Here is a 57,671-nt window from a genome sequence, read left to right as displayed (position 1 = left end):
AGATTGGTGGGAGTGCTAATATCACTTCACCCTTGCATAACTGTATTGTGGTCATGCCGACTGCCTTCAGTCCGAATGGTGATGGTAACAATGACCTGTTCAAACCCAAAGTATACGATTTACTCACTCATTATGAACTAAGTGTATACAACCGCTGGGGAGGCCTGGTATTTCGTACCAATGATCCGCAGGCAGGGTGGGATGGAAGTGTAAAAGGTATCATACAGGATCAGCAGGCATTTGCATATGTCTGCACCTTCGATGACGGGAATAATGAACATAAAGAGTTCAGAGGGTCAGTGGTGCTGATCCGCTAGTGGTTTGTAACAGTTGCTGGATACTGGCATTCAGATTGGCAAACAGGAACGGTTTGTTAATATAGGCCGATGCGCCCTTTTCAATGGCCAGGCTTACTTCTTCAGTGGCGGATCTTGCGCTCAGGATGATGACAGGTATATAGCGTAGTTGTTCATGCGCCCGAAAGGCTTCCAGTAACTGATAACCATTCAAGACAGGCATATAAATATCACTGATCACCAGGTCAGGCAGGTGTTCAGTGGCCATGTGAATGCCTTCTTCCCCGTTACCGGCGGTGATGACCTGATACTGATGTAGTTCCAGCAGGCTTTGTATTGTATCTCTCAAACCTGGTTTATCCTCTATCAATAAGATGGTATGTTGCATAGCTTTTCTCTATAGGGAATCAGAATAATATAGAAAAGTAAGTGTGAATGTACTGCCTTCACCAGCAACACTATTTACAGTAATAGTGCCATTATTTTCCTGTACAAAAGTTTTAACAATTGATAGCCCCAACCCAGTACCTCCTATCTCATTTACATTACTCGCCCTGAAAAAAGGTTGAAAAAGTTGAGGCAGATCATCTGCAGGAATCCCAATACCATCGTCTATGATCCTGATCACTACCTGGTGATGTTCGAAATCGACTTCAACCACCGGGGCTTTCTCTCTTGAAAATTTAAACGCATTGCTCACGAGGTTCACAAAAATTCTGTTCAACTGATTGTAATCAGCATAAATGCCCTGTGGTATACCGCTAACAATAAGTTCGAAGCTACGGGTATCTTCCGGGTCTGCAAAGTAATTTGATCGCAATGTTATAAGCAATTGAACAACATCTACGATTTGTTTATTCAGAGTCATACGACCGGACATAATGGTATTGATGGTAAGCATCTCATCCAGCATATTATTAAGGCGGAAAATTTCGGTGGTGATACGTGATAAATTTTTCTCATAGAAGGCATCCATTTGTTGGTTGCTATGTAGTCTTGCAGCCAATAGTTCTACTGATGCGGATATAGCTGTCAGCGGTGTTTTAAATTCATGCGATGTAATAGCAATAATATTGCTTGCGTTATTAAGTAAGTTCGCAACATCATTAGATGAAGTAGTATCTATATTTTTCATTTGTTTATGGTTAACGTGCAATTGATGAAATGTGGTATACACGATCTGTAGAAAATTGTTTACATGGAAATTAATGATATATTAATCACAATTTCGTGTCTTTGAAATCATCTTTCTAAAACAAGATAGGTAATTACCCCCTAATTTTAAAGTTGAATTGTGTTTTAAAAGAGATTAGTCATAATTTGCCTGTAATATTGAATTGAACAATTTTTTGTCACAGGATGTTATTAAAATAGACACATAGATTTTTTTAAAATAGCTACAGTAGAATAGTGGAAGATTAAGAGTAATGTATAAAGTTCTGTTTAATCATTAATTAAAAATTCATATCCGACACAAATATTCTGGAATCATTTTTGTTCATATAAAATGTATTAGACCATGTCATATTGAAAAAAAAAACCAAGTTAATTAATCACCTATGATCAACATCGGAATTATAGAGGATAACTATTTCCAATTGAATAATTACCGGGAGTTTCTCGAAGATTTTCAAGAGTGTAAAGTTATCTTTGCTTGTAAATCAATGGAGGAGTTCAGAGAGCTTTCCTTTAAAGAAGCAGATGTCAATGTCATTCTTCTAGACATTTCGCTGCCAGGAGAGTCGGGTATACAGGGCATGCATGAATTGCGCCGTATATATCCTGACGCTAAAATCATCGTCTTATCAGGGCATGATGGAAAGCATTATGTTATAGAGTCGATTCGAAAAGGTGCTAATGGATATATCATTAAGACCAGTCGTCTGATGGAAATCTATCATTCAATATTAGATGCCATCAGTGAGGGAAGCACATTGTCACCCAAAGCAGCACATTTGTTGATTAACCATATTAATAAAGATCCCTTAGAAGATATAAGACACAAGCTGACAAAGCGGGAATATGAACTACTCGCGTTGCTCAAAGAGGGCTACTCATATAAGGAGATGGCAGACAAGTTGTTTGTAACTGTCTTTACTGTCAACCAACATCTCAAAAAAGTATATCAAAAGCTGAATGTTGCTACAAAATCGGAGTTGATTTCAAAAATCTGGTCGAAAAGTCTTTGTATAGCCTTTTTATTTGTAGGTTTTGCAGGATTTTGTTCAAATCAGTTTTTCGCATGATAAATCGTGTGGCTTGAATAAGCACTACTATAATAAGTAGACACGTTTTGGGTATATCATCGAATTATACTCTAGTAAGTAATAGTGCTTTAGGGCATGATAAACTAATATTGTACTACGGAAAGCGAGGAAGAAAAAACCTTCAAATATTAAATTGGAACAATGTTTTTAAGTAAGGATTATTTACCCCGATTTTTTTTCCCGGTCCTTATCTGCTGTTTCTTTATGTCTTGTGTTAGTACAAAGCAGTCAGTATATTTTCATGACTTACCTGACACTGTATTGGCACCCATAAAAGGAAATCTTGAGCCGGTTATTCAGAAAAATGACATTCTGCAAATCACGGTTAGCTCAATGAACGTGGAGGATGCAGTTATCTACAACACGCCAAGTATGGCCGCAGTGGGAGGTGTCGCCAGCAGCGGCCCTCAGGCAACCGGATTTTTAGTAGACGATTCAGGATATATACAATATCCCGTATTAGGCCAGGTAAAGGTCACGGGTCTAACCAAGGCCCAGTTGTCAAAATCAATACGGGATCAACTCACGGAACGTAAATTGCTCGTAGACCCGGTGGTGAGTGTTCGGTTTTTAAATTATCGTGTAACCATTATAGGCGAGGTCGCAAGGCCCCAGGTAGTAAACGTTGGAAGTGACAGGGTCACTATTCTCGAAGCACTGGGATTAGCAGGCGATATTACGGTATTCGGGAAGAAAGAGAACGTAATGCTGATTCGTGAAAGTGATGATGGGACCAGAACTGTGAAAAGGCTCAACCTGAATGACCGGTCACTTTTATCATCGCCTTATTATTACCTGCACTCTAACGATGTAGTGTATGTGGAACCTAATAAGGCCAAGGTGGCAAGCACCAATACGGCGCGGCAGATAATACCGATTGTCCTTAGTAGTCTCTCACTGGTGGTAATTATTTTAGATCGGTTAGTCTTTAATTAGAATATAAAAATATATCGACATGATTTATCGGAAAACCATGTGACGAGATTAGATTGGTCGTGCTGATTGTAATGTACTTATTAACCCCATTTTTTATTAAATAGTTGGCTGAATTACATGCAAAGAAAGAAAACAGATATTCGTAAACAGCAGGAAGATCAGACTGATCTGCTGGATCTGCTTAGGAGCCGTTATCAGCCTTACTGGCCATTATTTGTGCTTGCTGGTCTGATTGCGTTTGCTGGTGCCTTTGTATACCTGAGATATGCTACTCCTGTATACAAAGTGACAGCTGCATTGCTCATAAAAGATGATACGAAGGGTATGGATGGCTCAGTGCTTTCTTCTCTGGATATCTTCGGATCAGGCAAGCAAATAGATAATGAAATCGAAATACTTAAGTCCAAAACACTTGCCAAACAAGTAATTCAGCACCTGAATCTTTATGGCGAAGTAGTAGATGATGGCAAGATCAGGGATGTGGTAGTCTATCACCAGACACCCGTGAGAATGTTATTTCTGGAACCAGATCATATAGCGCCACTTGAGAACAGAAAGTTGCCGCTCAAAGTAAATGATGCTACCCAACAGGTGTCTATAGGTAATATTACCTATCACATGGGTGACACTGTTCAAACACAATGGGGTAGGATGATTTTCCTACCTGGCAATGTGAAAGATGATGTCAGGCACAATTATTTTTTGCATGTCTCCGGAGATAAAATACTTACTTTACAAATGATAGCTAATCTCAAAGTAGGACAGGCTAATAAACAAGCGAACGTGATCAGCCTGGAATACAATGATGTGGTACCTGCCAGGGGCGAAGCTGTGCTGAATGAATTGATGAAGGTATACGATGCTGCAGCCATCGGTGATAAGAATAGGATGAGTGCTAAAACCATGGCATTCGTAGAAGAACGCCTTCGGATCGTGACCAATGAGCTGGGGCAGGTAGAAGGTGAAATCGAAAAGTTCAAAACGAATGAAGGTTTGGTAGATATCAGTGAACAAAGTAAGTTGTTCCTGGAGAGTGTAAAGGAGAATGATACTAAACTGACAGAAGCGAACATTCAGTTGTCCGTTTTAAATTCAATTGAAGATTATGTAAAGGGCAGAAAGGAAGATGAAAATATGGTACCGGCTACATTTGGTTTAACAGATCCTGTGTTGCTGGAACTTGTGAACCGGCTTTCCGAAATCGAAATGCAGCTCGCACGTCTGAAGAAAACGACGGGTGAAAATAGCCCACTGTTATCCAGTCTGCAGGATCAGAAAAAGAAGCTGACACCTGCCATCCTGGAAAATGTGCGCAGTCTGCGTGCAAACCTGGAAGCAGGCAAGCAAAAGCTGATGATAGATAATGTGAAGTATAGCAGCATTCTCAGAACAGTACCCAGCAAAGAAAGAGCACTGTTGTCCATCAGTCGTCAGCAGGTGATCAAAAATAACATTTACACATTCTTGCTGGAAAAGAGAGAAGAAACTGCCCTACAATATGCTGCGGCTATTTCAGACAGCCGTATCGTAGATGCGGCAGAAGCTGATTCCTTCCCGTTCAGTCCAAGAAGGTCAATGATACTTGGTCTTGCAGTATTAGGAGGTTTGGCTGTGGTAGCCGGATTTATATCTGTCAAAGATATATTTAACAGGGAAGTATTGTTCCGTGCTGACATCGAAAAGGCTACAAGTGCACCGATACTGGGCGAAATCATGCAGGACGACAAAGCCCATCCGATTGCCATCACTGATGGTCGACGTACGGCAGTAGCGGAACAATTCCGTGCCCTGCGTACATCCCTCAACTATGTAGGCATTAACGGGGCAAATAAGACCATTATGATTACTTCTTCCATATCAGGTGAGGGAAAGAGCTTTATTGCCATCAACCTTGCTATAAGCCTCTCTTTGATGAAAAAGAAGGTTGTGTTGCTGGAATTTGACCTGCGCAAGCCCAAGGTAAGTAAGATGCTGAATGTACCACATACGCCCGGTATCACCAATTACCTGATCGATCAGGCGGTAATCGGTGATATTCTGAAGAAACCCTTAGAAGGGAATGAGTATTTCTATATGCTTTCATCCGGGGTGGTTCCTCCGAATCCTGCCGAGTTGATCCTGAATGGCAGGCTGGAACAGTTGTTAGCTTCGCTTAGTGCCACTTTTGATTATATCATTATCGACACCGCGCCGGTAGGTCCGGTAACAGATGCCCGCCTGCTGGCACCATTTACAGATGCAACCTTGTTTGTGGTACGCCACCAGCGCACGCCTAAGTTCCACTTAAAAATGATCGACGAATTTTATCATTCGCAGGAACTTGGTAAACTGAATATTGTATTCAATGGTATCAAAATGCGGGGTATACCAGGTTACTCCTATGGTTATGCCAATGGTTACGGCTATGGTTATGGCAATGGTTATGGCTATGGTTATACCGACGAACATCAGAACGGTTCAATAAAGAAGAAAGGATTAAGCCGGCTTTTTAAATAAGCTGCGTTACACACACCAGAACGTTCTGATCCTATACAGATCAACATTTAGAGACATCCATCAAGACACTCATGGGACTGAGGAGGCGAAGCCATGCCTTCTGATCAAAAGACCATGCCCCCCCCTGTCTTTATAAATTCCCCCCCAAATGCATTTTCGATTTTTTAACCGTTAAAACCATTCCCATGGAAAAGAGTCAGAATTTCTGGTATGCAGTGTATACCAAACCTAGATGGGAAAAGAAAGTTGCAGAGTCATTGATTCGTAAACAGGTCGAAACCTATTGTCCCATCAACAGAGTTACTCATCAGTGGAGTGATCGTAAAAAAGTGGTGGAAGAGCCGCTTTTTAAATCTTATGTATTTGTTCGTATTCCAGAGACAATGAAAACGACCGTACGTGAAACGGCGGGTATCGTAAACTTCGTATACTGGCTGGGTAAACCAGCTTGTATTCCTGAACATGAGATTGATCTGATCAAGCGTTTCCTGCATGAATATGACAATGTGGAAGTAGAAAGTTTTCCAATTCATCAGAACGACCTTATCCAGATCACTGCTGGCCCACTCATGCATCAGCGTGGCAGGGTAGTGGAGTCAGGAAGAAATACGGTGAAAGCTGTATTATACAGCATGGGATTTGCCCTTACCGCTACTGTCAGGAAAAGCGAACTGGTGCTTCTCAACAGCAATCAATTCAGGCAACAGCCTTCTAACGTTTCGCTTTAACTCCCTCTCCATGCAACATATTCTCCTTTGTGGTGGGTCTGGTACCCGCCTCTGGCCGCTGTCTAACAAACAGACGCCTAAACAACTATTGCCGTTATTTGACGGCCAGAGCCTCCTGCAACTGACCTGGCAACGCAATGCGTTTGCCTGTGACAGTGTACTGGCCATTGTAAATGAGCAACAGGTCACTACCGTTGCAGATCAGCTGCAAAATTCCGGTGCTGCACATGCACGCTGGATTGCTGAACCTGTAGGTAGAAATACCGCTGCTGCCATTGCTTTAGCTGCCTTCATCGCCGATCCGGAAACAATTCTCCTCATTACACCAGCGGATCACCTTATTGGTACGCCAGATATCTATGCCCAGAACGTGTTCATGGCAGAGAAACTGGCTGCTGACAATCACCTCGTAACTATCGGGCTACAGCCTACCTATCCTGAAACAGGCTATGGGTATATACAATACGATGCTTACGATGTAGTACGATTTACTGAAAAACCGGATATCGTAACTGCCGAAGCAATGCTCAACAGTGGTGATTACCTCTGGAACAGCGGCATCTTCTGTGGAAAAGCAGGTGTATTGCTGGAACAGCTGCAACAATATGCTCCAGCTATTTACACTGCTGCTGCCATTGCTGCTGCTGAATACCTGGAAACAGGCCGCATCCGGCTATCTACCATGGAAGCAATTCCTGCTGACAGTATTGACTATGCAGTACTTGAGAAAAGCAATATTGTAAAAGTGGTACCCAGTACAATGGAATGGAGTGACGTAGGGGGATATGAAGCACTCGCAGATGCACTTGCCAAACACTACCAGTACAGCAATCACCAGGCTGTTTTTATCCAGAGCGACCCTGTGAACAGCATGGTCCTTGGCAAAGATAAACTGGTTGCCCTCGTAGGCGTGGAAAATGTAGTAGTGGTGAACACGCCTGAAGCCCTGCTGATTCTGCAAAAAGGGAAAGGCCAGGAAGTGAAACAACTGCACCAGTGGGTAAAAGAAAACAGACCTGAATTACTTTAAATCAATACTATGCAACTAAACGATAAAATATATATAGCAGGTCACCGCGGCATGGTAGGCGGTGCAATCAAAAAAAGATTGCAGACTTTAGGTTACACCAACCTGCTCACCCGTAGCTCCGTTGACCTGGACCTGCGTAACCAGGCCGCTGTAGATGAGTTTTTTGAAAGCGAACGACCTGATTACGTATTCCTCGCAGCTGCAAAAGTGGGTGGTATCTATGCGAACAACACTTACCGTGCAGAATTCCTGTACGATAACCTGATGATGGAAGCCAACATTATTCATGCTGCTTACAAACACGGTGTGAAAAAACTGCAATTCCTGGGTAGCTCCTGCATCTATCCGAAGATGGCCCCACAGCCACTCACAGAAGATAGTCTGCTTACAGGACCCCTCGAAATGACGAACGAACCATATGCCATCGCCAAGATAGCAGGTATCAAACTCTGCGAAGCTTACCGTGATCAATACGGTTGTAATTATATCAGTGTGATGCCCACAAACCTGTATGGCATCGGTGATAACTATCATCCTGAAAACTCACATGTTTTACCTGCCCTGATCCGCCGCTTCCACGAAGCAAAAGAAGCGGGCAAGAACAGTGTAACTGTATGGGGTAGCGGTACCCCACGTCGTGAGTTTTTGTTTGCCGATGACCTGGCTGCTGCCTGTGTATACCTGATGCTGCACTACGATGGCAAAGAACTGGTCAACATTGGCACCGGCGAAGACCTGAGCATCAAAGAACTGGCTGAAACGGTGAAAGAAGTAGTTTGTTATGATGGCAAAATTGTATTTGATCCATCAAAACCTGATGGCACTCCACGTAAACTGATGAATGTTTCCAAACTGCATAGCCTGGGATGGAAACACACGATTGAACTGAAAGAAGGATTAGTACAAGCATACGCGGATTTCCTCAGGAAACGTCATATGGCCGTTAGCTGAGTTTTTTTATTGCTCACAATGTTAATCAAAGTAAACTGATGAAAGTAATCGTAATAGGCACAGGATATGTCGGGTTGGTGACCGGCGCATGCCTGGCAGAAGTAGGAACAGAAGTAGTGTGTGTGGATGTGAATGAAACAAAAATCAGGAACCTCGATCGTGGTATTCTTCCCATCTATGAACCTGGACTGGAAGAACTTGTGACCCGCAATGTAGCCAATGGCAGACTGTCTTTCAGTACTGACCTGGCAGCGGTGATTCCGGGTGCTGCTGTTGCATTTATAGCAGTAGGCACGCCTCCGGGTGAAGATGGTAGTGCAGATCTGAAATATGTATTGCAGGTAGCGAAAGAAATAGGACAGTCTATGACTGACTATCTCGTAGTGGTGACAAAATCTACTGTACCTGTAGGTACGGCGGTGAAAGTAAACAGGGAGATCAAACAGGCTGTACTTAACCGCGATGAACTCCTTGATTATGATGTGGCTTCCAATCCTGAGTTCCTGAAAGAAGGAGCTGCGGTGCAGGATTTTCTGAAACCTGACAGGATCGTGGTGGGAGTGAACAGTGGTAAGAGTAAAGAGATACTGGAACAACTGTACAGACCTTTTTTACTGAATGGAAGACCGATCATTTTCATGGACATCGCATCTGCAGAAATGACAAAGTATGCAGCGAATGCGATGCTGGCAACGAAAATTTCTTTTATCAATGATATTGCTAACCTCTGTGACCTTGTTGGCGCAGATGTAAACATGGTAAGAAAAGGGATTGGCTCTGATGCACGTATTGGTACCAGCTTTATTTATCCTGGTATTGGATATGGTGGTAGCTGTTTCCCAAAAGATGTGAAAGCACTGGTGAAAACCGGTAAAGATTATGGGCATACGCTGCGCATACTTGAAGCGGTGGAAGCGGTGAATAATGATCAGAAGCTGGTGATGTTCGACAAGATCTCAAATCATTATGATGGTGATTTGAAAGGGGTCGTATTCGGTATCTGGGGCTTATCATTTAAACCCGGTACGGACGATATGCGTGAAGCAGCAAGTATCGTGCTGATCAATGCCTTGCTGGAAGCGGGTGCCATAGTAAGAGTATTTGACCCTGTGGCAATGGAAGAAGCAAGAAAGACATTGGGCGATACGGTGATATGGTGCGAAGATATGTACCATGCGGTGGAAGGTGTGGATGCGGTAGTACTGGTGACGGAGTGGAATGATTTCAGGTTACCGGATTGGAATAAGATGAAGGGGATTGTGGTGTTTGACGGAAGGAATATTTATGACTTGCCTTATTTGAAGAAGAAAGGAATAGTGGCCTACGGTATTGGAACAGCACAGCCGACAGAGATCGAATTTATTACTAAATAAAAGCTTTAATTCTTTAAAAACTATATAATATGAAAGTGGCCTTAATTACCGGTGTTAACGGACAAGACGGCGCCTACCTGTCAGAACTTTTATTAGAAAAAGGATACATGGTACATGGTATCAAACGCCGTGCTTCCCTTATCAACACGGATAGAATCGACCACCTGTATCAGGATCCCCACGATCCGAACGTGCGTTTCAAACTGCACTACGGCGATATGACCGACAGCACTAACCTGATTCGCATCATCCAGGAAACGCAACCTGACGAGATCTACAACCTGGCTGCTATGAGCCATGTAAAAGTAAGCTTTGACACCCCTGAATATACTGCTAACGCTGATGGTATCGGTACCCTTCGTATTCTCGAAGCACTCCGCATCCTGAAGCTGGACAAAAAGACCCGCGTGTACCAGGCCAGCACCTCAGAACTATATGGTCTGGTGCAGGAGGTGCCTCAGCGCGAATCAACACCTTTCTACCCACGTAGCCCATATGCAGTAGCAAAACTATATGCTTACTGGATCACGGTGAACTATCGTGAAGCCTATGGCATGTTCGCCTGCAATGGTATCCTTTTCAACCACGAAAGTCCGCTGCGTGGCGAAACCTTCGTAACCCGCAAGATCACCCGTGGTGTAGCTGCGATTGCACTCGGTCAGCAGGACAAAATGTACCTCGGTAACCTGGATGCACGCCGGGACTGGGGGCACGCAAAAGATTATGTAGATGCGATGTGGAGGATACTGCAACAGGATACCCCTGAAGACTATGTGATCGCAACGGGTATTACTACACCTGTACGTGATTTTGTGAAAATGGCTTTCAACGAACTGGGTATCGAACTGGCATTCTCCGGCAAGGGTGAAAAAGAAGTGGCGATTGTAACTGCCTGCCGTAATAAGGAATTTGTGTTGCCAATCGGTAAAGAAGTAGTAGCAGTAGATGCGAAGTACTTCCGTCCTACAGAAGTAGAATTACTGATCGGTGATCCAACCAAAGCACAGACAAAACTGGACTGGCACCCTAAATATGACCTGCCTGAACTGGTAAAAGAAATGGTAGCTGCCGATATTGAGCTGTTCCGCAAAGATTCTGTTGCACAATTTGAACATCTCATCGGTTAATAAATATATATGGCGAAGCTATTACCGGTAAAGACCAATCTTTCCTTTCTCGATGGCTTTCGTGGGCTGGCAGCTCTGTACGTTGCTACAGGGCCTGCCCCCTGGCTGCTGTGGGAGGGAGGGGAGAGTTTCAGGCAGGCGGGGGATGCGTATGGTGTGATCGGCAAAGCATTTGCATTAGGTATGTCTATGTGCAGGTTTGGACTCGATATACTACTTTTTATTTATTTATTTGATCTGTTTACTTGATAATCTATGTTACTATTATAATTTATTGTAGCATTTTTTTTTAGTGAACTGAATATTACTGCAAACTAACAATGGTTATATCAAAAACCTTTGTATTGTTAGGTTGGCTGTTGCTATTGTCACACTTGTTGGCATATGCTTTACATTGTTTCCCTGAAAAACCTTTTATGTCAACCTTTAAGCGCGTTCTAATCAACCACCCGGAAGTTATGCCGGCGATGGTGAAATAAATATCTATCTATATGAAAATTTTAGTTGAAAATTCTACCTGGAATAACATCGGTGATGGGTTTTACCAGAGTGCACTTTTTGTATTAATTAAAAAACTGTATCCGGAAGCCAATGTATTAATGGAAGAGGGGCCTATCTTCAGAGCATTTCGCCCGAAGAGTGACTGGCAAAGAAAGAATGCCCTTCATATGATGAATCATCAATTTGCTGATCTGCATATTTTTTCAGGTCCTATAATTCGCCAGATACTGACCAATTATAAAGATAAGATCAAACAGATCAAAGAAAAAGGGGAGCAGTATGCACTTGTTAGCGTATCAAGTGCAGGTATCTCAGATTCTTTGCACACTGAAACGGGAGAATTTTTTCAAAAATATCCGCCGTTGTTCTTATCATCCCGGGACCAGGATACTTATCTGAAGTTTAAAGATTATATAAAGAATTCTTACAATGGTATATGCACCGCTTTCCTGGTGAATAAAATGTTGCCTGTAGATACACTGGATAAAAATTTCAAATTTTTTATCAGCAGTTTTTACAGGGAACTGGAACCGGTCTACAAAGTAAATGGAGAGGTGGAAATAACGAACTTAGAGCTGGAGCGTAAAAAGACATTTTGGGGACTCAATCACCGTTTTAGCCGCCACCTGAACCGCTTTCGACCTGTGCAGGAAGCTGTAAAGGAACATAAGATTGTCAGAGTTAACCAGGAAGTGTCTACAAAGTTTAATCATATCAATTTTGCATTACCTAATTCGTTTTTGAGCTATAATCTGCTTTCTTACCTGGCCTTGTATAAATCGGCAGACTTCACTGTATCAGACAGGGTACATTCCTGTGCAGTAAGTCTCGCCTTTGGTAAGCCTGCCCGATTGCTGACCAATAGTCTGAGGGCGGGTATTTTTAACAGACTAGGCTTTGATCATAAGCAGAACAATGGCATCATGTATCCTAATCTTGATATCATTGATTCAGAAGCGGAGAAATTATCTTCATTCATTAAGTCATCTATTTAGTTTTGAGCAAAAAGAATCTTTCCGGAACACATGTATTTAACAGCATCAGCTGGATGCTGATGCAGACAGGAGCAACAAAGTTAACCTCCATCTTAGGTCAGATTGTTTTGGCATGGATGCTGGAGCCGGCGCAGTTTGGTCTTATCAGTCTGGTGTACACCGTCACCAGCATTGGTCTTATCATTCAGCAGTTTGGGTTGAACGATGTATTGATCAGACGGCAAAGGGCCTTCACCAACTGGCTTCCTTTATCCTTTGGCATCTCATGGGTATTCGGATTTGTTTCCTGTATTTTTTTGCTGGTGCTGGGTTATGTTGGAAGTCTGGTGTACAAGGATCATAACATTTTCGTTCTGGTAGCTTTCTATGCATTGACTACACCGTTAGACGCACTGAGTGTAATTCCATTGACCAAGTTGCGCATAGAGTTAGATTTCAAAACGCTCTCGGTAATCCGGATCATGGAGACTGTGCTGACGATGTTTATGACGGTAGCACTGGCTTATATGGGTTTTGGGGTATACAGTTTTGTCATACCACCACTTGTTGTTTCAGTTATCTTTTTGATTGTAAAATACCGTGTTACACACCTGAAGATTCATTTTAATATACACCTGCGCCGCTGGAAGTACCTTACCGTAAGCAGCTCCTGGTCGCTAATAAATTCTATTGTACAGCGGGTCATGGATCAGGCAGACTATATCGTACTGGGGCTTTTGGTGAGTAAGACAATAGTAGGTATTTATTATATGGCTTTTAGCTTGTCGATACAGGTTATTGGCTTTGTGGCCAATAACCTGCCCAGTGTATTGTTTCCAAGCCTGGCTTCGATTAAAGATAGCCAGCGAGCCAAGGATATGTTCAAAAAAAGTGTGACTTATCTGTCTGTATTTGGTGCAGCATTCGCCATCTGGCAGGGAGCTACTGCTTACTGGATCGTTCAGGTGTTTCTCTCTGCAAAATGGGTACAGACCATTTCATTGGTAGAAATACTGTCTGTAGGTATGGCTTTTCGTGCGGTAGCATGGCTCTGGTCTACACCCTACAGGCTAAAAGGGATGTTTGCCGGTATGGCTAGGCAATCCTTTTATGGACTGATTGTCATGGTGATTCTGGTTTTATCTGGTACACTGCTTTGGGGGGTGCATGGCACGGCTGCAGGCGTATCGATTTTTTATATATTTATTAGTCCAATCTGGTTATACAATGGTTTTAAACTTTTGGGTGGTACCTTGAAAGAAACAGTGCAGGTATTTGTGATACCGATTCCTTTAGCGATGCTTTGCTATGGTAGTTGTTGGTATTTCTTCAGATTCCTTTATCTGGGTGCTAACCCGGTCACAGCCATGATCCTTATTTCTGTGGTCGGTTCAGGATTTTATACGGGTGGTATATACCTTGCTATGCCAGATACATTTGCAGAGATCAAAAGATTACTGTTCGAAAAATTCCCCGTTGTCAACGGAGTTAAACGCTTGCTCACAAGGAACTAAATCAAATATGAAGATTATTATTTCGACAGGACAGGGCAGGTTGCATCTGATACAGTCCGCCATTGCCATCAAAGAGCAGGGAGTAGATGTGGAAGTGATTACAGGTTGGGTACCTGGGAAGAACTTTCCAGACAAATTTATTAATGTCATGGGCAAGCTGGTAGGCCGGAGTAATCTGGCCTACGGTTTGCGAAAACGCTCTCCTAAAGGATTCCCGAGAGAGCAAATCCGCACATGCAGCTTCTCAGAATTTTATATCCAGTTTCTTTTTATCCTCACCGGAAAGAAGGTTTTAACGAGAGATAAAGCGGCAAGAATGGGATGGAAAGCGTTTGGTACAGAATCAAAAAAGTACATCCGCAACAGCCAGATCTTTCATGTACGCAGCGGCGCAGGCCGCGCAGGCGCTATTGAAAAGGCCCGTGCACAAGGTATGAAGGTGGTAGTAGACCACAGCATTGCACACCCCAGCGAGATCAAAAGACAGCTGGACAAACTACTAAGCGAAAGTAAAGAATCAAAATTCATCAATATCTCTGATGGCTTCTGGAACAATGTGTTGAAAGATTGTGAAGAAGCAGATGTGGTGCTGGTGAATTCAGACTATGTGAAAGACACTTTTGTTGCACAGGGTTTTGCTGCTGATAAGATCAAAGTGATTCACCTGGGTATTGATGAGAGCTTTCATTCACTAAAACAATCTTATGAGTCAGGTACGATCCGCCTGGTGTTCACAGGCAACTTCGGTGTACGCAAAGGTGCTCACCTGATAGTATCCGCTATCGAACAACTTATTCAAAAAGATTTTCCTTTCACACTGGATGTGATTGGTAATGTATCGAACGAACTGGCTATTCCGGATTGGTTCAGGAATCATCCGGGTATCACCCTGCATGGTTCCATGCCACAGGATCAGCTGAAGACATTTCTCGCAAAGAGCGATCTGTATATTTTTCCGACATATGTAGAGGGCGCTGCACAATCTGTGAAAGAGGCGATGGCAGCAGGACTACCGGTAATCACCACTGTAAACAGCGGGGCGCCGGTAACACACATGGAAAACGGTTTTTTAATTCCCGATGATAACGCCGATGCACTGGCAGCTGCTATCCTGCAACTAAGCGCAGTACCGGCACTGAGAAAAGAAATGGGACTCAATGCTGCAGAAACGATTCGTACCGGCCATACATGGGAACGATATGCACAGGAAGTAACTGAACTATATAAAAGCATAATCAGCGCATGAATTTATCCAGGAACAAATCGAATATAAAAATCGTATTGTACTCTCTGCTCAGTTCTGTGCAGATGTCATTTGTGGGTACGCTAATTATGAGTGAGATATATGCAGGTCTCAATTCTCTTTCTTTTAGCCGTATCCGTCAGTTATACCGCAATAATCCTGACGTGAAAAGAATACAGGGAGCTTTGCTGATATTCCTGGCCATACAAATGTTGAGCGATGTGATTAACAACAATAGCGTGAACAATATGCTAAGAGGTTGGGCGGCGATTGGGGTATCTCTAGTGGTTTTTACGTTTATGTTCAGGATGTTCGACGATACGCCCCGGATCATTATCGCCTTTATGTGTGCCGAGGTGGTCAGGTTGATTCTCTTTGGCAGTTCGAGTCTGGAGCAGGATACCTCTTCTATGATGGAGGACTATTCGGTATTTAAGTTCAGGATTGCACCAATTACCAACTATATTATTTTAATCATTACGTTTTACACGTATAATAAGCGAAAGGATGTGCTCACCGTAGCCATTATTATGGCTTATGGACTTACAAATGTGGCACTGGACTTTCGTTCGAACGGGATGTTCTTCCTTTTTGGGGGATTAATCATTCACTTCCGCAGGGTACTTATGCATATGACTCTAGCCAGGAAAATTGGCTTAACCATTTTTGCGGGCATTTTTTTCCAGATACTGTATATATTTTATGTAAATGCGGTATTGTCTGGTGAATTTGGTGGTAAGCATGCCGATGATCAGCTGTCACAAGCAGATAATCCTTACAATCCATTTGCTTTGATCGGACAGGGGCGCGGGGAATTTTTTGTAGCCATCGAAGCTATAAAAGATGCACCCTGGCTGGGACATGGCTCCTGGGCAGTAGATGAGAACAATCATTACCGCAGTCTGATGTTTAAAGATCTTGACAGAGACAGGAGTCGTATGGAGGCACTTAATAACAGCGGTGTGATACCCAGTCACTCTATATTATTGGGGGCTTGGTTGTATGGAGGTATCATTGCATTTCTCTGTATTTTCTACATCTTCTGGTTGGTCATGAAACGGGCGTTTTCACTCATCATGAATGAGCGGGCTATGGAGACACCTTACTACCCGATCCTTGTATACTTTACGGTTCAGCTACTCTGGGTATTCCCATTTTCACCTTTGCCACATATCCGAAATACGCTGCCATTGATAATCGGATTTATACTTACCATTTACCATTCAATACAAAACGAAGAAGACGATGAAGAAGAAGATCTGCTTCCTGACAACGGGGGATATCACGACGATAGCTACTATGAAGCGCGCCCTGGGAATGGCCAATCCATTAGCTGATCTGGGATGGGAGGTCTCCATCATTGCGATGGACTGTGCTGAGAACAGGGAAAGAGCCAGCATAGAATGCGGCCCTGATGTAGCTGTATATTTTTATAAACCAGCCAACATGAATGGTGAGGTGGAACAAAAAATCATGCTGCTGAAAGAGATTCGTCCTGATTATATTTATTTCTGCTCATTTGGATTCCGTAACTGGATACGAAAAAGCGCACTGGGCTTCAACCCGCAGATGGTGATTGAACACTCTGAACTACAATCAGGTATTCCTGATAATAAAGGGTTGAAGAAGATCATGGCACACTTTATCGAATCACTGTCTGTGGTATATGCAGATAAGCTGATTTGTGCCAGCCGTTATCTCGAAACTTTCTATCGTAAGAGATCCAAACAATTCATGCGTCGCAGTTTGTCTGTGCTGTACTCTCCATATGCTTACAGTACAGAAGTAATTGACGCACCCAGGCTGCACCTCGATGAACTGCAGGCAAAGTATGCAGGGAAAACGGTGCTCATTTATATGGGAACAATGACGAAGAACTATGGTCTGTTCACCATGCTGGAAGCAGTGAAGGAAGCAGTGAAAGAAACCCCCGATATCAAGTTATTGCTGCTGGGTAGAGGCAGGCATCTGGATGAAGCGAAAGCATATGTGAAAGCGAATGGCCTTGAAGAATACATTGAGTTCCTGGGTTATGTACCTGAAACCATGCTGAGTTCTTACTTCGAACTGGCAGATGCATTCATCTCTCCATTGAACAATACGGTACAGGATTGGGCGCGTTGTCCCAGCAAAATCTACATGTATATTCCTTTTCATAAACCGGTATTCACCTGCAATATTGGTGAGCCGAAAGAGATATTTGGTGACGAAGGGTACTACTTCGACAATACTCAGCCGGGTTCCCTGGCAGAGTTGATTACGGGGCTTGTCCGGCAGCAGCTGGAGCGTGTGCCATTGGATGTTACAGCGCATAGCTGGACAACCCGTTCCCGTGAATTTTCCAACTGGATACTACAAAAAGAACCGATGTATGCATAAAGCTGTTTTACTTTCTAAGGGAGAAGGAAACTTTTATTTCGGTTTCCATGACCTGATCGCATGGAACTATGCTGGCGATAAATTACTCGCATTAAGGATCGATGATATGCTAACACCGCCAAATCCTGATGTACCCTGTGATATCGGTTACCTGGACAAGGAAGGGAAGTATCATAAAATGGGAGAAACTTATGCATACAATTATCCACAGGGTGCACGCCAGCAGTGGATTGGTAAATCAGATCTCTTCATTGTAAATGATAAGATCAATCATGCATGGCGTTCTAAAATCTATAATACAAAGACAGGTGAATGTACACCATTGGAATTTCCTACCCATGTGATTACAGATGATGGCTGGGCGTTTGGTCTGGACTATGCGCGGTTGTTCAGAGTAGGTGGTTATGGTTACACCGGTTTGCCGGATGCATATGCAGATGAAGATGCACCTGCAGACTCTGGTATCGTGAAGCACAATGTATACACAGGGGAAGAAGAGATGATCATCTCTGTAGCAGAGGTAGCGAACTACCAGATGAATGCGAACCTGGGGAATAACCATTACTTCACCCACTTGTTGCTGAACCCTTCACAGACACGTGTTTGCTTTTTGCACAGATATAAACTGAAAGATGGTGGTGAGACCACGCGCCTCATGACTATCAATACGGATGGCTCTGAACTGCATTGCCTGGCAACCGGCTTTCTGAGCCACTTTGACTGGCAGGATGATAACCATATTGCTATATGGGGACGTACAGGTAGTAGTGTGGAAAAACTGCGTAGTTCATTGTTATATCGAATGCTCCCAACTGGTTTGGTAGGCCGGGCGAAAAAAATAATCAAGAAGATCTTATATAAACCTAAACCAGGTGTGAACAGTAATCCAGGTTTCAACTGGTTGTTGTTTTCAGATGCAGAAGGTGCGCCGCACTCTTTGCTGGCAAAGGATGTAATTACTGAAGATGGGCATCCGATGTTCTGTCCTGCTAACAGGGATTGGATGATCTGTGATACCTATCCCAACAGCGAAGGTATCCGCACCTTATTTTTATTCCAATACAGTACACAACGACGCATAGATCTTGGCACTTATAAAATGCTGGATCAGCAGCCTGACCTCGATAAATCTATGCCATACCTGCAAGGTGTGGAAAAGACGGTGTTGAAAGCATTCTCTCCTCAGCAGATGGCTTTCACCCGCAGTGGTCTGCACTGTGATCTGCACCCAAGATGGAAAGGAGACGGTACCATGGTAGCGTTTGATTCCATTCATGAAGGCAGCAGGCAAATTTATGGATTCGATGTAAGTGATATTATTAAATCAAAAGACACAACCCCCGCACATGAACGACAGGCAGCACATTACGGGGTTTGATTTTATCAGACCTATCGCCGCTTTTAGTGTTGTATGGATACATGGCTGTGCCGGCAGTATCTTGACGAAAAAGTTGAACCCGTTGAATGCTTATGCGGTACCGGTATTTATCGCTATTTCAATGTTCCTCTTTGCCTGGCAGATCATCGGAAAGGGTCGCCGAAACTTTAGAGAAATGCTGGTGACCCGCATCCAGCGACTGATGATTCCTTTCTTTTTGTGGACACTGATTTACCTGGGCATTAGAATTTTTAAAGCAAGGTTTATACACGAACCTTTTGAAATGAAGTGGATAGAGACGTTCGTGTTCAAAGGTAGTTCTTACCAGTTGTGGTACCTGCCAAACCTTTTCTACCTCAGTCTCCTGTTCTTTCCTTTATTGAATGTGGCTGTGCGAAACCGGAAGATAGCAAATGTGGTCATCTTCTGTATTGTGTGCATATCTGCTGTTGTGTTATGGTATACACCTGCTGATATCAAACAGGCCGATTGGTTCACCAGGCATATCCTGTTGTACTTCGTGCCTTCACTGATTTCAGCATCGATAGGGATGTTATTTTACATCAACTATGAAAAGGTGAAAGAGAAGTATGGCACCAGCTTACACATACTGGTACCGATATGGGCGGTGGCGTTGTTTTTTGCACAGCTGTTTATGCCACATGTATTGACAGGATTGGCTTTTGTAGCGGTGTTGTTTCCATTGCTGCTATTCCAGATAAATGGTAGTTATCCGGGTATGATGGCATTGTCCAGAAATTCAATGGGCATTTACCTGATACACGGCGTGTTTCTGGAAGGGATTAAAACAGGCATGCAGCTCATCCATCATCCTGTACAGGGACTTGCGTTGACATTGGGATCCATTATTGTGACTTACCTGCTCAGCTTTGGTGTGTCTGAGATCTTATCGAAGAATGACATTTTGAGAAAGTACCTGATGGGCAATTAAACTTTTAACATGATTGGCATTTTGCAACCATATATACCTCATTACAGGGAGGAGTTTTTCAACATGCTGAAGGAGCAGTTGCCAATGGACCTTTATTGTTATGAGAAGCAGGCCGATATTGGCAAGCATCATTTCAAAGAGGGAAATACCTGCATTATTCCTTTGCGTGCATTTATGAAAGGACCTTTCGTTTTGTACAATCCTTTTCCGTTGCTGAACAGGAAATACAATGTGCTGGTGCTGATGCTGAACTTTGGTCACCTGAGTACCTGGCTGATCCTGTTACTGAAGCCTTTCATCAAACAAAAAATTGTGTTGTGGGGACATGGGATTTCTGTAAAGCGATATGTGAAGGAAGAAAAGAAACCGCACCTGTTACTGCGCTGGATGATTGGCTTGTCTGATGGTGTGTGGTTCTATACAAAGAAAGAACTGGAAGTGTGGAAAACCTTTATGCCGAAGATGAACGGACACGCATTGAATAATACGATCTCTGGTGTGGATGCCATTCTCGAATTGAACATGCCTGATAAGCAATCTTTGAGAGAAAGATATGGTATTACCCAGCAGCGTGTGCTCATTTACTGTGCAAGATTCAATGAGCCGGGCAGGCGGGTAGATCTGCTGGTAGAGCTGATAGAAAGATTGTCACCCGAAGGATTCGCATTTGTGATCATCGGTGATGGCAGATTGAAGCCGGATTTTACCCAATATACACATGTACATGACTTTGGTGCCCTGTATGACAGAAAGGTGAAGGATGAGTTGTTCAGCATGGCGGATATTTATTTTCAGCCGGGATGGGTAGGCTTATCTATTGTGGAAGCGATGTCTTACGGTAAGCCGGTATTTACATTCAAACGTTCTGAGTCTGTATTGCAATGTGTGGAATACAGTTATATCAGACACGGTCACAATGGAATGATCTTCGAGAGCATGGCGGAGTGTGTAGATGTATTGTCGCTCTCTACAGAAACAGAAATAGGCAGAATGGGCGAGAATGCCCGCGCTTATGTAAGGAAAGAATTAACCATGGATACAATGGCGGATAATGCAGTGACCGCCATCCGACATATTTCTTCACCCAAGCCTGTACTACATGAAGACGCAAAATAAGTTATGGCCTTTAGAGGTTTGGTAAAGCACTACATGGGACCCGGTGCACTGACATGGATCTGTTTTACAGGACTGACTTTAGTGATGGCTTACCTGTTAGAAATACATTTTCAGAAAAGAGTGGCTATGCCCTTATTGATAAAAAAACGTAAGAAAGCAGCTGTTGCCATGCCGGTGATCAGCGCAAATGCATCATGATGAAAATCTTATTTATTGTTCCTTCTTACAAGCCGGCTTTTATATACGGCGGGCCCATTGTAGTGATCGCCAGATTGGCTGAGAGACTGGTAAGCCTTGGGCATGAGGTGACTGTATTCACTACCACTGCAAACGGTCATCAGGAATTAGAGGTGCCTTTAAAGACGCCTGTGCAGGTGGATGGTGTAACGGTGTATTACTTTCCAAGAATAACAGGCGATCATACACATGTATCTCCTGCTTTGTGGAAACATACGTGGAAAAAAGCGAAGTCATTTGATGTGGTACATATTCATTCATGGTGGAGTTTCCTTGTATTAGGCGCTTCGCTCATGTGCAGACTGAGAGGCATCAAACAGGTACTTTCTCCGCATGGTATGTTCTGCGATTATGTACTGACGGCTAAGAACCAGGCAAAGAAAAAGGTATTGCACAATGTAATCGGCAAGAGTTTACTTAAGCATACTTATCTGCATACTTCTTCTCCTATGGAGTGGAATGAGTGCCTGCGCATCAATAACGGCTGGCAGGGGGCAAAGATCTTTAATCTGGTAGACCTCCCTGTGGTAGACTGTCCCCGTCAGGAGAATGAAGTATTTACTATTAGCTTTTTGTCTCGTGTAGATCCTAAGAAGGGGTTGGATATTCTGCTCATTGCTTTATCTAAAGTGCCTTTCAATTACAAATTACAAATAGCAGGTTCAGGTGAGGAAGCGTATGTGGCAGAACTGAAATCGATGGTTGCTACACTGAACATGGAAGATCATGTAGAGTGGGTAGGCTGGAAGAATTCAGAAACGAAATTCCCTTTCCTTGCAAATACAGATTTGTTCGCCCTCACTTCGCACAATGAAAACTTTGCGATCGTAGTGATCGAGTCTTTGTATGTAGGTACACCGGTATTGATCAGTAACAATGTGGGATTGTCCGGCTATGTAGAACAAAACAGGCTGGGATGGATTACAGGTATTGAAGACATTGAAGAGGTAAGAGCGAAGCTGACCCTGGCTTACAACGATAAGCTGGAACGCAACCGCATTACGGCTACAGCGAAGGATATCATCAACAGGGATTTTAATGAGAACAAGCTGGCAGGTGATTATGTCACCTTGTATCAAAGTTCAGGAACAGCGAAAAAGGTAATATAATATGGATCTGGCAGTCATTATTCTTACATACAATGAAGAGAAGCATATCGGTCGCTGTCTGGAAAGTATGCGACAGGTATCAGATGAGATTTATATCGTAGATGCATTTTCTACGGACGGTACGGTAGCGATTGCAGAGAGCTATGGTGCAAAGGTGTTTCAGCACACATGGGTGAATTATGCACAGCAGTTTCAATGGGGACTGGATAACTGTGGTACCAAAGCTTCGTGGGTAATGCGCATGGACAGTGATGAATACCTGGAACCGGCATTGATTGCAGAGATCAATGAAAAAGTACAGGGACTGCCAACAGAAGTGAGTGGTGTATACATCCGCAGAAAGGTATTGTTCAAAGGCAAGTGGATCAAACATGGTGGTTTCTATCCACACAACCTGCTACGCATCTGGCGAAATAAAATAGGCAGTATAGAGCAGCGCTGGATGGATGAACACATTGTACTGTCCGAAGGAAAGACAGCGCAGTTCAAAGAGCACATAGTGGATTACAACCTGAATGCGATACACTGGTGGGTGAACAAGCATAATAACTATGCCATCCGTGAGATGGTAGACCTGCTGAATATTAAATACGGCCTGCTGAGTGCAGATAAGCGATTGCTGGAAATGGAGAGCACGCAGGCGAAGAGAAAACGGTTCCTGAAGGAGCGGGTATATTCTTCTTTATCACCGGGTATGCGGGCTTCCTTTTACTTCATGTACAGGTACATTTTACGATTCGGATTTATGGACGGGTATCATGGATTTGTGTTTCACTTTATGCAGGGGTATTGGTATCGCTTACTGGTAGATGTGAACCTGGAAGAGTTTGAAGGAAAGTTGAATGGGGATAAAGGGAAGGAGAAGATGCTCGCTGTGTTGAAGGAGGATTATAATATCGTGCTTAATTAATGAAAAAGATCTTTTATAGTGTTGCATATTTCGTGGGGCTGTTTTATATCGTGTTTTGGGCGCCGTGGAGAAAAGGCGTGAAGTTGTCAGATGCAGAGCGATTGCGATTACACCCGATCGTGGATAGTGTGAAGGAGTTGTTTGACACACATGGAGGTACGTGGTTAGTCCATGCTTTCTTTTTCTTCGGCAATCTGTTTGGCAATATCGTGTTGTTCCTGCCTTTTGCATATGTGATGATGCAGGTATTCAATATGAAGAGTGTACTGAAGATAGCCGTATTAGCTTTTTTGTTAAGCCTTGCCATTGAAATCATACAGTATTATACAGAAAGTGGAGTCGCTGATGTTGACGATGTACTGCTCAATACGACTGGCGCTATAGCTGGAGTTTATTTATGCCGCTTTTTTCAAAACAAATCAAATACTTCATACACCGATGAACACAGATCTATCCAGGTTTAACACAGGTAACTATGCAGCCGGACCCAAGTGGAAAATCGGATTATGGTACCTGGTTAACTATTACATTTTTAACAGTGCTTTGCCATGGCCCTATGGTATTAAGCGGATGCTGTTGCGCTCATTTGGCGCGAAGGTGGGCAAAGGTCTTGTGATCAAGACCAAGGTGAGGATCAAATATCCGTGGAAGCTGGAGATTGGCGATCACTGCTGGATTGGAGAGAGTGTGTGGATCGACAATCTGGATGAGGTGCATATCGGCAATCATGTGTGTATATCGCAAGGGGCGATGTTACTGACGGGTAATCACGATTACAAACGCAGTGATTTTCCTTACAGACTGGGTGGTATCAGGATAGAAGATGGGGTTTGGATCGGGGCACAGTCAGTAGTGTGTCCAGGTATAGTATGTGGCTCCCATGCGGTGCTGACAGTGAAGTCAGTCGCAGCGAAGGATATGGATGCCTGGCTTGTTTATGCAGGGAACCCTGCTATTTCAGTACGAAAAAGAGAGATTTTAGTATAGTTATGTCCAAGCGAATATTATTGATAGGTGGGAACTTTTCACCGGAACCTACCGGGATCGGGAAATACAATGGTGAGATGATGAAATGGCTTGCAGAGAACGGATATGATTGTACAGTGATCACGAGTTACCCTTATTACCCGGAGTGGAAGGTGCAGCCTCCTTACGACAGGAAAAAGAACTGGTATACGAAAGAGAAGCAGGGCAACCTGACGGTATACCGATGTCCGCAATATGTGCCGGCAAAGCCTACGGGCAAAACGAGGATCATGCTCGACTTTTCATTTGCCGTATCTGCATTTTTTAAGTTGCTGACGTTGTTGCCCCGGAAGAAGTATGATGTCGTGATTACGGTAGTGCCACCTTTCCATCTGGGATTGCTGGCGGTGATCTACAAGAAACTGAGAGGTGCGAAAGTGTTCTATCATATACAGGATATGCAGATAGAGGCAGCGAGAGACCTGAAGATGATAGCTTCGCCAAAGCTGATCAATATACTCTTCAAAATGGAGCGGTATATTTTCAGACAGGCAGATATGGTGGGCAGTATTTCGGATGGTATGATGAAGAAGATCCGGGAAAAGGCGAAGAAAGATATTTTTTTCTTTCCGAACTGGGTGGATGTAAACAAGTTTCATCCTATTGAAGAGCGGTTGTTGTTGAAAACAGAATACGGCTTTGCCGCGACGGATAAGATTGTCTTGTATTCAGGTGCGATCGGGGAGAAGCAGGGGTTGGAATCCATTCTGCTGGCCGCACAGACGTTGAGAGGAGACAGACATCTGAAATTTTTGATCTGTGGGTCAGGACCTTACAAGGAGCGGTTGGTGTCGCAGTCGCAGGAGATGGGATTGGAGAATGTGATCTTTTTTCCTTTGCAACCATTTGAGCGGTTTAATCACTTCCTGAATATGGCCGATGTACATCTTGTGATACAAAAAGCAAATGCCAGTGACCTGGTAATGCCGAGCAAGCTTACGACAATTTTAGCAGTGGGCGGTCTGGCATTGATAACGGCCAATAGCGGCACGAGCTTGCATGACCTGGTGTCTGCGCATAATATGGGTATACTGGTTGATGCAGAAGATCAGCAGGCTCTCAACGAAGGGATACTGCGGTCTGTAAGTGAAGATGTGAGCGTGATAGCAGGAAACGGCAGAGCGTATGCAGAGAATTATTTGGCAGTAGGGAGGATTATGGGGCGATTCGAAGAACATGTAGTAGTAGGATAAAACTTATTTTTATGTTGAACCGTTATTTAAAAATATGCAGCATTCAGATCCTGATTATGGATTTCTTTTGTCTGAATGCTTTTTTCTTCTTTGTTTCTTACTGGTTACAACAAAAAGAGGTACCAGTACACCTGGATAGAGATACTTTTTTACTCGCTTCAAATATTGCATGGGTTATTGCGTTGTATACTACGGGTATTTATTTTTTGAGTCAGCAGATGTCTTATGAAAAGATAGCCAGGAAAACGATTCAGGGGATTTTGCTATACCTGCTTTTAATATTGTTATTTGTATTTTTAAATAAAGAAGCCTATAACCGTATTTTCATCATCACTTATTGTTCGCTTTTCCTCATCATTGTATTGGCAGACAGGCTTTTCTTTTATATACTGACGCATTATCTGATGCGGCGGAAAGAAATCGAGCGGAAGGTGGTTATCGTGGGTTATAATGACCTTTCCAAGCAACTGGTCGATAACCTGCTGGGCAGAAAGGGTAATCTCCGTTTTGAGGGTTATTTTGAGGAATACAGTAATGTGCATGAGCTGTCATATTATCCCGTTATCGGCAACTTGCAGGAGTGCATCAATTATGCACAGTTAAATAACATCAGGGAGATCTATTCGACTTTATCACCGGAGCAGTTTCCTTACCTGTATACATTGGCCCATGAAGCGGAGAAACATTTTATCCGTTTTCGCTTTGTACCTGATTTCAGGATGTTTGTAAACAGGCAGATCTACATTGATTACCTGGATAACATTCCTATTATTTCACTGCGGTCAGAGCCGCTGGATGATATTGCAAACAGGATCAGGAAGCGTTTCTTTGACCTGATATTCAGCTTAGGGGTGACGGTCTTTTTATTGAGCTGGCTGATACCTTTACTGGCGCTGCTGGTGAAGCTGGAAAGCAGGGGACCGGTATTCTTTATCCAGAACAGAACTGGTCGGAATAACAAAACATTCCGTTGTCTGAAGTTTAGAAGTATGTATGTAAACAACGATGCGAATAGTAAGCAGGCTACGAGAAATGACAAGCGATTTACCAGATTGGGAAAATTCATGAGAAAGACGAATCTCGATGAGATGCCGCAATTCCTGAATGTGTTGTGGGGAGATATGTCGATCGTAGGGCCCAGGCCGCATATGCTGAAACATACGGAAGAATATTCGGCGATTATTCAGAAGTATATGATCAGGCATTTCTTAAAACCGGGTATTACGGGTTGGGCGCAGGTAAACGGTTACAGAGGGGAGATTACAGACGATCTGCATCTGAGTAAGCGAATAGAGCATGACATCTGGTATATGGAAAACTGGTCTGTGTTTCTGGATCTGAAGATCATTTTCCTGACAGTGTTTAATACGATCAGAGGTGATAAAAATGCATTTTAACTTTTTTTTGAATATAGTGAAAGGCAGTTGGGTTGTATACTATTTGATAGCTAACATGATACAACCTTGAAAAAAAACATCAGATTGGCTATATTTTACTAATATAAGTAATAATGTTAATAGCAAATAACAGGCATTAAGTGTTAGTTTTACACTCCGGCATTATTATAAGCCGACAACCAACTTTAGGAAGCCTGTAAACAGCGTTGTAAATGAAAACTTCTGTGTCAGCACAAAATTTCCTTGAGGACAACCGGCTTATTGAGGACATCTTTCACGAGTTGAAATCCATTGTAGCGAGTATACTTTCCAGCGTAGAGCTGATCGCGTTATATGATGGGAAGCAAGTCGAAGGAAGAATAACCCGTCAGACGGAGGCCGTCAAGTCGCAGGTGATCGAATTAGACTTCCAGCTGCAAAATGTACGGATAGTACAATATATGCTAAACAAAAGTTTTGCGTTTAAGAGGAAGCAAACGAGCCTGCATTTATTTTTGAATCAGTTGATCCGAGATGAACCATATAATAAAGCGTTGCAACCCGTCACTGAGCTACCATCTGTAATAAAAGGGATTGATGCTTACATAGATGAGTTTGTGATCCGTCAGTTGGTATTGAATCTTTATTTCTGGATGAACCGGCATTCAATGAGCCATCAGTTGCCTAAGCTTATATTTAGTTTTGAAGAAAGCTATTTTGAGATCAGGGGAAATTTCTATGCAAATTATTTCAGGGATGCTGATAATGAATTGCTCAACCAGCCAGTGTGTTATTTGATGTCTTATATGGCGGCGTTGCATGAGGGGATTTTTGATTTGGTGATAGAGCCTGGGAAGAGTGTGAGTGTGGTAGTGAGGATACCATATAAGGCAGCGGGGTTGAGGTGAAAAAAGTCTCTTAGAAACAATAAGATAAGGTTAAAACAAAGGGGATATATCCATATCCTCTATTTTTTTGTTTTTCACATTCATCATAATAATAATCTGCTCCAATGAAAATTGAAAAAGTTCAGCGAGACTCTAATATTGAACTATTGCGTATACTGCTTATGTTTATGATCATAATGCATCATGTGGTGACAAGAGGATTAAGATTGAGAGAGCTGGGCACAGGGGGGTATATCCCTACTTCTTCTACAGCGTTCCAGTTATTACTGAATAGTTTTCTGATTGTGGCCGTGAACACTTATGTTTTCATCTCCGGCTATTTTCAGATCAGGTTCAAAGTAAAATCATTCTTTGCATTATTCTTCCAGGCACTGGTGTATTCTGTGCTATTGTACCTGTTGTTTGTAGTTACAGGGCAGGCACCTTTTGATAAGGTCACTTTTATTACCACGTTCTTTTTTATTTATAAAGGATGGTGGTTTGTCCCAGTGTTCTTAGTGTTGTATGCTATATCTCCGATATTGAATAAAGGGCTGAATGCGATGGGTAAAGGGCAGCTGATATGGATACTTCTCATCCTGCTGGTGTTCTGTAATATTAAATACATTCCGGGGAACTTCATTTCCGATCGGGGATTTGGGATCTTTAATTTCATCTTTATTTATATACTGGCTTATTTTTGTCGTTATTATGTGCCGGTAATCAGAGTGCCCTGGTTGTGGTATATCCTGTGCTGTCTTGTGACCTTTGCACTGGCTTATACAGCATTCAGAATGGGGAAATATGATACGGCATGGAATGTGTATAACTACAATAGTCCGTTCATCATCCTGGCAGCGGCATCCCTGTTTTATACATTCAGGAATATATCTATTAGAAGTGGATTTATTAATTCAATCTCCACGCTGGTATTTGGAACGTATCTGATACATGAGCAGCGCAATGTTTGTTTTGTGATAAAGGACTTTGTGGTGTATCTGGACAGTATTATACATAATGATGTGAAATTATTCAGCAGTTTGCTGGGTGTAGGGATCGTAGTGTTTGTGGTGGGTATCAGTATAGAAAAGTTGCGGCAGTTGGTATGTGATCCAATAGTAGATGCTATATTTAGAATACCTATTGTACAGAAGATATCAGCAGTATGGTAGGGGCTTTTATATCGAATGAATAAAAGGGGCCGTCTTTCTATGTTGAAAAACAGGCCTTGATATAAAAAAGAATAAAACAATCATGAAAGAGGGAATTCAATTCCCTCTTTCATGATTGTTTTATTTCAATTCTAAAACATTATTCGCCCATGACCTCACCTGTTCCAGCATATCAGGTTCATCCGCCAGTTTCTTCCCATAAGAAGGAATCATCTGCAACAACTTGTTCCTCCACGCTTCTGTCGCCAACTCCTTCTTAAAGCACTTATTCATCAACTCTAACATAATAGACACTGCTGTACTTGCACCAGGAGAAGCTCCCAACAATGCAGCAATGCTACCATCCGCCGAACTTACCACTTCTGTACCAAATTCCAGGATCCCACCATGCTCCGGATCTTTCTTAATCACCTGCACACGCTGTCCTGCTACTTCCAGTTCCCAATCTTCCATCTTCGCCTCAGGCAGAAAATCCTTTAATGCTTCCAGCCTTTCTTCCGGTGACTGACGTACCTGGTCAATCAGGTATTTTGTCAATGGAAGGTTATCAAGACCAGCAGCCAGCATCGGACGGATATTATTGAACTTGATAGAGCGTGGTAAATCCAGCCAGGAACCTTTTTTCAGGAACTTGGTAGAGAAACCTGCATAAGGTCCGAACAACAATGCCTTCTTACCATCGATCATACGTGTATCGAGGTGAGGTACAGACATTGGCGGTGCGCCTACAGACGCTTTACCATATACTTTAGCAGCATGCTTTTCAACAATTGCCTGGTTTTTACAAACCAGCCACTGTCCGCTTACAGGGAATCCACCGAAACCTTTACCTTCTACGATATCAGATTTTTCCAGCAGTGGGAGTGAACCACCACCAGCGCCGATGAATACAAATTTCGCCTGTAATGTTCTTTTTTTACCATTCTTCAGATCCTTCACTTTCAATCTCCATCTGCCATCTTCTCCCTGTTCCAGGTCTTTCACCTCGTGTTCGAGGTGAAGATTTACACCAGGTTGTTGTTGCAGATAAGTAATGAGAGAGCGGGTGAGGGCACCGAAGTTGATATCAGTACCAGCTTCCATACGGGTAGCTGCTACTTTTTCGTTAGGGTCACGACCTTCCATTACCAGGGGGATCCAGTTTTTGATCACCGCAGGGTCTTCGGAAAATTCCATGCCTTTAAAGAGATTATTTGCAGAAAGCGCCTGTTGACGTTTCTTGAGATATTCTACGTTGTTCTCTCCCCATACAAAGCTCATGTGAGGTACGCTCTGTATGAAATTGCCCGGCGAGTTTACGCAACCTGCCTGCACGAGGAACGACCAGAACTCTTTTGAGATTTCAAAAGATTCTGCAATCTTGATCGCTTTTCCGATGTCGATAGATCCGTCCTTCTTTTCTGGTGTGTAGTTCAGCTCACAGAAAGCAGAATGGCCTGTACCAGCATTGTTCCAGGCATCCGAGCTTTCTCCGGCGATCACGTCCAGTCGTTCGAAGATTTCTATTGTCAGCTCCGGTTGTAATTCTTTCAGCAATACGCCTAGCGTTGCACTCATTATGCCCGCACCGATCAGTACGATGTCAGGCGCCGATTTAGGAGACATATTATTATTTTTACGCGATTTGCAGCGCAAAAATAATACTTAATGATCGGATTTTGTAGTGAAATCAGGGTTTTTTGACTCTTTTTATAGCACTAAAAGGATGAGAATGGTGTGGAAGGTACTGGGAGTGGTGGTATTAGAAAGATGCAAATGTATTGTTAAAGCGCCGATTTCGCCAGCGGCAGCAAGGGAATAACTCCCGGGGAATTCCGTTATGCCGTAAGTGTAGCATAAGAAACCTGTTTAAAATCCGCTTTGGGTCCTTCGCACAGTGCACACTGATACTGATCCGGCAATTGCTCAAATGGGGTATTGGGCACTATTGACTGATCAGGATCCCCCATCTGCTCATCATAGATACTCAGGCATGCAGGACACTGGTGCACATATTTCTCCACAGGTGGTATAGCTACTGTATGCGCTGCAACATAGCCCGGCAGCGGATCATTGGTGTTGTGTCTTTCGTAGAAGTACTTGCAGAGTGCAGTGATGTAAGGACCCAGATGTTCTTTGGCTACACCAGACCGGTAATTGATCAGGATGCCTGAATTGGGATTGAAGTCCGGCGTATAGCTGATATCGTAACGCAGCTGTCCTTTGAGCACTGTCTTGTATTTAGCCTCCTGCTGTGTGATGACGATGCTCCCAAAGCAATGATGACCTACGCTGAAACAAAGCCCGTAGGTACGTACATCCGCACTATCAAAATGTCGGATGATGTGGCGTTTGAGCACCAATGCATCTTCATTATTATCTGGTATCTGCCAGTTCAGTTCATTGGCCGCATGTCGTACATTGATGCCATACTTCCCTAATAAATAATCCCACAGCGGGCGGTGCTCCTGCTCAATATTTCTGATGATCAATGATTTCCAGGGTGTAGCATAGAGCTGGCCTGTCTTTGTTTCCAGACAGATATGACAGAGCCCTTTCAAAAATGAAACAGGGAAGTATTCATTCCTGCGGTAAATACCCAGCCAGTAATACTGATCGTACTTATTGAAACCCTCATAGTAAGGCAGGTGAAAGTCTGGTAATTGCAGGTCTTTCTCTACAGGCACTCCCTGAATCGGTTCATGGTTAAGCAGCTGTGTTTCCAGCTGTCTGCTCAATTCACCGATGTGATTTGTGTACAACTGTTCCGGCCATGCAAAGAGCTGGTTACTCTTCGGATAGCGAAATACTAAATGCCAGTAATTGGGTTGCGTACCTGCTATCCAGTTCAGGTGCCCTGTAAAGAAAGGAGTAAAGGTATTGCGGCTATCACAGACATTGATCTTGAGTTTCGATTCCCAGTTCAGCATTTCAAAGACATCTTTATAGATACCTTCAGAGAGCCAGGTATTGGAAATGAAGATACCAGTGGCTGGATAAGCGCTGATGATATTAGGTGTTGTGCTGACATGATCCGCGAATAATGAGGCCGTTTGAGCAGATACTTCTATGATCAATTGCTGTCGCTGTCCAAAACGAACCTCCGATATTTTTGCTGTTTCCGCAATTTCTAAGATAGACAGCAGGTAGCCGGGAGAAATAATCCCCCCCGTAAAATTGATCTGTATAGTCTGTGTTTTCTTTAGCATGGTTGTAGTACCTTTTCAAGGATCGCCTTTACCTCCGGCTTGCAGCTACCACAGCCAGATCCTGCTCCTGTAGCCTGACAGATGCCTTCCAGCGTGTGCATTCCTTCTTTGATCTTCTCTTTGATGTTCCCTTCTCCCACACTGCCACAACTGCAAATGAGCTTTCCGATTACAGGAGTCGCCTTTTTATTGGACCGCAACAGGGCTAATCGTTTCTCTGATAATTCGATCTTATTGGCAATCAGGTCCCTGAACTCCAGGAACTCTGACTTATCACCTATTAATATAGCGCCAATGAGCCGGTCATTGTGAATGACACACTTTTTATAATAGCGCTTGGACTTATCGATGAATACAACTTCTTCATAAGCAGGGTCGTTTGGTGTCTCTACAGTGCCCATGGAACAAAGGTCTGTGCCATGCATCTTCAGGATGTTCATGAAGAGTGAGCCCTGATAATAAGTGCTGATATCTCCACTCAGGAACTTCGCTACCACGGCCGCCTGTTGCTCTGCAGCAGCTGTAATACCATAGAGCGTGCCTTTGAACTCTGCGATTTCACCGATAGCAAATATTGCAGGATCACTGGTTTGCATGTAATCATTTACAATCACTCCTCTATTGCAGGTGAGCTGTGAAGCCTGCGCCAGCTCTATATTTGGGGTGGTACCTATAGAGAGTACGACTGCCTGACAAGGTACATGGCTCCCACTTTTCAACCGGATACCATCTAATGCCTGTATGCCTGTAAAGCGCTCTATTTCATCATTGTACAATATTTCAATGCCTCTGTCAGTCAGTTCTTCATATAATAACTGACTACCCAGCTTGTCCAGTTGTGCGGACATGAGGCGGGAAGTACGTTGTAGTACACCTACTTCTATACCAATCTCTCTGAGCGAAGCAGCGAGTTCGATGCCTAAGAGCCCCCCACCTGCTATCATTACCTTTCCTTTGGCCGGGTCGATATGTTTGATAAATGCATCGGCATCCAATCTGTTGCGCATAGTGAATACCCCTTTTAATGGTGGTACACCCTTGAGCATGGCTGCCCTTGAACCCATCGCGAGAATAAGGATATCATACTGGTGTTCATTGCCCAGGCTATCTGTGACTGTTTGGTGCCTGCGATCTATATCTACGATGCTGATGCCTCTGAGCAGATTCACTTTTAGCGAAGCTTCTTCTTCATCTGTCATCTTTACCAGTTGTTGCCACTGTTGGGTACCGCTGATATAATCAGGGAGCATGACCCTGTTATAGAAAGGGAAGTTCTCTTTGCTGAATACGGTGATTTCATCTGTCGTATTCATCGTCCGGTACGACTTTACAAAACCACAGGCACCTGCACCCGCACCGATAATAATGATACGTTGTGTGGGCTTTTGAAAGCGCTGTACCTGTACTGCGGTATATTTTAAGTCAGGTTGTTTGGAAATAGGATCTACCAGCGTATGGGTCAGATTGTTTGCCCTGTTCAGATCACTGTTGAGTGTCTTGCCCCAGTGCATAGGCAGGAAGACCACCCCTTTCTTGATATTGGTACTGAGCTGTGCTTTCACACGGACGTTGCCGTTAGCATTGTAAATCTCAACGATATCATCCGCTTTGATGTCTCTTTCTGCTGCATCGTCAGGATGGATCTCCAATAGTGGTGCTGGAATGTGTTGTTTTAGTTTGCTCACTTTCCCTGTCTTACTCATGGTATGCCACTGGTCGCGGATACGGCCTGTGGTAAGAATGAGCGGTAGCTCAGGATCAGGAGGGGTAGAATTATTCCCGTCCGGAAAGGAGTGAATCGCTGCTTTGCCGGTTTTGGTATAAAAAGTATGATCTGTGAAAAGACGGGGTGTACCAAAGCCTTTTGCTCCCTGTGGATAAGGCCATTGCACAGTGCGTTTTTCCTGTAAGGTGGTATAACTTAAGCCGCTTACATCGATGTTGGTACCCGCTGTAAGGCGGCAATGCTCATCATAGATAGCGGCAGTATTTTCATAGTCAAAACCATGGAAGCCCATCTTGATTGCAAAGCGACAGATGATCTCTGAATCAGGCAGCGCTTCGCCGGGAGGCGTTGTGAGTTTTTGGAGATAACTGATGCGGCGTTCTGCATTCGTCATAGTGCCTTCCTTTTCCGTCCAGGCAGCGGCGGGAAGGATCACATCAGCATATTGCAGGGTTTCAGGACGATTGGATATTTCCTGTACCACTACAAACTTTGCTTTCTTTAAGGCTGCTTCTGCTAATCGTGCATCAGGTAAGCTTACCAACGGATTTGTACACATAATCCAGATGGCTTTTAGTGTACCATCGTTGAGCGCTGTGAACATCTCGGTGGCGGTAAGACCGGGTTTTTCTGAGAGCGGCACGCCACCCCAGAACGCTTGTACTTCTTTGCGATGCGCAGGATTATCCAATACACGATGTGCTGGCAGCAGGTTGGATAAGCCACCTACCTCACGGCCTCCCATAGCATTGGGTTGACCTGTGAGAGAGAAAGGTCCTGCACCGGGTTTGCCTATCTGTCCTGTAATCAAATGAAGATTGATCAGGCTGAGATTTTTGCGCACACCAACTACGCTTTGATTAAGGCCCATGGTCCAGAGGGTCATGAATCCGGTCGCATTCCCAATCAGGGACGCTGCTTCGTAGATAGCACTTTCAGGTATATCACAAATTTCGGCGGCACTGGCTATGCTGCGTTCCATTACGATATCCCGGTATTGTTGAAAACCATCTGTGTGATCGCGAATGAATAGAGGATCAATATGCCCCTGTTCTATTAATACACGACCAATGGCATGATGTAATACAATATCGGTACCGGGATGGATCTGCAAATGCAGATCTGCCGTAGCACAACTCTGTGTAACACGGGGATCGCTGACGATAATTTTCAAATCAGGATTAGCAGCTTTTGCAGCTTCTACACGTCGCCATAAAATAGGATGACACCATGCAGGGTTCGCACCAGCTACGAAGATGCAGTCAGCGAGTTCAAGGTCATCGTAAGCACCGGGTACACTGTCTTCGCCCAACGCCAGTTTGTAAGCAGCAACGGCACTGCTCATACAAAGGCGTGAGTTGGTATCTATGTTATTACTCCCAATGAATCCTTTGATGAGTTTATTGACAACATAATATTCTTCTGTAAGGCATTGCCCGGATGCGTAGAAGGCTACTGCATCCGGGCCATATTGTTGAATGATTTTTGTAAACACGGCAGCAGTGCGATTCAGCGCCTGATCCCACGATACGCGTTGCCTGGGTAAGTGGCGGTTGTAGCGCATCTCAGGGTAGAGCAACCGGTCGCTGGTATCCATCACAGTATAGTGAAGGTTCATCCCTTTGGAGCAAAGCATGCCCCTGTTTACAGGATGATCTTTATCTCCCTCTACCTGGATCTTTCCCTGCCTGTCCTGGTGCACGATGATCCCACATCCTACTCCGCAATAGCAACAGGTTGTTTTGTATGAAGCCATGATTTCGCTGGTTTACTGATAAATCTTGTGAGCATCACGATGAGCGATACACCAATTACGATGTAGCCAATGTAAGTGAATGCCTGTATATAGGAGATCGATTCAGACTTAAACAGGAAGCCGAAGAGCATACCACCCAGGTTACCCCCTGCACCTACGATACCACTGACCAGTCCAATGTTTTTCTCATTGATAAAAGGTACAATGCCGTAAGTAGCACCATTGGCCATCTTGAGGAAGAGCGCAAAGGTGAGCATAGAGATGATCGCTAATGTGAGATTACCAGCCTGTGCAAAGAGCAACAGGCCAATGCCTTCGAGTAATAATACGATGGCGAGCAGACGGCCTTTGCCTTTGAGACCAAAGCGGGCACCTACTTTGTCAGATACGATCCCCCCCATGGCACGGGCAAATAGGTTCATGAATCCAAACACGCCTGCCCAGAAACCTGCACTGCTCTGTGATAAATGAAACGTGTCAACAAAGTGTAATGAAGCCACATTGTCAAAAGTGATCTCCATACCAAAGCACATCGCATATGCCAATGTCAATGCCCAAATGCGCCAGTCAGCAAGGATGGAATAATCAGTTTTTGTTTTATTCGCATGATGGTCTATCTCATCGAAATTACCATCAGGTGTATCTTTTGTATAGCGTGAATAGAGGAAGGCTACGATCAGCATCATGATGCCGGGAAGGATCATTGCATACCGCCAAGCTTCAGATTTTGTGAACCCCAGGCCCACAATGGTTGCGAAGATAACCGGCATCACCATGTTCGTCACTCCACCACCCAGATTGCCCCAGCCACCGGTTACTGCATTGGCAGTGCCTTTGATATTCGCAGCAAACATCATGGAAGTATGATACTGTGTGACTACGAAGGATGCGCCTATCACACTGATGGCTAAGCGGAAAAGTAAGAAAGTAGTATAGTCTCTGGCCAGTCCTACCAAAAATACCGGTAATGAACCAGCGATCAGCAGCCGGATAGCCGTCTTACGAGGCCCCCAGGTATCACAGAGTTTACCGATGATAAGGCGGGCCAGTATAGTACCCGATACGGATGCGATGATAATATTGCCTACCTGTGCTTTAGAGAGACCCAGGTCTTCACGGATGGTGGGCATGAGCGGTGCAAGACCGAACCAGCCGAAGAAGCAAACAAAAAACATGAGCCACGTAATGTGAAAGGTGCGCATGTTAATGCTATTCAGTGAGAACAGCGGGAGGGTTTTGAGCTGGTTGTTTTGCGACATAGTGCAATGAGTTTTTTATTTGAGTGATGGCATGGCGGTGCCCTTTAGCTGAAAGCGTACTTTCAGCTATGGCTGGCGAACGATGTATCCTAATCCTTTACTTGAAAATAAAATCCGGTTTGATGATGATCATTAAGTAAGCCCAGTTACTATTGCTCTTAGCGTTTGCAACATTTTTAACGCCTGCGGATGTTAATGCATTGGTGCTCCAGAAGTGGCTATAACCACCTTCGAAGCTGACTACCTTCGTCAGGGCAAGGTTGGCTACGATGTCCAGCTCTTCCCCAAAACGGCGGGTGTCATACCCCGGGATCTCACTGCTGGCAAGAAATTCATGAATATCGCCGGTGAGTGTCCATTTGGTATTTGGTTTGAACTTCGTTTTGATATAGTAGTTCTGTAAGCCCCTGTTGCCAAACGGACTGCCTACATAAAAGTAGTCCATATAGCCCCAGTATTTATGCGGGGTACCATACAGGAAGTCAAAGGCATTGCTGGTCTTGCCGTCCGACGACGTGCCACCTGTGGCAAAGTCTACACCAGCACCTGCGCTGAATGGTTTGGATACCTGGTACATGAAGTTACCATTCAGGGTAGCTGCACGCAGGTTCAGGCCAGTGGCACCTTTACCAAACTGGTAATAACCCGAAGCTGTCACCGTCCACCTGTTGAACGTGTTGGTGTAAAACAGTCCGGTGGTCATGCGGGTGTAGGTCGCCTGTTCGTATGTTTTAGTCGCTACCCCAGCCACTGTATCGATGTGATACTTAGAGAACTGGTCGGCAAAGAAGAGGAACGATACATTGCCCTTCTTAAATTTCTTACCGGCATAGAGGAATTCCATGGCTTTATACATGGTACCTGCGTTGGTGGTAGCTGTGTAGTTGCCAGGAGGCGTTTCGTTGTAGATGGTTCCTGTGCTGTTTTCCTTGTTTTGATTAAAGCCGCCACCCAGGTGTAACTGGAAAGGGCCTGTTTCATACTTCAGGATAGCTGCATCGTGGCGACGACCTTGTTGCAGCCAGTCCAGGTTCCCCAGTAACCGCATATCGTCGTAGGCAATTTCCTGTCTGCCGACCTTTAGGTTCAGGGCTTTGTTTTTGTAAACGGTGTCGAGCAACATTACTTCTGCCCAGGCTTCGTGTACCATCAGGCCATTGAGGTCCTGGGTAGTAGTGCGGTTGATCAGTGATACATCCTGTCCCCATACTCTTACATCTTGGATAGTAGCACCCAGTTTGAAACGGTAACCGGAAAAACCTGCCATGAGACGGGTACGCTGAGATGTAAAGACGGCGGGGTTTGATCCCTGTGGTAGTGGGGCCCCTTGTCCATCACGATATTCCGTGCGTGTTCTTAATTGAGCCCCTATAGAAAACTGCGCATCTGCATGGAGGTAGGAGATAGCGCTTAGTACGATGGAGAATGCCCCGGCGCGGAACAGTAGCTTCATAAATTTTGGTTGAGTGGTGTGAATTACGATTGTTACACTGTTATTATTCAGTACACGACTGGTTCTATCGTAATTTACATAACCATCGCCGGATTATAAACTCCTATAAATACTTTATTTTCTACCACTTTCACGGGGTAAGTTGTGATGTTACACTCATGTTCATCAGTGAGGCAACGGCCGTCTTTCAGCGAGAATGTTTTTTTATGAAAGGGGCAGGCTACTTTGGGTTCTCCTTCCTGCGTGCCGGTCATACCCCGGCTCAGGGCCATCTGCTGGCGATGTGGGCACAGGTTCTGGGTAGCATACCATTCGTTTCGGCGGGCAAAGTGGAACAGGGCAATCTGTTCATCGCCCAGTTTTACACATACGCCACCGTTAGCAGGCACGTCGGTGGTGTGACAGGCGAGTACCCAATCTTTCTGAGTGTTGGTTGTTACTTCCATTCGGCAGCTTTTTTTTGTTCTCTGAGATGATCAAATTTTACGGTAGGATCTTTTTCGCCGGGGGCGTTTACGAAGTGATTAAATCGCTTGCGGAGTTCTGGATTGTCAACCACTTCTTTCCATTCGCACTTGTACCTGTCTACGAGGGATTGCATTTCTGCTTCCAGTTGGCCTGCGATACCCAGACTATCATTCACGACTACATTGCGGAGGTAGGTGATGCCACCATCCAGTTTGTTGAGCCATGTAGCTGTACGGGTAAGTGGATCGGCAGTTTTGATATAGAACATGAGAAAGCGGTCGATGTAGCGGATGCAGGTGTCGCTATCCAGGTCCGAAGCCAGCAGGATGGCGTGTTGTGGCTTGGAACCGCCGTTGCCACCTACATACAGGTTCCAGCCTTTTTCGGTAGCGATAATGCCGAAGTCTTTGCTCTGGGCTTCAGCACATTCACGGATACAACCCGATACAGCTGATTTAATTTTATGTGGCGCACGCAACCCACGATAGCGTTCTTCTATCTGAATAGCAAAGCTTACACTGTCGTGCAGACCAAAACGGCACCAGGTAGAACCTACACAACTTTTTACTGTACGCAGTGCTTTGCCATATGCATGGCCGCTTTCGAAGCCCGCAGCGATCAACTCTTCCCAGATGGAAGGCAGATCGCTGAGGTGAGCTCCGAACAGGTCTATACGTTGACCACCTGTAATTTTGGTGTAGAGATTGTATTTAAGGGCCACTTGTGCGATGACCAGTAATTTAGCAGGTGTGATTTCGCCACCGGGAATACGGGGTACCACTGAATACGTGCCACCTTTCTGGATATTGGCGAGGAAACGGTCGTTGGAATCCTGAACGGTGTCATTGCCTTTGTCGAGAATGAGTTCGTTCCAGAGGCTGGCCAGGATGGAGGCAACTACGGGTTTGCAGGTTTCGCAGCCATCGCCATGACCGTAAGTGTCCAGTACTTCATCGAAAGTATAAAGGTGTTTTACTTTGATCAGGTCGTACAGTTCCTGGCGGGAATAGTGGAAGTGTTCGCAGAGCACATTACGGATATATTTGCCCTGTGCCTTCATGGTAGAGGTGATGAGGTCTTTGACCATAGGCACACAACCTCCACAGCAGGTACCAGCTTTGGTACATTTCTTTACATCATTCAGTGTTTCATTACCTGCTTCTACTGCCTGGCAGATGGTGGCTTTGGTCACACTTTCACAGCTACAGATGATGGCTTCGTCAGGCAGACCCAATACCCCGGCACCTGCTTCAGTATTGCCTCCGCGGGCGCCGAGCAGTACATCTTCAGGATTAGGGGGCAGAACCACTTTGTTCTTAGCGGTTTGCAGGAGCATGTTGTAAGCTTCCGCTTCGCCAACGAGAATACCGCCTATCAGTGTTTTACCATCGTCAGAGACATTGATACGTTTATAGATGCCTTTCATGGTGTCTTCATATACAATCGGACGGCCGGTAAAAGGATCGCCGAAGCTGGCAACATCTACGCCAATGAGCTTGAGTTTGGTGCTCATATCGTAACCAGTAAAGGTCTTGTTGCTGTCGGTGAGGTTAGAAGCTACTACTTCCGCCATTTCATAGCCGGGGGCAACGAGGCCATAGACCATACCATTATGTAAGGCGCATTCACCAATGGCAAAGATGGCAGGATCGGTGGTTTGCAACTGGTCGTTGACTACAATGCCGCCTCTGTGGCCGGTATCCAGACCGCACAGTTTTGCCAGTTCATCTCTGGGCTTGATACCTGCAGAGATTACAAGCATGTCTGCCTCAAGGATGGAGTCGTCGGCAAATTGTAAACCCGTGATGGTATCATCACCTAATATAATAGAGGTATTCTTGTTGGTATGAATTTCCAGACCCAGCTGGCTGAGTTTGGATTGGAGAATGCGGGAGCCGGCATCATCAATCTGGCGGGGCATGAGTCTTGGCGAAAATTCTATGACATGGGTGTCAGGAATACCTAGGTCCAGCAGGGCTTTGGCAGCTTCCAGACCCAACAGGCCACCGCCTATTACCACGCCACGCTTTGCTTTGGGGGCGTAGTCGCGCATCAGTTCCAGGTCCTCGATGGTACGGTATATAAATACGCCTTTTTTGTCAACACCGGGAATGGGAGGAACAAAAGCAGCTGAACCAGTGGCGAATATGAGAAAATCATAAGATTCGTTGATACCTTTGTAAGAGTGAACGGTCTTATTTTCGCGATCAATATGTTGAACAGGGTCTCCGGTATGCAGCCTGATATTATTATTGCTGTACCAGGAGGCAGGGGCGAGGAGGAGGTCTTCCGCAGTTTTGCCGGCGAAAAATTCGCTTAGATGAACACGGTCGTAAGCTGGACGGGGCTCTTCGCCAAATATCGTGATCTGAGGTGGTGTTGTGTGTGTCTTTGAGATTATTTTCTCACAAAACTTATAGCTCACCATTCCGTTGCCAATGATTACTATTTTCATGGTTGATAAGAAGCAGAAGGTTATTTATTACGAAATAGTTAATATGATAACTTTTTCCTGACTGACTATCTGTTTTATTCCTTTTTATGTGATTTGTATCATGAAATTAAGAATAATGAATGTAATTTTATAGTGAATGGTATGATTTGTATCAAATATAGTTATTTATAATATAAAGGAAGCATGGCAAAATTATCCCTGGTAGGTGCTGGTCCGGGTGATCCGGAACTAATTACGCTGAAGGCCATTAATGTGTTAAAACAGGCAGATGTAATATTATATGATGCGTTGGTGAACGAGGCATTGCTGAGTTATGCCCGGCCGGATGCAGTGCTGCGTTTTGTAGGCAAGCGATATGGATGCCATTCTTTGTCTCAGCAGGAGATCAACCACCTGATTGTAGAGTATGCTAGTAGTCATGGGCATGTAGTAAGACTGAAAGGGGGCGACCCTTTTGTATTTGGCCGTGCAGGTGAAGAAATTGCAGCAGCGAATGCCGCAGGGATACCAGTGGACGTTATTCCCGGTATTTCCAGTGCGCTGGCAGCGGCGGAATCGCAGATGATTCCATTGACCAGCAGGGGGGTGACTGAAAGCTTTTGGGTAACAACCGGCACTACATTGACTGGCGATATTTCAGGAGATATTGAACTGGCCGCCCGATCGACTGCTACTGTGATTATATTAATGGCGATGAGCAGACTGGAAGCCATCATGGAAATCTTTTCCAAACATGGTAAGAAGGATCTGCCGGTTGCCATCATACAGGAAGCCACTACAGGCAGAGATAAAATGGTACTCGGTACAGTAAATGATATCTATTATAAAGCACATCATGAAGGAATGGCAAATCCTGCTGTGATAGTAGTCGGAGAAGTAGTACGTTTGCGTAATATAACTGCCGAAGTGCAGGCGTTGATCAAAAAGAAGAACGATGAAGAAAGATAAATCAGGTTGCGACGTCGCCACCTGTATGTTTTGTAAGCTTTGTGTACCCGAATGGAAACCCGCAATACAGGCACACAAACAAACCTATAATGTCAAAAAAGGAGGAGTATTATTTAAGGAAGGCGAACCGGTACAGGGCATTTACTTTTTGTATAGTGGTTCTGTAAAAGTGCATAAGCACTGGGGAGAGGAGAAGGAATTGATAGTCCGCTTTGCCCGCAAGGGAGACATTGTAGGTCATAGGGGAGTAGGTACAACCCAACTTTACCCAGTATCAGCTACCGCACTGGAAGCTGCGGAAGTTTGTTTTATCCCCATTGATTTTTTCCAGACTACGCTAAAGGTCAACCATGATTTTCTGTATGCTATGATGCTCTTCTATGCCGCAGAACTACAGGAGTCAGAGCAGAAAATGCGGAACCTGGTGAACATGCCGGTGAAGGGAAGAGTAGCCTATGCCCTGTTATTATTATTGGAGAAATTTGGGCAGGATGCCGAGGGGAATATAGACCTGATATTAAGCAGACAGGATCTGGCTTCTTATACAGGTACCACTTATGAAACGGCTTTCAGGGTGATGAGTGAACTGATACAGGAGCAGGCCATCGCAGTATCCGGCAAGAGCATAGCGGTGACAGATACAGCGAAACTGCAGGTGTATTCCCAGTTACAATAGTTTGTATTCAGCAGCGAGTTTTACAACGGAAGTCGTATTGTTCACACCGAATTTTTCCATCAGGTTCTTACGATGGCTTTCTACTGTATGGGTACTGATAAATAATTGTTCTGCTATCTGAATAGTAGTGAGTCCCTTGCCTATGAGCTGAAGGATCTCCTTTTCACGGCGGGTGATACGGGGGATGGCTTTGAGCAGGTCCTGATCCGCACTTTTCAGTGCCTCGCGGGTACTTGTACAAAGGTATTCTTCTCCATCCATCACGGTATTGATGGCTTTGATGATTTCATTACCCAGCGCATTTTTTAACACATATCCACTTGCGCCGTTATGTAGCATACTGTGAATCACAGGTTGCTCATCGTGTACGCTGAGGGCGATGATCTTGATATCCTCGTATTTCTTTTTGATTTCAGTGGTTAGGTTTATGCCACTTACATCCGGAAGGTTTACATCCATGAGAATGACATCCGGGTGTTCCTTTTCTTCCAATGCCTGTAGTACACTTTTTCCATTGCCATAATCCCCGATCACATCAATGGTCAGGTCAGAACGTAGTATGTTCTTCAGTCCTTCCACCATTATGGGGTGGTCTTCAACAACTATAACCTTTATCATGCATCATTTTTTTCGCTTGTTGCACATTCTATTGTGATGGTGGTTCCTGTTCCTATTTCTGATTGAATTTCCATTTTTCCACCGAGGAAGTCTACACGGGCCTGGATATTGGCGAGGCCTGCGCCTTTCAGTTTATTTCCCTGCGTGGTGTCAAAGCCGGCACCATCATCTTCTATTGTGAGGAAGATGGTATCGCCGGTTTGCTGAAGGAGTACGAGGATCTGGGAGGCGTCGGCATGCTTGATAGCATTGTTGACCAGCTCCTGCATAATTCTGTACAGTACTACCTGACGGGTATGTTTCATACTATCTGTATGAAAGTTGTATACCTGGCAGACGATATTATTAACTCCGGTCTTTTTAAGACCACGGCAGTATTCTACGGTTGCTTCACCCAGTCCATATTTAATCAGGATTTCAGGCATCATACTACGGGCTATGCGACGCAATTCGTCCATGGCGCCGTCCAGTCGTTGTAGTGTGTTGTTTACCTTGTCATGCTTGATCTCAACATCATCTATGGTTGGGATGGTAGATAGCTCAAGTTTGATACCAGATAATAACCCACCCAATCCATCGTGCAGATCTCTGGCCAGTCGGGTACGTTCCTGTTCCTGCCCTTCGAGCATGGCGCTCAAAAGGGAAATGTGGTGTTCCTGGCGGATGCGGTCTACTTCGAACTGGTGCAGTTGCTCCTGTTGTGTGAGGAGTTTGCGGCCATTTCGGTAGAACAGATAACTCAAACCTGCAACGACTAATAACGAAATCATAATCACGATCATCAGGGAAATCAACAACCTGTTTTTTTGCAGGGCGAATTCCTGTCTTTCGTTTTCATGTTGCAGTTGCAATATGCGTCGTTCCTTTTCAGAAGTCTGGAACTGGGTTTCCAGTTCATGCAGTTTGGCAGTGACTTCCTGCTCCTGCATACTATCGGAAAGGGTAATATATTGTCTCAGGAAACGATAGCCCTGATCTGAATTACTTTGTTTGTAAGCAATATCGGCCATGAGGTCCAGCGCCGGCATGTGCAGAGGGTAATCCCTGAGGGAAGACGCCAGTGTGGTATACTCATTCATGAATGACATGGCGATATCATACTGGCCCAGGCGGTTATACAATTTGGCCAGGGAATAGAGGTTCTGACAGATCGTAGTATTGTCCTGATAGCGACGGGCGATGGACAATCCGCTGTTGAACATCATAGTAGCATGTACATACATCTGGTGCTTCTGATCCAGTTGCCCCTGGTAGTCAAACCAGGAAGCCCACAGGTTGGAAGAGTCACCGGGCATGGAATCCAGTTTCTTCTTGGCGTCAGCGAGGTGTTGCTGCATCTGTGAAAGGCTATCCAGGTAAAACATACAGCTGGACAGGTTCAGGTGACGGCTGATGATATCTTCCGTGAACGCTGCTGAATCGGCGTAGGTATCCAGGCTCTTATTATAATAAGTAGTGGCGGTTTTGTATTGGGCCTTATTAAAGAAGATATCACCCAGGCTCTGATAGGTGCCACCCAGTATTTTGGGCTCATTAAGCTGTTCAAGTACGGGGATGGCTTTCAGGTATTCTTCTACCTGTAGCTGGGTGTAGCCTTTGTCGCCCATGACCATGGCGAGATTAATCCGTGTCATGGCCATGAGCTTGCGGCTTTCCCTGGCAGTGTCCTTTTTGAGGGCCTCTTTGGCCAGGATCAGGTACTTTTCTGCTTCCTGAGGGTCGTGGTACGTGCGGTACCATTCACCCAGGGCCAGATGAGCACTGGCGATGCCGAGCTTGTTGTCCCGTTTTTCTTCCAGTTTAAGTGCCTGTTGTATGTAAGAGAAGGCTAAAGCGCTGTCGGTGGTTTGCAATTTTTTTGCAAGCCGGAGGAATAATTCCACCCTTGCTGCTTCGTCAGGTACCCGACGAATGGCATTCTGAAGGCTATCCAGGTAGGTCGGTTTGGACCTGGAGCAGCTGGTGATAAATACGCTGTTAGCTATTAACAGCATGATTATGAGTATGCTTAGTACCCGCTTGTAAGTAAATAATGTTCCCATCCGGATGGAAATATATAAAATATTTTATAAATATAGCTAATTGGTTGAGATTATTGGATTTAGATTGTTTTTAATATGATCAGCTAAGAAAACCCCTGTTTTCCGGGATTTTTTTCAGGGAGAACAGGCTGTACTTTTGTGATGTCGAAAGGGAAATGTGAAAGCGAAAATATGCCGAAAGGCTACAACAATGACGATATACTAATCAAAAATATTCACGAGGCCATAGATTTTATTGAACAAACCCCCAGAGATGACAAGGCAGCGGGATTCGTACACCCGCTGCCTGTATTTAATCAAAAACGATCATCTCTTTAAATTATTGTTCCCACAACCATTTTAAATTTCAATATTCTGCGCTGACCTAAGGACCTAAACCACGTTAGTGGTGATAGTGTCCTGTTTTTATTTCAGGATTATACCCGACAAAGAATGCCAGCCAGATGGTTCTGGATATGCGCATGATAGGTGGCTGCAAAAGGATCAGTAACACCGCATTCACACCTATCCACCAGAAAATTCTGTTATCATAGAGAGAAAAACCAAGGAGTACCCACCAGGCTACAAAGGTTGCTACACTGATCGCTACGGTGAGTGCATAACTTACATAACCGGTACCAAAATAGAACCCGATTTCCCTTTGCAGATCTTCTCCACACACCGGACATCTTTCGTTCATTTCTGTAAAGTGCTTCAGATCATATGCATTATCCGTCTTAAAGAGCTTTCCTTTACGGCAGGCTGGGCACCTGTTTTTCCAGATGCTAAGGAATAAATTAGGCCGTTTTTCGATTTTTTCTGCACACATATTATTGAGTAATGTATTTCTTTCTGAATTCTTCGGGAGTGATTCCTTCGTAATTTCTAAAGAAACGGGTGAAGTAAGAGTTGTCTTTAAAGTTGAGATCGTACGCGATTTCCAGTATACTCAAGTCTGCATTGGTTAGCAGGCGTTTAGCTTCCAGGAGGATCCTGTCGCGAATGACATCGCCGGCTGTTTTACCCAACAATTCTCTGCACAATGCATTGAGATGGTTAGGCGTTATGTACAACATAGCGGCATAATCTTTTGGCAGTCTTTTAGTACGGAAGTACTGATTGATCAGCTGTTGGAAGTTGCGGAGCTGTATGGAAGTGTGTACTGTCAGGGCTGTGGTTCCCCCTCTGGTGGTATGTCGCTCTACTGTAATAAAGAGCTCCAACAGCCGCAGGCAGATCATGTCCATATTGAGTTGAGGATGCTGATTCGCTTCCCGCAGCAGTTTTTCGAACAGTTCGGTCACTTCAGGGTGAATGTAACCCGGCAACTGGCAAACGGATTGCTGACTGTTGCCACTGAAAAAGCTGAACTGGTCCAGGTAGTTTGGATTGAGCAGGAAGGAGCGGAAGAAGTCGGCGGCGAAATGTATAATATACCCGTCGGTACGGCTTGTAAAGTCCCAGCTGTGTACCTGTCCTGGAGCCATGAAGTAGATCTGGAAGGGATGAACATCGAATTTGACAAAGTCGATGGTGTGGGATCCGCTACCTTTTGTGAACATCACCAGGTGATAGAAGGCGTGCCTGTGGGGATGATGCCTTGCCTGGTAGTGTTTGTCGAGGTAACCGGCAAAGTCTTCTACCATAAGGTGCAACGGTTGCCCGTTTTTGTCGATGGTACAGACGTCGTAAACCGGTATTGTAGCGCGCGCCATTGTGCTGTTGTTATTAATTGTACAAAATTACCGGATTTTATGAGTATGTGATGGTGAAATAAGGGGGTATTATGGTACTTTTTACCGATTCGGTAATTAATGAGAGAAAACGGAGCCGGGTAGCATCTTATATACATATAAAATATTTTTATTTTATAGGGTTCTGGTTAATTTTGCATAATTATATAAGTCTCAACTTACACATCATTAAAGAAGCATGAAGACACGGAAACGCATTTTTCGTATCCTATATATCGTATTGGGTTCTATGCTGGCATTATTAGGGATCGCCTCTCTTATTCTGTACACGCAGCAGGAACGACTGACACAAATGGCACTCAGGGAGCTGAATAAGCAGCTGCCCGGTGATCTCGTTGTGGGTGGCAGTAATATCGCCCCATTTGAAAACTTTCCGTACGTATCGATTGGACTGAAGAATGTAACATTTTATGCTAACAAACAGCATACTGGCAAACCATTGTACCAGGTAGAAAAATTGTTTGTTGGATTTAGTCTGCCAGACATCATCCGCCAGCAATACAATGTAAAGGTACTGGTAGTGAAAAATGGTTACCTGCACCTGGTTAAAGAGCAGAATGGAAAGATCGATATCGTGGAAGCCAACCGTATTCAGTCGGATTCGGCTATTACTACTTCTGGTGATTCGGCGCCTATGCAGCTGGATATCAAGAAGATCATTCTGAGAGACCTGGATATCTCGTATACCGACAAGGTGATGGGATCGCATGTGGCTACACATATCGACAAGATCAAGACCTCGTTCAAAATGGATGGGGATCTGATCAACGCATCGATGGAAGGTAAGCAGGTCATTGATTATATCACCCCGTCTGACACTGTGCTGTTTCGCCATAAAAATATTGAGACAGATCTGCAACTCAGTTATGATAGCAAAAAGCAGTTACTAAACCTGCCCGTGGGCAAACTGAAACTGGAACAGGCAAGATTTAGTGTGACAGGTTCCCTGAATATGTCTCAGGGTAATCTGGTTGATGTGACACTGGAAGGAGACAAGCCGGATATCAACCTGTTATTATCTTTCGCACCTGCGAGTGTGACGGAGCAATTGAAACAATTTGAATACGACGGCCGGATCTCTTTCAAAGGCGTCATAAAGGGAAAACTGGGTGATGGCAAAATGCCACTCATCTCTGTCAACTTCGGTTGTGAAAATGCTTACTTCCTGAACCCGGATGCGAACAAGAAAGTAGACAGTCTGAGCTTTAAAGGATATTATACCAATGGTGCTGAGCATTCGCTCAAAACCTCTGAGCTGCACATTCTGAATATGAGCGCATTGCCAGACAAAGGTGTGTTCAAAGGCAACTTTGTGATGCGCGACTTCACCGATCCAAAGATTGTGATGCAGGTGAACTCAGAACTGGAACTGGAATTCATCGGTGCTTTCCTGGGTATCAAAGACCTGCAGAAGGTAACAGGCCACATCAGTCTGAACATGAACTTTAAGGAACTGGTGGATATGCAACTGCCGGAAGCTTCGCTCGGTAAACTGAAAGAAGGAATACAGAGTGAACTGACGGTGAGCAACCTGACCTTCCGGATTCCGAATTATCCGCATATGGTGCGCAATATGAACCTGCATGCGAACATGAAGAATGGCATGGTAACGCTGGATAGTCTGGCGCTGCGCGTAGGCCATTCTGATATCATGCTGAGTGGTTCACTAAGCGACCTGCCAGCAGTGTTTCACAAACACCAGCAACCAGTAAAGGTGACGCTGAATGTACATAGTAATAAGATATTGATGAGCGATGTGCTGGCCTTTGATTCTGCCAAAGCAAGAAAAGCAAAAGAGGAGATCAATGGGTTTAACATCACCTTGTCTCTCGAAACATCTGTGAACCAGTTGCTGCATCCTGCCCCCTTGCCAAAAGGTACTTTCAGGATGGAAAAACTGAATGCCTCCTTTAAATACTATCCACATGCATTTCATGATTTTGGTACAGAAGTGGCGATCAATGATACTGCATTGCTGATGCGTAACTTCGGTGGTCTGATTGATAGTACGGATCTGAAGCTGAGTGCGAGAGTGATTAACTACCAGTTGTGGTTTGATAAGGTAAAGAGAGGAAAAACACAGATTGCATTTGACCTGAAATCACAACACCTGGCCATGAATGACCTGCTGGGAAGGATCAGCAAAAACTATGTACCAAAAGATTATCAGCAAGAGGTAGCCAGTAATATCTGGCTCCGTGCCAAGTGTGATATGAAGTATGATTCTGTCTTCAAATTTGCGAAACTGCATATTGCGAATATATCCGGATCATTGAAAGTACATCCGATCGTACTGGAAAAGATCAATGGTACCATCATGTATGGTAATAACCGCTTTGTACGTGTAGACACGCTGACAGGAAAAATTGGTAACAGTGACTTTGATATAAGTGGCCGGCTATTTTTAGGAACTGATACCACACAGCGGAAGAAGCCGAATTTCTTCACATTCAAATCTGAAAAACTGGATGTGGATCAGCTCACGAATTATAAATTCTCAGGAGTGGAAGAGGAAGAAGACAAACCGCTGGTAGCGCCTACAACCGTGAGAAATACGGTCACAGATTCTATTCATAAGAGTGCGTTCAACATTTTCAATGTACCGTTTACAGATATAACCGTGAATGCGGAAGTAGGAAAAGTAAAGTACCATCATCTGTGGATAAAGGACTTTACGACAAAGATGCGGATGCAGAGTAACCATCATATGTATATCGATACCCTGGGAATGAATATTGCTGAAGGCACCATTGGAATGAGAGGTCACTTTGATGGTTCTGATCCGGCTAAAATTATGTTCAGGAGCAGGATCCGTTTCAATGACGTGAACATTGAGAAGATGATGTTGAAGCTGGATTACTTTGGTCAGGACTATGTGATCAATAAGAATGTAAAGGGAAGGTTGTTTGGACAGGTAAGGTGCCGTGTACTGATGCATCCGGATCTGACACCAAGGTTAGAGGATTCACAAGCTACGCTGGATGTGGATATCAGGAATGGGAGTCTGGTGAACTTTTCCCCGATGCAGGCGATGGCGAGTTACTTTAAAGACAAAAACCTGAACAAGATCAACTTTGATACGTTGAAAAATAAGCTGACCCTGAAGAATGGGGTGCTGGAAATTCCTAAAATGAATATCAACTCATCACTTGGGTTTATAGAGATTTCAGGTAAACAGGGATTGGATTTCAACATGGAGTATTACCTGAGAGTGCCCATGAAGGTGGTAACGAGTGCAGGATGGCAGGGGCTGTTTGGCAGGAAAAAAGAAGATGTAGATCCGGATCAGGAAGATGCGATTGAGTACAGAGATAAGAACAAGACGATCCGGTTTATGAATATTAAAGTGACAGGTACGCCAGATAAGTTTAAAGTTGGATTAGGGAAGGCGAAAAAAGCATAACTATGATGAAAGCAATCATGATACTTCTAATTTATGGCAGTACAGTGCAGGCACAGCGATTGCATGTGCTTGCACTGGCTGAAAATGGAGGGCATCATATTGCTTACACTAAAAGAGCAAAGGTGTGGCTGGATCAGCTGGCGAAGGAGAGCAATTTTGTGATTATGGGGCATGCGTCTGAATTGTTTGATAACCCGATGTATGTTTTACTATTCAGGAATGCAATCAGCCGGGCTTCCAAAAAATAAATTCCATTTTTGAGCAAAGGGTATTTTTGAATTGTTTTAGCTTGCTGTTTATAACCCATTCCACTATGACGCAACAATTACCTGCTTTTTTAAGTGCTGATGCAGGCACGTCTTTTTCTTCCGGTGAGTTTTTTCTGAGACCATTGGTATTGGATACTGATATTCCTTTGATTCACGATTGGGTGAACAGGGAGTATGCCATGTATTGGCAATTACAGCATAGTACGATAGAGACAGTGCGTAAAATGTATGCCGATCTGATCGCTTTGCCGCATGTACAGCCTTTTCTGGGGTTTTATAATGACAAGCCGGCTTTTCTGGTAGAGTTTTATAAGGCACAGGAAGATAGGATAGGGGAGTATTATGATGCGCTGCCGGGGGATTATGGATTTCATATCCTGATGGCGCCGGTGGAGAAGCGGATACCGGATTTTACCTTTCAGGTGTTTCAGGTGATAATGGCGTTTTTATTTAGTGATGCGAGGGTGGAGCGATTGATAGTGGAACCGGATGCGAGGAATGAGAAGATACATGTGTTGAATAAGAGAGCGGGGTTTGAGTATCAGGGGTTGGTGGAGTTGCCGGAGAAAACGGCGCATCTGGCATTTTGTAAAAGAAAAGAACAGGTAGTTTCCTAAGAGAAACTACCTGCGGGAAAATATATTAGTTCCTGGAAACGCGACCACCGCGTGAACCTCCACCATTGTTAGATGATCTGCCGCCACTGTTATTGCCGCCGCTGGATTGTCTGCCGCCGCCATTGCTGTTTCCTACAGATTGTCTGGTGCCGCCACCATTGTTGGTTCTGCCCGGGGTGTAGTTACCACCGCCATTTGATCCACTGTTGTTGGTTCTGCCTGGGGTGTAGTTACCACCACCGTTGGTTCCACCGTTGTTGGTTCTTCCCGGGGTGTAGTTGCCACCACCATTGGATCCACCGTTGTTGGTTCTGCCCGGGGTGTAGTTACCACCACCATTGGATCCGCCATTGCTCACTCTACCCGGGGTATAGTTACCACCACCGTTGTTAGTTCTTCCCGGGGTGTAATTACCACCGCCATTATTAGTTCTTCCCGGTGTATAACCGCCTCTGCCGCCATAATTTCCACCACGATCTACCCGACCGCTATTCCTGTTATTACGATAATTATCCACAACAACCCTGTTCCGCTGAATCACGGTTACAGAAGTCATACGGGTAGGTCTGTACATCACACGTGCAGGTTGGATTCTGCGTGTAGGTACGACTACATAGCGGGTGTGGTAATGTGCACAGTAAGGACGATATTCGTAATAAGGCATTGGGCGCCATGGACGCCACCATCCTGGATGTGCTACCCATGTAAAGGGTGAAATCCATACAGTATAAGCAGGTGCATATACAAAGCGAACACATGGCCAGAACCACACATTTACAATAATCCCTTCAGGGCTTGAAACGGATGGACCGTGGCTGGCAGGGCTGTAATTAAATGCATTGTCAGCTTCAGGCAATGGCTCTGCTATGGTAGATTCACCATAAATATCAGCATCCCCTTCAATCTGGATTACAGCATTGTCGTCAGCAGTTTTCTCAAGAGAGATCACTGCTACATCCTGACTTTCGGTGGGAGATACCAGGGCCTGCAGTACAAATATCTGCACATCGTCCTGCTTCTTGCCTGTAACACGCACATAATCAATCTGTCCGTCTTCATTCAGGTCCAGGTTATTGACTTTATTATCCTGAGTGTTTAATAATTTTTCGAATTCTTCAGGTGATCCTGCTTTTTTAAATAAATCCAAAGCTCCCTGTAAACTGAAATTGTCCCCGGGTAAACCGGTAGAATCTGCTTCCTGATCCTGCGCGCTGGCGGAAACTGCTATAGTAAAACATAGGAGCAGTGCAGAAATGGTTTTTGAAAGGTTCATACGATGTTGTTTAGATCGTTAGGGATGTGAAATTACAAATAGTTTAATTATATTATATAAAAACTGTGCCAATTGGAAGGGTTCGGTCTTTTTATAGTATAACTAATTGATAATTAAGGTAAAAATAATTGAACGTATAAAATAATTTTATTTGTCTATCTGATTGTGATTCTTGATGATTTAGATTTTTTTTTGATCTTAATTCAATTTTTATTCCTAATTTGGTGCCGTCAATCGTAAGGTCCGGGCTACCGGATCACTCTACTTAAACCGCAACTCGCATACTGTTTTTGGGCCACCAAATTAGGACATTGTTTGAATAATGATAGTCACCATTTTGTTTTCAAACATACTTAATAAATAAAACCATTTACGATTTTTCGTGAATAGTGCTTAAACCGCAACTCGCATACTGCTTTTGGACCTTTTTTTAACGCTGCATTCAGTGGTGTGATGCTGGCTATTAGCCTGTCGTCATAAGAATTAAATACTGTCAATTATGATCTGAAAAAGGTGCAGATCATAAAACACGGTATCTGAAATTGCACAGGTATTGTGTTACAACAACCGAATTAGAGCAAAAAAGATGAGTAAAATGTTACGTGCGAAGATGGCGGGAATAGCCCGGGTAAACAGTGCAAAAGAAAGAGGAATCTGGCCTTATTTCCGACCAATCTCTTCCGGTCAGGACACTGAGGTAGAAATTGAGGGTAAGAAAGTACTGATGTTTGGATCCAATTCCTATCTCGGGCTGACAAACCATCCTCAGGTAATAGCAGCAGCTATTAAGGCGACAGAAAAATACGGAACCGGTTGTGCGGGGTCCCGTTTTCTGAATGGAACCCTGGATTTACATCTGGAATTAGAAGCAAGGCTGGCAAAGTTTGTGGGCAAAGAAAACGCGATCGTATTCAGCACCGGCTTTCAAGCCAACCTGGGTGCCTTGTCAAGTCTGACCGGTCGCAATGATTACATCCTGCTGGATGAACTGGATCACGCTTCTATTATTGATGGTAGCCGTTTATCCTTCTCCAAGGTAGTCAAGTACAAGCACAATGATATGGACAGCCTCGAAGCCAAGCTACAGGCATTACCATCAACAGCGGTGCGTTTAATTGCTATAGACGGGGTATTCAGCATGGAAGGTGATCTGGCTAAACTGCCTGATATCGTATCGCTGGCTGATACCTATGGTGCAAATATCATGGTAGACGATGCACATGGTCTGGGTATCTTAGGTATGAATGGTACCGGTACCGCTTCTCACTTTGGTCTTACTGACAAGGTTGATGTGATCATGGGTACTTTCAGCAAATCCTTTGCTTCCCTGGGGGGCTTTATTGCTGCCGACAATACCATTATTGAGTACCTGAAACACACTGCCCGCGCACTGATCTTCAGCGCAAGCATGACCCCTGCTGCTGTGGCAAGTGTACTGGCTACGCTGGACATTATTGAATCAGAACCTGATCATATCAAAAGACTGTGGGACAATACAGAGTATGCCCGCAAACTGCTGGAAGATGCTGGTTTTGACACTGGTGAAGTATCTGAAACCCCCATCATTCCTATTTATATCCGAAATGAAGAAGGGGTATTCAGCATTACCAAAAGATTACAGGAACTGGGGATCTTCGTGAACCCTGTGGTGCCACCTGCCGTTCCTCCTGATGCTACACTGATCCGTTTTTCACTGATGGCGACACATACCTTCAGCCAGATTGAAAAAGCCGTGGAAATGTTAGTGAAGGCATTCAAAGAAGAAGGCATTCCCTTAAGAGAAAAACATAACGGGAATATAGTGCTGCAATAACGCCTGTAACAATTAAAGCAAATAATAATGGACACCATACAGACACCTTCCGTTACCACCACAACCACTGTAGTCAGAGGAAGTGCACCCGTTATCGAACAGGTGAGTACTAAACAGCAGATGAAATTATTCATTGACTTCCCGCATGACCTATACAGCAATGATCCTTTATATGTGCCCGAGTTGTTTATTGCACAACGCGACCTTTTAACGCCGGGCAAGCATCCTTTCCACGAACATTCACAAATACAACTGTTTCTCGCTTACCGTGACAAAAAAATAGTAGGCCGTATAGCCGCTATCAACAATCGTAATCACAACGCGTTCAATGGCACTAACGATGGTTTCTTTGGATTTTTTGAATGTATCCCCGATGTGACTGTGAGCAATGCGCTGTTCAATGCAGCTGCAGAATGGCTAAAGAAACAGGAATTATCTACCATCATTGGACCAGTGAATTTCTCTACCAATGAAACCTGTGGTTTACTGATCGAAGGATTTGACAGTCCACCAGTCGTAATGATGACTTACAATCGCCCTTATTACATAGAGCTGATTGAGGCCGCTGAAATGACGGAAAATGTGACACTGATCGCATGGCAGGTAACTGCCGAAGCCGTGGAAGATAAGCCGCTGCGTATGATGCAGATGCTGGAAAACAGACTCGCCCAGCGGAATATCATCATACGCAAAGTAAACCTGAAGGATTTCGACAATGAGGTAGCAAAGATCAAAGATGTTTATAATAAGGCCTGGGATAAGAACTTTGGATTCGTTCCTATGACAGACAATGAATTCGCATATCTGGCCAAGGACCTGAAATTAATAATGGATCCGGATCTATGTATCGTGGCAGAAAGAGATGGACAGATAGTAGGTTTTTCCCTCTGTATTCCCGATCTGAACAAGGTGCTGATCAAGATCCGCAGAGGACGATTACTGCCTACTGGCCTTTTCAAACTCCTGCTGGGCAAGGGCAAGATCAAAGGTGTACGGGTAATAGCACTGGGTGTACTGGAACCTGTGCGTAAGCTGGGGGTGGAAGCAGTCTTCTACGGCCGCATCATCAAAGAATGTCGCCGTAAAGGTATCAATGTGGCAGAAGCCTCCTGGATACTGGCACAGAATGACCTGATGAACAGTGCGATCCAGGCGGTGAATGGCGTACCATACAAGCGATACAGGATTTACGAGAAAGCAATATGAGTAAAAAGGTATTGATTACAGGTGCAAGCGGTTTTCTGGGTTTCCATTTAATCGAAGCTGCACTGGCAGCAGGAATGGAAGTGCACGCAGGGGTAAGGCCCTCTAGTGATGTAGCACATTTACACCATCTGGAGATCTCTATCGTGAACCTGGATTTTCGCAATGTACCTGCCATGGCAGCCTTGCTACAGGAACAGCAATATAGTGATATCATTCATGCTGCTGGCGCCACCCGTGCTAAGAATGAAGCCGCTTTCAACGAGGTCAATGCAACGTATACAGAAAACCTCCTGAAAGCAATCGTACAATCAGGTATTGAATTGAACAGGTTTGTGTATTTCAGTAGCCTGGCAGCAGTAGGGCCAAAAGCTTATGAAGCAAAATGGCCGGAGCAGGATGAGTTATCACCTGCACCCGTGACATTGTATGGTAAGAGTAAACTGCTGGCAGAAAACCTCCTGAAGCAATATGCGCAGATCCCCTGGGTAGTATTGCGCCCTACGGCCATCTATGGCCCCCGGGACAAGGACCTGTTTGTGTTGTTTAAGACGTATGGCTGGCGATTGGAACCGTATATGGGGAAAGGCCCCCAGCAGTTGAGTTTTGTTTATGTAAAAGATGTGGCACAGGCTGCCATTTGCGCGCTCAATGGACAAATTATACATACCTGTTATGATGTTTCGGACGGGAATAGTTATGATCGTTATGCATTGGCCAAAGTGACGAAACGGTTGTTAGGCATCAGAACACTACGTATTCACATGCCATTAACATTGATCCGGTGGATAGCTGTAATGGCTGAGGCAACAAGTAAGGGCATGCCGTTGTTAAATAGGGACCGGTTAAATGAGCTGACTGCCCAAAACTGGAACTGTAGCATAATACGTATACAAAGAGAACTTGGATACCAGCCTGACTTCTCCCTCGAGGAAGGAATGAGGGAAACACTGGACTGGTATACCGGGAACCACTGGTTATAACAAACGTTCACTAATTGAAAAACAAAGAGGCAAAAAGAAAATGAAACATCAAATTAAAGACGCAAACGGAAAGCTGGGAGTACTGATGCCAGGCCTTGGCGCAGTAGCAACCACTTTCATCGCTGGAGTGTTAGCTGTTAACAAAGGCTTTTCCAAGCCAATTGGATCGGTAACACAAATGGGACACATCCGTCTGGGTAAAAGAACAGACAATAACAATCCATTGATTAAAGATTTTGTTCCCTTAGCTAAGCTGGAAGATATCGTCTTCGGCGGCTGGGATGTTTATGAAGATAACGTGTATACAGCAGCGGTAAAAGCTGAAGTATTAGACAGGTTTCAGATTGAAGCAATTAAACCCGAACTGGAAGCCATCGTTCCGATGAAGGCAGCTTTTGACAAAAACTTTGTTAAAAATCTGGATGGCACACATGTAAAGGATTTCAAGACGCGTTATGACCTGGCAGAGATGGTTATGGAAGACATTAAAACCTTCCAGCAGAAAAATAACTGTGACCGTGTCGTAATGGTATGGTGTGGTTCTACTGAAATTTACCATCAGGCAGCAGACGTGCACAATTCGCTGGCAGCATTTGAACAGGGATTGAAAGACAACG

At 44.3% G+C, this 57,671-nt stretch carries 50 protein-coding genes (2 of these 50 running past the window's edge); 36 read left to right on the top strand and 14 right to left on the bottom strand.

Translation table 11 applies throughout. The annotated features are described in order from the left end of the window. Positions 1 to 317, top strand: partial view of a gliding motility-associated C-terminal domain-containing protein gene (locus BW716_RS11965; RefSeq protein WP_083722788.1) — the 3' portion only. The gene continues 1,279 nt to the left of window position 1, outside the view; the window shows 317 of its 1,596 coding nt (coding positions 1,280–1,596); its start codon lies beyond the left edge, outside the window; its stop codon occupies positions 315 to 317. Here BW716_RS11965 and BW716_RS11960 read toward each other — a convergent pair. Continuing rightward, positions 289 to 684, bottom strand: coding sequence for a response regulator (locus BW716_RS11960; protein ID WP_083722787.1), 396 nt, complete (start codon positions 682 to 684; stop codon positions 289 to 291). The genes BW716_RS11965 and BW716_RS11960 overlap by 29 nt on opposite strands. Positions 685 to 693: 9 nt before the next feature. Then, positions 694 to 1,431, bottom strand: a complete 738-nt coding sequence (locus BW716_RS11955) for a sensor histidine kinase KdpD (protein WP_083722786.1) — start codon at positions 1,429 to 1,431, stop codon at positions 694 to 696. 424 nt (positions 1,432 to 1,855) lie between these two features. On the opposite strand from BW716_RS11955, the gene BW716_RS11950 reads away from it, so the two are divergent. The 26 genes from BW716_RS11950 to BW716_RS11830 all read left to right on the top strand — a co-directional run bounded on the left by BW716_RS11950 (position 1,856) and on the right by BW716_RS11830 (position 29,171). Next, positions 1,856 to 2,542, top strand: coding sequence for a response regulator transcription factor (locus BW716_RS11950; protein ID WP_083722785.1), 687 nt, complete (start codon positions 1,856 to 1,858; stop codon positions 2,540 to 2,542). A gap of 225 nt (positions 2,543 to 2,767) precedes the next feature. Continuing rightward, on the top strand, positions 2,768 to 3,499 hold the full coding sequence (locus BW716_RS11945; protein ID WP_235643622.1) for a polysaccharide biosynthesis/export family protein: 732 nt from the start codon (positions 2,768 to 2,770) through the stop codon (positions 3,497 to 3,499). A gap of 117 nt (positions 3,500 to 3,616) precedes the next feature. After that, positions 3,617 to 5,995, top strand: a complete 2,379-nt coding sequence (locus BW716_RS11940; RefSeq protein ID WP_083722783.1) for a polysaccharide biosynthesis tyrosine autokinase — start codon at positions 3,617 to 3,619, stop codon at positions 5,993 to 5,995. Positions 5,996 to 6,180: 185 nt separating this feature from the next. Continuing rightward, complete coding sequence (locus tag BW716_RS11935) at positions 6,181 to 6,723, top strand: UpxY family transcription antiterminator (RefSeq protein ID WP_083722782.1); 543 nt, start codon at positions 6,181 to 6,183, stop codon at positions 6,721 to 6,723. A gap of 10 nt (positions 6,724 to 6,733) precedes the next feature. Continuing rightward, on the top strand, positions 6,734 to 7,753 hold the full coding sequence (locus BW716_RS11930) for a mannose-1-phosphate guanylyltransferase (RefSeq protein ID WP_083722781.1): 1,020 nt from the start codon (positions 6,734 to 6,736) through the stop codon (positions 7,751 to 7,753). Between the two features lie 9 nt (positions 7,754 to 7,762). Next, a complete protein-coding gene (locus BW716_RS11925; RefSeq protein ID WP_083722780.1) occupies positions 7,763 to 8,704 on the top strand; it encodes a GDP-L-fucose synthase in 942 nt (313 codons plus the stop codon). A gap of 38 nt (positions 8,705 to 8,742) precedes the next feature. Next, positions 8,743 to 10,077 carry a UDP-glucose/GDP-mannose dehydrogenase family protein gene (locus BW716_RS11920; protein ID WP_083722779.1) on the top strand — a complete coding sequence of 445 codons (1,335 nt, stop codon included), beginning with the start codon at positions 8,743 to 8,745 and terminating at the stop codon, positions 10,075 to 10,077. Between the two features lie 29 nt (positions 10,078 to 10,106). Beyond that, positions 10,107 to 11,204: a GDP-mannose 4,6-dehydratase gene (gene gmd, locus BW716_RS11915; RefSeq protein ID WP_083722778.1), complete on the top strand. Its 1,098-nt coding sequence runs from the start codon at positions 10,107 to 10,109 to the stop codon at positions 11,202 to 11,204. 9 nt (positions 11,205 to 11,213) lie between these two features. Beyond that, positions 11,214 to 11,453, top strand: a complete 240-nt coding sequence (locus BW716_RS11910; protein ID WP_083722777.1) for a hypothetical protein — start codon at positions 11,214 to 11,216, stop codon at positions 11,451 to 11,453. A 242-nt stretch (positions 11,454 to 11,695) separates the two neighbouring features. Next, positions 11,696 to 12,700, top strand: a complete 1,005-nt coding sequence (locus BW716_RS11905; protein ID WP_083722776.1) for a polysaccharide pyruvyl transferase family protein — start codon at positions 11,696 to 11,698, stop codon at positions 12,698 to 12,700. Positions 12,701 to 12,702: 2 nt separating this feature from the next. Then, complete coding sequence (locus tag BW716_RS11900; RefSeq protein WP_083722775.1) at positions 12,703 to 14,193, top strand: oligosaccharide flippase family protein; 1,491 nt, start codon at positions 12,703 to 12,705, stop codon at positions 14,191 to 14,193. A 7-nt stretch (positions 14,194 to 14,200) separates the two neighbouring features. After that, positions 14,201 to 15,439 (top strand): glycosyltransferase family 4 protein, encoded by a 1,239-nt coding sequence (locus BW716_RS11895; protein WP_083722774.1) that lies wholly within the window; start codon positions 14,201 to 14,203, stop codon positions 15,437 to 15,439. Positions 15,440 to 15,525: 86 nt separating this feature from the next. After that, positions 15,526 to 16,773, top strand: coding sequence for a hypothetical protein (locus BW716_RS11890; protein WP_083722773.1), 1,248 nt, complete (start codon positions 15,526 to 15,528; stop codon positions 16,771 to 16,773). Then, a complete protein-coding gene (locus tag BW716_RS11885; protein WP_083722772.1) occupies positions 16,682 to 17,815 on the top strand; it encodes a glycosyltransferase family 4 protein in 1,134 nt (377 codons plus the stop codon). Before BW716_RS11890 ends, BW716_RS11885 begins: the two co-directional genes overlap by 92 nt. Continuing rightward, the gene (locus BW716_RS11880) at positions 17,808 to 19,193 is read left to right on the top strand and encodes a hypothetical protein (protein WP_083722771.1); all 1,386 of its coding nucleotides are present in this window, start codon (positions 17,808 to 17,810) and stop codon (positions 19,191 to 19,193) included. Before BW716_RS11885 ends, BW716_RS11880 begins: the two co-directional genes overlap by 8 nt. Beyond that, a complete protein-coding gene (locus BW716_RS11875) occupies positions 19,162 to 20,145 on the top strand; it encodes an acyltransferase (protein ID WP_083722770.1) in 984 nt (327 codons plus the stop codon). Before BW716_RS11880 ends, BW716_RS11875 begins: the two co-directional genes overlap by 32 nt. Before the next feature lie 9 nt (positions 20,146 to 20,154). Then, on the top strand, positions 20,155 to 21,261 hold the full coding sequence (locus tag BW716_RS11870) for a glycosyltransferase (protein WP_083722769.1): 1,107 nt from the start codon (positions 20,155 to 20,157) through the stop codon (positions 21,259 to 21,261). 3 nt (positions 21,262 to 21,264) lie between these two features. Next, positions 21,265 to 21,459 carry a hypothetical protein gene (locus tag BW716_RS36140; RefSeq protein WP_143708832.1) on the top strand — a complete coding sequence of 65 codons (195 nt, stop codon included), beginning with the start codon at positions 21,265 to 21,267 and terminating at the stop codon, positions 21,457 to 21,459. After that, on the top strand, positions 21,456 to 22,607 hold the full coding sequence (locus BW716_RS11865; protein WP_083722768.1) for an XrtY-associated glycosyltransferase XYAG1: 1,152 nt from the start codon (positions 21,456 to 21,458) through the stop codon (positions 22,605 to 22,607). The genes BW716_RS36140 and BW716_RS11865 overlap by 4 nt, the downstream gene beginning before the upstream one ends. A gap of 1 nt (position 22,608) precedes the next feature. Further along, entirely contained in the window at positions 22,609 to 23,517 is a 909-nt protein-coding gene (locus BW716_RS11860; protein ID WP_083722767.1) for a glycosyltransferase family 2 protein, read from the top strand. Further along, entirely contained in the window at positions 23,517 to 23,981 is a 465-nt protein-coding gene (locus BW716_RS11855) for a VanZ family protein (protein WP_083722766.1), read from the top strand. The genes BW716_RS11860 and BW716_RS11855 overlap by 1 nt, the downstream gene beginning before the upstream one ends. Further along, positions 23,956 to 24,504: a WcaF family extracellular polysaccharide biosynthesis acetyltransferase gene (locus BW716_RS11850; protein ID WP_083722765.1), complete on the top strand. Its 549-nt coding sequence runs from the start codon at positions 23,956 to 23,958 to the stop codon at positions 24,502 to 24,504. The genes BW716_RS11855 and BW716_RS11850 overlap by 26 nt, the downstream gene beginning before the upstream one ends. Positions 24,505 to 24,506: 2 nt before the next feature. Beyond that, positions 24,507 to 25,736 carry a WcaI family glycosyltransferase gene (locus BW716_RS11845; RefSeq protein WP_083722764.1) on the top strand — a complete coding sequence of 410 codons (1,230 nt, stop codon included), beginning with the start codon at positions 24,507 to 24,509 and terminating at the stop codon, positions 25,734 to 25,736. 11 nt (positions 25,737 to 25,747) lie between these two features. Continuing rightward, positions 25,748 to 27,133, top strand: coding sequence for an undecaprenyl-phosphate glucose phosphotransferase (locus BW716_RS11840; protein ID WP_083722763.1), 1,386 nt, complete (start codon positions 25,748 to 25,750; stop codon positions 27,131 to 27,133). A gap of 212 nt (positions 27,134 to 27,345) precedes the next feature. Continuing rightward, a complete protein-coding gene (locus BW716_RS11835) occupies positions 27,346 to 28,020 on the top strand; it encodes a hypothetical protein (RefSeq protein ID WP_083722762.1) in 675 nt (224 codons plus the stop codon). A gap of 104 nt (positions 28,021 to 28,124) precedes the next feature. Next, entirely contained in the window at positions 28,125 to 29,171 is a 1,047-nt protein-coding gene (locus BW716_RS11830; RefSeq protein WP_083722761.1) for an acyltransferase family protein, read from the top strand. A gap of 120 nt (positions 29,172 to 29,291) precedes the next feature. On the opposite strand, the gene BW716_RS11825 is transcribed toward BW716_RS11830, so the two are convergent. From BW716_RS11825 to nirB, 7 genes are all read right to left on the bottom strand, one after another. After that, positions 29,292 to 30,806, bottom strand: a complete 1,515-nt coding sequence (locus BW716_RS11825; protein WP_255373870.1) for a malate:quinone oxidoreductase — start codon at positions 30,804 to 30,806, stop codon at positions 29,292 to 29,294. Between the two features lie 182 nt (positions 30,807 to 30,988). Then, on the bottom strand, positions 30,989 to 32,359 hold the full coding sequence (locus BW716_RS11820) for a rubredoxin domain-containing protein (RefSeq protein ID WP_083722759.1): 1,371 nt from the start codon (positions 32,357 to 32,359) through the stop codon (positions 30,989 to 30,991). Continuing rightward, positions 32,353 to 35,841 carry a nitrate reductase gene (locus tag BW716_RS11815; RefSeq protein ID WP_083722758.1) on the bottom strand — a complete coding sequence of 1,163 codons (3,489 nt, stop codon included), beginning with the start codon at positions 35,839 to 35,841 and terminating at the stop codon, positions 32,353 to 32,355. The genes BW716_RS11820 and BW716_RS11815 overlap by 7 nt, the downstream gene beginning before the upstream one ends. Further along, positions 35,802 to 37,100: an MFS transporter gene (locus BW716_RS11810; protein WP_083722757.1), complete on the bottom strand. Its 1,299-nt coding sequence runs from the start codon at positions 37,098 to 37,100 to the stop codon at positions 35,802 to 35,804. Before BW716_RS11810 ends, BW716_RS11815 begins: the two co-directional genes overlap by 40 nt. Positions 37,101 to 37,197: 97 nt before the next feature. Continuing rightward, positions 37,198 to 38,553, bottom strand: coding sequence for an alginate export family protein (locus tag BW716_RS11805; RefSeq protein ID WP_083722756.1), 1,356 nt, complete (start codon positions 38,551 to 38,553; stop codon positions 37,198 to 37,200). A 74-nt stretch (positions 38,554 to 38,627) separates the two neighbouring features. Continuing rightward, positions 38,628 to 38,999, bottom strand: a complete 372-nt coding sequence (gene nirD / locus BW716_RS11800; protein WP_083722755.1) for a nitrite reductase small subunit NirD — start codon at positions 38,997 to 38,999, stop codon at positions 38,628 to 38,630. Further along, a complete protein-coding gene (gene nirB / locus BW716_RS11795; RefSeq protein WP_083722754.1) occupies positions 38,990 to 41,476 on the bottom strand; it encodes a nitrite reductase large subunit NirB in 2,487 nt (828 codons plus the stop codon). The genes nirD and nirB overlap by 10 nt, the downstream gene beginning before the upstream one ends. Before the next feature lie 183 nt (positions 41,477 to 41,659). On the opposite strand from nirB, the gene cobA reads away from it, so the two are divergent. Both cobA and BW716_RS11785 read left to right on the top strand, forming a co-directional pair. Further along, the gene (cobA, locus tag BW716_RS11790) at positions 41,660 to 42,424 is read left to right on the top strand and encodes a uroporphyrinogen-III C-methyltransferase (protein ID WP_083722753.1); all 765 of its coding nucleotides are present in this window, start codon (positions 41,660 to 41,662) and stop codon (positions 42,422 to 42,424) included. Then, on the top strand, positions 42,411 to 43,100 hold the full coding sequence (locus BW716_RS11785) for a Crp/Fnr family transcriptional regulator (protein ID WP_083722752.1): 690 nt from the start codon (positions 42,411 to 42,413) through the stop codon (positions 43,098 to 43,100). The genes cobA and BW716_RS11785 overlap by 14 nt, the downstream gene beginning before the upstream one ends. Here the strand turns inward: BW716_RS11785 and BW716_RS11780 are convergent. The 4 genes from BW716_RS11780 to BW716_RS11765 form a co-directional block, all read right to left on the bottom strand. After that, positions 43,092 to 43,718 (bottom strand): response regulator transcription factor, encoded by a 627-nt coding sequence (locus BW716_RS11780; RefSeq protein ID WP_083722751.1) that lies wholly within the window; start codon positions 43,716 to 43,718, stop codon positions 43,092 to 43,094. The two genes, BW716_RS11785 and BW716_RS11780, sit on opposite strands and share 9 nt — an antisense overlap. Further along, positions 43,715 to 45,712 (bottom strand): ATP-binding protein, encoded by a 1,998-nt coding sequence (locus BW716_RS11775; RefSeq protein WP_179091095.1) that lies wholly within the window; start codon positions 45,710 to 45,712, stop codon positions 43,715 to 43,717. Before BW716_RS11775 ends, BW716_RS11780 begins: the two co-directional genes overlap by 4 nt. Positions 45,713 to 46,142: 430 nt before the next feature. After that, entirely contained in the window at positions 46,143 to 46,568 is a 426-nt protein-coding gene (locus BW716_RS11770) for a DUF983 domain-containing protein (protein ID WP_083722749.1), read from the bottom strand. 1 nt (position 46,569) lies between these two features. Beyond that, complete coding sequence (locus tag BW716_RS11765) at positions 46,570 to 47,454, bottom strand: helix-turn-helix transcriptional regulator (protein WP_083722748.1); 885 nt, start codon at positions 47,452 to 47,454, stop codon at positions 46,570 to 46,572. A gap of 217 nt (positions 47,455 to 47,671) precedes the next feature. Here BW716_RS11765 and BW716_RS11760 point away from each other — a divergent pair, with 217 nt between their 5' ends. From BW716_RS11760 to BW716_RS11750, 3 genes are all read left to right on the top strand, one after another. Beyond that, positions 47,672 to 50,896 (top strand): AsmA-like C-terminal region-containing protein, encoded by a 3,225-nt coding sequence (locus tag BW716_RS11760; protein ID WP_083722747.1) that lies wholly within the window; start codon positions 47,672 to 47,674, stop codon positions 50,894 to 50,896. 2 nt (positions 50,897 to 50,898) lie between these two features. Beyond that, complete coding sequence (locus BW716_RS11755; protein ID WP_083722746.1) at positions 50,899 to 51,144, top strand: hypothetical protein; 246 nt, start codon at positions 50,899 to 50,901, stop codon at positions 51,142 to 51,144. A 65-nt stretch (positions 51,145 to 51,209) separates the two neighbouring features. Next, on the top strand, positions 51,210 to 51,782 hold the full coding sequence (locus BW716_RS11750) for a GNAT family N-acetyltransferase (RefSeq protein WP_083722745.1): 573 nt from the start codon (positions 51,210 to 51,212) through the stop codon (positions 51,780 to 51,782). A gap of 25 nt (positions 51,783 to 51,807) precedes the next feature. Here the strand turns inward: BW716_RS11750 and BW716_RS11745 are convergent, their stop codons facing one another. Further along, a complete protein-coding gene (locus BW716_RS11745) occupies positions 51,808 to 53,055 on the bottom strand; it encodes a hypothetical protein (protein WP_083722744.1) in 1,248 nt (415 codons plus the stop codon). 586 nt (positions 53,056 to 53,641) lie between these two features. On the opposite strand from BW716_RS11745, the gene BW716_RS11740 reads away from it, so the two are divergent. The 4 genes in view from BW716_RS11740 to BW716_RS11725 are tightly spaced (at most 40 nt apart) and all read left to right on the top strand, a layout consistent with a single transcriptional unit that may run on beyond the window. Further along, the gene (locus tag BW716_RS11740; protein WP_083722743.1) at positions 53,642 to 54,868 is read left to right on the top strand and encodes an aminotransferase class I/II-fold pyridoxal phosphate-dependent enzyme; all 1,227 of its coding nucleotides are present in this window, start codon (positions 53,642 to 53,644) and stop codon (positions 54,866 to 54,868) included. A gap of 27 nt (positions 54,869 to 54,895) precedes the next feature. Further along, complete coding sequence (locus BW716_RS11735) at positions 54,896 to 56,074, top strand: GNAT family N-acetyltransferase (RefSeq protein ID WP_220388748.1); 1,179 nt, start codon at positions 54,896 to 54,898, stop codon at positions 56,072 to 56,074. Continuing rightward, entirely contained in the window at positions 56,071 to 57,054 is a 984-nt protein-coding gene (locus BW716_RS11730) for an NAD(P)-dependent oxidoreductase (protein WP_083722742.1), read from the top strand. Before BW716_RS11735 ends, BW716_RS11730 begins: the two co-directional genes overlap by 4 nt. Before the next feature lie 40 nt (positions 57,055 to 57,094). Next, a protein-coding gene (locus BW716_RS11725; protein WP_083722741.1) for an inositol-3-phosphate synthase crosses the window boundary here: on the top strand, positions 57,095 to 57,671 show its beginning. It continues 749 nt past the right edge of the window; 577 of the gene's 1,326 nt are visible here — the first part of the coding sequence; the start codon lies at positions 57,095 to 57,097; its stop codon lies off the right edge, out of view.

This window comes from [Flexibacter] sp. ATCC 35208 (assembly GCF_001975825.1).
GTDB lineage: Bacteria > Bacteroidota > Bacteroidia > Chitinophagales > Chitinophagaceae > Chitinophaga.
Note: the sequence above shows the minus strand (reverse complement) of the source record. Positions and strands in the feature narration are given on the sequence as shown.

Excerpts from the sequence above, each read along its gene's own strand:
- BW716_RS11850 (WP_083722765.1), top strand. The coding sequence starts at position 23,956 with ATGAACACAGATCTATCCAGGTTTAACACAGGTAACTATGCAGCCGGA.
- BW716_RS11750 (WP_083722745.1), top strand. The coding sequence starts at position 51,210 with ATGACGCAACAATTACCTGCTTTTTTAAGTGCTGATGCAGGCACGTCT.
- BW716_RS11775 (WP_179091095.1), bottom strand. The coding sequence starts at position 45,712 with ATGCTGTTAATAGCTAACAGCGTATTTATCACCAGCTGCTCCAGGTCC.
- BW716_RS11845 (WP_083722764.1), top strand. The coding sequence starts at position 24,507 with ATGTCCAAGCGAATATTATTGATAGGTGGGAACTTTTCACCGGAACCT.
- BW716_RS11890 (WP_083722773.1), top strand. The coding sequence starts at position 15,526 with ATGAGTGAGATATATGCAGGTCTCAATTCTCTTTCTTTTAGCCGTATC.
- BW716_RS11910 (WP_083722777.1), top strand. The coding sequence starts at position 11,214 with ATGGCGAAGCTATTACCGGTAAAGACCAATCTTTCCTTTCTCGATGGC.
- BW716_RS11935 (WP_083722782.1), top strand. The coding sequence starts at position 6,181 with ATGGAAAAGAGTCAGAATTTCTGGTATGCAGTGTATACCAAACCTAGA.
- BW716_RS11920 (WP_083722779.1), top strand. The coding sequence starts at position 8,743 with ATGAAAGTAATCGTAATAGGCACAGGATATGTCGGGTTGGTGACCGGC.
- BW716_RS11765 (WP_083722748.1), bottom strand. The coding sequence starts at position 47,454 with ATGGCGCGCGCTACAATACCGGTTTACGACGTCTGTACCATCGACAAA.
- cobA (WP_083722753.1), top strand. The coding sequence starts at position 41,660 with ATGGCAAAATTATCCCTGGTAGGTGCTGGTCCGGGTGATCCGGAACTA.
- BW716_RS11745 (WP_083722744.1), bottom strand. The coding sequence starts at position 53,055 with ATGAACCTTTCAAAAACCATTTCTGCACTGCTCCTATGTTTTACTATA.
- BW716_RS11885 (WP_083722772.1), top strand. The coding sequence starts at position 16,682 with ATGAAGAAGAAGATCTGCTTCCTGACAACGGGGGATATCACGACGATA.
- BW716_RS11925 (WP_083722780.1), top strand. The coding sequence starts at position 7,763 with ATGCAACTAAACGATAAAATATATATAGCAGGTCACCGCGGCATGGTA.
- BW716_RS11950 (WP_083722785.1), top strand. The coding sequence starts at position 1,856 with ATGATCAACATCGGAATTATAGAGGATAACTATTTCCAATTGAATAAT.
- BW716_RS11835 (WP_083722762.1), top strand. The coding sequence starts at position 27,346 with ATGAAAACTTCTGTGTCAGCACAAAATTTCCTTGAGGACAACCGGCTT.
- BW716_RS36140 (WP_143708832.1), top strand. The coding sequence starts at position 21,265 with ATGGCCTTTAGAGGTTTGGTAAAGCACTACATGGGACCCGGTGCACTG.
- BW716_RS11815 (WP_083722758.1), bottom strand. The coding sequence starts at position 35,841 with ATGGCTTCATACAAAACAACCTGTTGCTATTGCGGAGTAGGATGTGGG.
- BW716_RS11860 (WP_083722767.1), top strand. The coding sequence starts at position 22,609 with ATGGATCTGGCAGTCATTATTCTTACATACAATGAAGAGAAGCATATC.
- nirD (WP_083722755.1), bottom strand. The coding sequence starts at position 38,999 with ATGGAAGTAACAACCAACACTCAGAAAGATTGGGTACTCGCCTGTCAC.
- gmd (WP_083722778.1), top strand. The coding sequence starts at position 10,107 with ATGAAAGTGGCCTTAATTACCGGTGTTAACGGACAAGACGGCGCCTAC.
- BW716_RS11730 (WP_083722742.1), top strand. The coding sequence starts at position 56,071 with ATGAGTAAAAAGGTATTGATTACAGGTGCAAGCGGTTTTCTGGGTTTC.
- BW716_RS11805 (WP_083722756.1), bottom strand. The coding sequence starts at position 38,553 with ATGAAGCTACTGTTCCGCGCCGGGGCATTCTCCATCGTACTAAGCGCT.
- BW716_RS11735 (WP_220388748.1), top strand. The coding sequence starts at position 54,896 with ATGGACACCATACAGACACCTTCCGTTACCACCACAACCACTGTAGTC.
- BW716_RS11880 (WP_083722771.1), top strand. The coding sequence starts at position 17,808 with ATGCATAAAGCTGTTTTACTTTCTAAGGGAGAAGGAAACTTTTATTTC.
- BW716_RS11770 (WP_083722749.1), bottom strand. The coding sequence starts at position 46,568 with ATGTGTGCAGAAAAAATCGAAAAACGGCCTAATTTATTCCTTAGCATC.
- BW716_RS11810 (WP_083722757.1), bottom strand. The coding sequence starts at position 37,100 with ATGTCGCAAAACAACCAGCTCAAAACCCTCCCGCTGTTCTCACTGAAT.
- BW716_RS11905 (WP_083722776.1), top strand. The coding sequence starts at position 11,696 with ATGAAAATTTTAGTTGAAAATTCTACCTGGAATAACATCGGTGATGGG.
- nirB (WP_083722754.1), bottom strand. The coding sequence starts at position 41,476 with ATGAAAATAGTAATCATTGGCAACGGAATGGTGAGCTATAAGTTTTGT.
- BW716_RS11955 (WP_083722786.1), bottom strand. The coding sequence starts at position 1,431 with ATGAAAAATATAGATACTACTTCATCTAATGATGTTGCGAACTTACTT.
- BW716_RS11865 (WP_083722768.1), top strand. The coding sequence starts at position 21,456 with ATGATGAAAATCTTATTTATTGTTCCTTCTTACAAGCCGGCTTTTATA.
- BW716_RS11875 (WP_083722770.1), top strand. The coding sequence starts at position 19,162 with ATGAACGACAGGCAGCACATTACGGGGTTTGATTTTATCAGACCTATC.
- BW716_RS11755 (WP_083722746.1), top strand. The coding sequence starts at position 50,899 with ATGATGAAAGCAATCATGATACTTCTAATTTATGGCAGTACAGTGCAG.
- BW716_RS11760 (WP_083722747.1), top strand. The coding sequence starts at position 47,672 with ATGAAGACACGGAAACGCATTTTTCGTATCCTATATATCGTATTGGGT.
- BW716_RS11820 (WP_083722759.1), bottom strand. The coding sequence starts at position 32,359 with ATGCTAAAGAAAACACAGACTATACAGATCAATTTTACGGGGGGGATT.
- BW716_RS11960 (WP_083722787.1), bottom strand. The coding sequence starts at position 684 with ATGCAACATACCATCTTATTGATAGAGGATAAACCAGGTTTGAGAGAT.
- BW716_RS11870 (WP_083722769.1), top strand. The coding sequence starts at position 20,155 with ATGATTGGCATTTTGCAACCATATATACCTCATTACAGGGAGGAGTTT.
- BW716_RS11785 (WP_083722752.1), top strand. The coding sequence starts at position 42,411 with ATGAAGAAAGATAAATCAGGTTGCGACGTCGCCACCTGTATGTTTTGT.
- BW716_RS11855 (WP_083722766.1), top strand. The coding sequence starts at position 23,517 with ATGAAAAAGATCTTTTATAGTGTTGCATATTTCGTGGGGCTGTTTTAT.
- BW716_RS11840 (WP_083722763.1), top strand. The coding sequence starts at position 25,748 with ATGTTGAACCGTTATTTAAAAATATGCAGCATTCAGATCCTGATTATG.
- BW716_RS11895 (WP_083722774.1), top strand. The coding sequence starts at position 14,201 with ATGAAGATTATTATTTCGACAGGACAGGGCAGGTTGCATCTGATACAG.
- BW716_RS11780 (WP_083722751.1), bottom strand. The coding sequence starts at position 43,718 with ATGATAAAGGTTATAGTTGTTGAAGACCACCCCATAATGGTGGAAGGA.
- BW716_RS11940 (WP_083722783.1), top strand. The coding sequence starts at position 3,617 with ATGCAAAGAAAGAAAACAGATATTCGTAAACAGCAGGAAGATCAGACT.
- BW716_RS11740 (WP_083722743.1), top strand. The coding sequence starts at position 53,642 with ATGAGTAAAATGTTACGTGCGAAGATGGCGGGAATAGCCCGGGTAAAC.
- BW716_RS11945 (WP_235643622.1), top strand. The coding sequence starts at position 2,768 with ATGTCTTGTGTTAGTACAAAGCAGTCAGTATATTTTCATGACTTACCT.
- BW716_RS11830 (WP_083722761.1), top strand. The coding sequence starts at position 28,125 with ATGAAAATTGAAAAAGTTCAGCGAGACTCTAATATTGAACTATTGCGT.
- BW716_RS11930 (WP_083722781.1), top strand. The coding sequence starts at position 6,734 with ATGCAACATATTCTCCTTTGTGGTGGGTCTGGTACCCGCCTCTGGCCG.